This is a genomic window from Agrococcus pavilionensis RW1 (genome assembly GCF_000400485.1).
Taxonomy (GTDB): Bacteria; Actinomycetota; Actinomycetes; order Actinomycetales; family Microbacteriaceae; genus Agrococcus; species Agrococcus pavilionensis.
Window position 1 is genome coordinate 1 of sequence record NZ_ASHR01000037.1, and the last position, 56326, is coordinate 56326.

The window sequence follows — 56326 nt, forward strand, 5'->3', positions numbered from 1 at the left end:
CCTCGCGCTCACTTCTCAGTGAGGCACCTCGCGCTCCGGCTCGCTCGCTTGCTACATTGGTAAGGCTTGCCTCACTTGAGGCGCCGATACCCAGGAGGCTTCGCATGGCGGGACCCGAGCGCGTCGCCGCGGTCGCACCCAGGTTCATCGAGCTCGAGGTGCTCGACAACCAGCAGGTGTCGCCGCACATCCGTCGCGTGACCCTCGGCGGCGACGAGGTCTCGGCGATGACGCCGCAGGGCTTCGACCAGTGGTTCCGCTTCTTCATGCGCCGCGAGGGGCAGGAGGCGCTGCGGGTGCCGAAGAGCCCCTCGACGTGGTTCCCGCAGTACCTCGCGATGCGCGAGCAGCACCGCCCCTGGATCCGCAACTACACCGTGCGCGACTTCCGGCTCGACGCCGGCGAGCTCGACATCGACATCGTCTGCCACGAGGACCCGGGCCCGGGCGCGGCGTGGGCGATGGCCGCCGAGCGCGGCGAGCGCGCGGTGCTGCTCGACGAGGGCCTGCTCTACAACGACGACGGCCTCGAGGGCGAGATCCTCATGGTCGGCGACGAGTCGGTGCTGCCGGCCGTCGCGGGCGTCTGCGGCTCGCTCGAGGACGACGCGCGCGGCACCGTCGTGCTCGAGATCGGCCACCGCGACGACATCCAGGAGTTCCGCCGCCCGGCCGGCGTCGACATCCGCTGGGTCGAGCGCGGGAGCCTCCGCGAGGGCCAGGCCGCGCTCGAGGAGCTGCGCGGCATGCGCATGCCCGAGGAGTTCGGCTACGCCTACGCGGCGGGGGAGCAGCAGCTCGCCACCGGCGCCCGCCGGCACCTGGTGCGCGACCGCGGCATCGACAAGCGCCGCATCACGTTCACCGGCTACTGGAAGCTCGGGAAGGCCTACGTCTCCTGATCCGAGCGGTGGAAAGTTCGCCCGAACTTTCGCCATGGTGACGTTGCGGCCATCCTGACCGTCGGTTCCGACGGTGGTGACGCGTCCGCTTGCCTAACGTGTAAGCCGTGGCATCCGCAACCGTTCCCGCCGTCGACAGCGCCCACCAGGCGTGGCTCGACCGCGTCGCTCTCGCCGAGTCCGCCGTCCCCATCATCGGCCGGCTCTACCGCGAGCGCGACGTCGTCACGCACGTGCACGGCAAGCAGCTCGTGAACCAGTCGCCGATCGAGATCCTGAAGGCGCACAAGTGGGCGCGCCGCGTGGGCGAGCGGGTGCTGAGCATCGAGGACTCGATGGCCGTGCTGCGCCTCGTCGACGAGCTCGGCATCCGCGGCGTCTCGCTCGACCTGGGCCTGCTGCTGGGCGACGCGCCCGAGAGCGGCCTCGAGGACTGGGCGCGCGAGCGCGTCGCCGAGCTGCCGTCGTGGGAGCAGGACCAGCCGACCGACGTCGTGCTCTACGGCTTCGGCCGCATCGGCCGCCTGCTCGCGCGCATCCTCATCGGCCACGCGGGCCGCGGCCTCGGCCTGCGCCTGCGCGCGATCGTCGTGCGCCGCGGCGGCGAGAACGACCTCGAGAAGCGCGCGAGCCTGCTGCGCCGCGACTCGGTGCACGGCGCCTTCCAGGGCACGATCGAGATCGACCGCGAGGCCAACACGATCCTCGCGAACGGCACGCTCATCCAGGTCATCTACTCCGACGACCCGTCGAGCGTCGACTACACGCAGCACGGCATCGAGCACGCGATCGTGGTCGACAACACCGGTAAGTGGCGCGACGAGGCCGGCCTCGCGCAACACCTCGAGTGTCCCGGCGTCGACCGCGTCGTGCTCACCGCGCCGGGCAAGAGCCCGCTCAAGAACGTCGTCTTCGGCGTCAACCACGAGACCATCGGCGCCGACGACCGCATCGTCACCGCCGCATCCTGCACGACGAACGCCATCACGCCGGTGCTGAAGGTCATCAACGACGCGTACGGCATCGAGCACGGCCACGTCGAGACGGTGCACTCGTACACGAACGACCAGAACCTCATCGACAACTTCCACAAGGGCGCCCGCCGCGGCCGCTCGGCGGCGCTCAACATGGTGCTGACCGAGACCGGTGCCGCGAAGGCCGTCTCGAAGGCGCTGCCCGAGCTCGAGGGGAAGCTGACCGGCAACGCGATCCGCGTGCCGACGCCCAACGTGTCGATGGCGATCCTCAACCTCTCGCTCGAGCAGGCCGTCGAGCGCGACGCCGTCAATGAGCTCCTGCGCCGCACCTCGCTCACCGGCGAGCTGCGCGCGCAGATTGACTTCACCGACTCGGCCGAGGTCGTCTCCTCCGACTTCGTCGGCAACAACCGCGCCGGCATCGTCGACGGGCTCGCGACCATCGCGAGCGGCAAGCACCTCGTGCTCTACGTCTGGTACGACAACGAGTTCGGCTACTCGTCGCAGGTCATCCGCGTCATCGAGCACATGGCCGACCAGATGGCCAAGGCCCGGCAGCTCGCCCCGGCCTGACACGACTTGCCCCCGTCGGGACTCTCCTGGGTGGAGGCCCGACGGGGGCAAACCCCTCGACGTCCAGCGCGCATCCGATAGCGTCGTCGGCATGCGCGAGGTGACCGAGGAGCAGCTCCGCGCGTGCTTCGTGAACGCGACGCGGCGCGAGCTCGAGCAGCTGCCCATGCCGGGGCTGCACGAGACCATCTGGGACGAGCGGGAGTACCTCGGCTGGCGCGGCGAGCGCTCGAGCCGGATCGGCTACATCGTCCACTGGCGCGGCGACGAGCTCGTCGGCGTCGTCGTGCGCGCGGCGCCCGGCGGCCTGCGCCCCGGCATCGCCGCGATGTGCTCGATGTGCCACTCGACGCAACCCGCGACGCAGGTGCGGATGTTCAGCGCGCGGCTCGCGAGCCTCGACGGCGACACCGGCAGCTCGATCGGCACGTACCTGTGCGAGGACCTCGCGTGCTCGCACATCATCCGCAGCGGCCCGCCGCACCTGACGAGCCCCGCGCGCATCGCTGCGCGCGGCGCCGCGCTGCTCGAGCGGCTCGAGCGCTTCACCGCCCGCGTCGAGCGCGCGACGCGCGAGGCGCGCGGCGGCTGAGCGCCCCGCGGTTCGATAGCGTCGGCGCGTGAACGACACGCAGCGCAGCGACGACTCCAAGCCCGCCCCCGACACCGGCATCACCCAGCTCGACGACGAGCTCATCACCACCCGCCACACCCTCGCGACCGACGAGGGTGAGCTCTCCTACACAGCGCGATCGGGCCGCGTGGTGCTGTGGCAGGAGAAGACCGAGGACGACGTCTTCCGCGGCCGCCGCGCCCGCGCGCAGGTCGCGATCACGGCGTACACGCTCGACGGCGCCGACCCGACGCAGCGACCGGTCACCTTCGCGTTCAACGGCGGTCCGGGATCGGCGAGCGTGTGGCTGCACATGGGCGTGCTCGGCCCGCGCCGCGTCGTGATGGGCGACGCCGGCTCGCTCGCTGCGCCGCCCTACGGCATCGCCGACAACCCCGAGTCGCTCCTGCGCGTCTCGGACCTCGTCTTCATCGACCCGGTCTCGACCGGCCGCTCGCGGCCCGCCGAGGGCGAGAAGGCGAAGGACTTCCACGGCTTCACCGCCGACATCGAGTCGGTCGCCGAGATCATCCGCCAGTGGGTGACGGCCGAGGGGCGCTGGCTGAGCCCGAAGTTCCTCGCGGGGGAGTCGTACGGCACGACGCGCGCCGCGGGCCTCGCGCAGCACCTGCAGGGCGAGCTGGGCATGTACCTCAACGGGCTGCTGCTCATCTCGAGCGTGCTCGACTTCTCGACCGCCAACTTCGAGCGCGGCGGCGACCGGGCGCACGCGATGTACCTGCCCTTCTACGCCGCGACCGCGTGGCAGCACGGGTTCCACGAGGGCCGCTCGCTCGAGGAGGTCGTCGCCGAGGCGCAGGATTACGCCGCGCGCGACTACCCGTACGTGCTGGGTCGAGGCGCGCGATTGACGGCGGAGGAGCGGGCGGATGCGGTGGCTCGCGTCGCGCGCCTCACCGGCTTGAGCGAGACCTACGTCGACCGCGCCGACCTGCGCATCGAGCACTGGCGCTACTTCGGCGAGCTGCTGCGCGACCGCGGGCTCACCGTCGGCCGCCTCGACTCGCGCTTCACCGGGCCGGCAGCGAGCGGCATCGCCGAGCACATGGACGCCGACCCGTCGATGGATGCGATCCTTGGGCCGTACGCCGCCGCGTACCAGCACTACCTCCACCACGAGCTCGGCGTGCGCGACACCGGACCGTACCACGTGTTCGGCAAGGACGTCATCGAGCACTGGAGCTACAAGGAGTTCGAGAACGCGCCCGTCTACGTCATCGACCGGCTCTCGCGCGCGATGCGGCAGAACCCGCACCTCGCGGTGCACTTCGCGTACGGCTGGTTCGACGGCGCGACGCCGTTCTCGGCGGCGGAGGACTCGGTGGCGCACCTGCAGATCCCTGCGGCGCTGCGCGACAACCTCGAGCACCGCTACTACGAGGCCGGCCACATGATGTACGTGCACGAGCCCTCGCGGCTCGCGCAGGCGGCCGACCTCGCCGACTTCGTGCGCCGCCGCGCCGACCGCTCCGCTTCCTGAGCCGCTCTGCGATCGACCCGCTCCCTGAGCCGCTCCGCGCTGAAGGCGCAGAGCGTGTCGAAGGGGGAAGCGACCCCTCCCGCATGCGGTAGTCTGTCTTGGTTGCCTCCGGGCGACTCGATCGCGAGAGCGACGGGCTGTGGCGCAGCTTGGTAGCGCACTTGACTGGGGGTCAAGGGGTCGCAGGTTCAAATCCTGTCAGCCCGACAGCAAGCCCCGGTGAGCACTGCTCACCGGGGCTTCTTCGTCCCGCGAGGCCGGTGGGTCGATGCCGAGCCCGATGCGTTGGTGCGCCCAGCACCAGCCGCAAGCGCCCGCACAGGCGGTTCGCATACGCTGTGGTCGTCTCCGACGGAAGGGTCGATCGTGCATCCCGCAGCAGAGCACCCGGCGCCGCACCACATCCCCGGCGCTGATGAGCACAGCATCCCCGAGCTCGAGGCAGATCAAGCCGTCCCTCCGCGCCCCGAGGAGGAGATCGCTGACGTCCTCCGATCGGAACCGGACACGGCGGATCATCGGCCGCAGGACCGCTGACCGCAACATCGGGGGAGCGCGCCGTGCTCGATCCGCCCGTGTACCGCGCCCCGATGCGCTCGCGGCTGCCCGCCGTCACTGTGGGTGCCGCTGTGGAGCGGGCGCTCGCCGAGGGCGTCGTCGGCATGGGCGGCGCGCTCGCCCCGAGCCCCCGCACCATCGTCGAGGCGGCGGCGCTCGCGGCCGAGCAGCACGACGAGCGGCTCGCCGCCCGCATCGAGCGCTTCGCCGACGCGCCCGACGGCGCGTTCGTCTGGACCCGCGACGACGACGGCCTCTCGTGGCTCGGGCGGCTCGCGGGGCCGTGGCGCTACGACCCGAGCCCGGATGCGTCGGCGGTCGACCTCGTGCACGTGCGGCCATGCGAGTGGCTCGGCGCGCCGGTCGCCGAAGCCGACGTGCCGCCCGCCGTGCGCGCGACCTTCGCCCGCGGCGGCCGCAACTGGCAGCGCACGCACGACGCGGCCGTCTCCTCGCTCTCGGCCGAGGTCTGGGCGCGCGGCGTAGGGTGACGCCGACGGGCGCCGTCCGGCCCGCCGAGAGGAGCGCATCCGTGATCCCGACCACGACCGCCCACAGCGGGCTGACCCTGCCGGTGCTCGGCTTCGGCACCTACAAGCTCAAGGGGCGCGCGGGCACCGACGCGATCGGCAGCGCGATCGAGCAGGGCTACACGCTGCTCGACTCCGCCTTCAACTACGAGAACGAGGGCTCCGTCGGCGCCGCCGTGCGCGCGTCCGGCCGTCGCGACGAGCTCGTCGTCACGTCGAAGCTCCCCGGCCGCCACCACGACCGCGACGCGGCGCGCGTGACGATCGAGGAGAGCGTCGCGCGCACGGGCCTCGAGCGGCTCGACCTCTACCTGATCCACTGGCCGAACCCGGGCCGGGGGAAGTACGTGGATGCGTGGGGCGCGCTCATCGAGGCGAAGGAGCGCGGGCTCGTGGGCGCGATCGGCGTGTGCAACTTCCTGCCCGAGCACCTCGAGCGCCTGCGGGCGGAGACGGGCGTCGTGCCCGAGGTCAACCAGGTCGAGCTCCACCCGTACTTCCCGCAGGAGGAGCAGCTCGCCTACGACCGCGAGCACGGCATCATCACGCAGGCGTGGAGCCCCCTCGGGCGCGGCAACGACCTGCTCGAGCGCGGCGAGGTCGTCGAGATCGCCGAGGCGCACGGCGCGACGCCCGCACAGGTGCTGCTCGCGTGGTCGATCGCCCGCGGCGCCGTGCCGCTGCCGAAGGCGACGTCGCCCGACCGGCAGCGCGAGAACCTCGGCGCGCTCGACGTGGCGCTCGCCGACGACGAGGTCGCGGCGATCACGGCGCTCGGCCGGCCCGACGGGCGGCTCGGCGATCAGGACCCCGCGCGCTACGAGGAGATGTAGCGCGCCGTCTCCTACGAGTCGGGCCATCGCCACCTGGCAAGGCGCTGAGTTCGGTTGTGCACAACCGATCCACCTGCGAGGCTCGCAGCATGTCGACCACCGAGCAGAGCACGCGCGTCACCGAGCGGATGGTGTGCTTCGCGCTCTACTCCGCCGCGCGAGCGACGAGCCAGGCCTACCGAGCGCTGCTCGAGCCGTGGGGTCTGACGTACCCGCAGTACCTCGTGCTCGTGACGCTCTGGGTCGAAGGACCGCAGAGCGTGCGCGCGCTCGGCGAGCGCATGCAGCTCGACAGCGGCACGCTCTCGCCGCTGCTCGCGCGCATGGAGACCGCCGGCCTCGTGCGCCGTGAGCGCGGTGGCACGGATGCGCGCGTCGTCACGGTGCACCCCACCGATCGCGCGATCGAGCTGCGGGACGAGCTCGGCCACGTGCCGCCCGCGATCGCGCGCGGCATGGGCCTCGGCGATGCGGAGGACGCGCAGCGCCTGCTCGCGACGCTCCACGGCGTCGCGGCATCGATGCACGCGGTCGCCGACGACCCCGCGGCCGCCACCACCGACTGACCGAACCTGCGTCGGCCGCCGTGCCGACGCATCCGACCGACCGAACGACGAGGAGAGGACCACCATGGACGTGCTCTACACCGCAGAAGCCCTGTCGACCGGAGGCGGTCGCGACGGCCGCGTCACGACCGCCGACGGGCGGCTCGACCTGTCGATGGCCGTGCCGAAGGAGATGGGCGGCTCGGGCGACGGAGCCAACCCCGAGCTGCTCTTCGCCGCCGGCTACGCCGCGTGCTTCCACTCGGCGCTGCAATCGGTCGCGCGAGCGCGGAAGGCGAAGCTCGAGGGCTCGAGCGTCGGCAGCCGTGTGCAGATCCTGCCCGACGGCTCCGGCGGGTTCCGGCTCGGCGTGCACCTCGAGGTCGTGCTGCCCGAGGTCGAGCCGCAGCTCGCGCAGGAGCTCGCCGACGCCGCGCACGAGGTGTGCCCCTACTCGAACGCGACGCGCGGCAACATCGAGGTCACCGTCGCCGTCTCGGACGACTGACGTGCCCGCCGCGAGCACGAGCGAGGCGCCGTCGCGAGTCGGCGCGATCGCGCGCGGGGCCGTGCGCGTGCTGCTCGGAGCCTCGCTGCTGCTGGCCGGCATCGGCCACCTCAGCTTCGCCCGCGCCGAGTTCCAGGCGCAGGTGCCGCCCTGGCTGCCGCTCGACGCCGACCTCGTCGTGGTCGCCTCCGGCGTCGTCGAGATCGCGCTCAGCCTCGGGCTGCTGCTCCTGCGCCGCCACCGCGCGCTCGTCGGCCTCGCCGCCGCCGCGTTCTTCATCGCCGTGTTCCCCGGCAACATCGCGCAGTGGGTCGAGGGGCGGGATGCGTTCGGGCTCGACTCCGACGCCGCTCGCTTCACGCGGCTCCTCTTCCAGCCGCTGCTCGTGATCGCCGCGCTGTGGTCGACCGGCGCGTGGCGCGAGCTGCGCCGCTGGTGGCGCGAGCGCCGCTCCTGACCGCGCGGCCGTGCCGCGCATCCATCACACCGAACCGCCAACCGAAGGGAGCGCACATGCGCGCCATCGTCCACGACCGATTCGGCGAGCCCGAAGACGTGCTGCACGTCGAGGAGCGGCCCACGCCCGAGCCCGGCCCCGGCCAGGTGCGCGTGCGCACGACGCTCGCGACCATCCACAACCACGACCTCTGGACCGTGCGCGGCACCTACGGCTTCACGCCCGAGCTGCCCGCGGGCAGCGGCACCGAGGCCGTCGGCGTCGTCGAGGCGCTCGGCGAGGGCGTCGAGAGCCTCGCGATCGGCGATCGCGTCGTCGCCGGCGCGTTCGGCGTCTGGGCGGAGTCGTTCGTCGCCGACGCACGCGGCCTCGTGCCGGTGCCGGAGGGCCTGCCCGACAGCGCGGCCGCACAGCTCGTCGCGATGCCGTTCAGCGCCGTGAGCCTGCTCGAGAGCCTCGACCTCGCCGAGGGCGACGTGCTCGTGCAGAACGCCGCGAACGGCGCCGTCGGCCGCATGGTCGCCCAGCTCGCGCCCGCCCGCGGCATCCGCGTCGTCGGCCTCGTGCGCCGCCGGGAGGCGGTCGACGAGCTGCGCGAGGCCGGCATCGAGGGCACCGTCTCGACGTCGGAGGACCATTGGCGCGAGCGCGTCCGGGAGCTCGCGGGCGACGGGCGCATCGTCGCGGGCGTCGACTCGGTCGGCGGGCCGGCTGCCGGCGACGTGCTCTCGGTGCTCGATGAGGGCGGCACGCTCGTCGTCTTCGGGGCGATGGGCGCGCCGACGCTCGAGCTCTCCTCGGGCGACCTCATCTTCAAGGGCACGACCGTGCGCGGCTTCTGGGGCAGCACGGTGGGGCGCACCATGGCGCCTGAGACTCGCGAGCGGCTCTTCGCCGAGCTCGCGGAGCGCATCGGCGAGGGCACGCTCACGCTCCCGGTCTCGAGCACGCATCCCTTCGAGGACGTGCGAGAGGCGGTGCGCGCGAGCCTGACGCCTGGCCGCGTCGGCAAGGTGCAGCTGCGGCCGTAGCCCGGGTCGCGCCCACGAGACGATCAGGCGCTCTGCATAGTGTCGGGGCGGGGAGGAGCACCATGGACGACTCGACGGGCGACGCTCCGCGCCGCATCCTCATCACGGGCGCGACGGGCGGCATCGGCCTCGTGCTCTCGGAGCGGCTGCAGGGCGACTACGACGTCGTCATGCACGGCCGCACGCCGCGGAGCCCGCGGCAGGAGCGCGAGCTCCGCGAAGCGGATCTCACCAACTTCGAGGCGGTGCTCGAGCTCATGGACGGCATCGACACCGTCGTGCACCTCGCGGGCAGCGCGAGCCCGGAGTCGACGTGGGACGACGTGCTGGGCGCCAACATCGTCGGCACCCGCAACGTGCTCGAGGCGGCGGTCGACGCGGGGGTGCGCCGCGTCGTCTTCGCCTCCTCCAACCACGCGATGGGCATGTACGACCGGCTCGAGCAGTGGCCCGTCTACCCCCACCACCTGCCGCGGCCCGACTCGCTCTACGGCGTCTCGAAGGCGCTCGGCGAGACGCTCGGCCGCTTCTACTTCGATCAGCACGGGCTCTCGTTCATCGCGCTCCGCATCGGATGGATGACCGACGACCCTGCGAGCGCCGACCTCGACATCCTCCACGCGATGTGGCTGAGCGAGGACGACGCCGTGCAGGTGTTCCGCTGCGCGATCGAGGCGCCCGTCGACTTCGGGCCCTACTACGCGATCTCCGACAACCCGAACCGTCGCTGGGACCTCACGAACACCATGCTCGACCTCGGCTACCGGCCGAAGGACTCGTGGGCGGATGCGGCACCCGGCGGCGAGGACGTCGTGCCCGAGGGTGAGTCGGTGCCCGACTCGTGGCCCGAGGGCTCCTAGCGGTCAGTCCGCGGCGTCACCGAGGATCGCGTCGACGAGCCGCGCCGCGTCGTCGGCGTCCGACGAGCTGCGGCTGAGCGCCCGCAGCACGACCGCCCCGATGAGGGCCTCGGCGAGCTGCTCGGTCGCGACGCCCGGCCGCAGTGCCGTCGTGGAGCCGATCGCCGCGTCGAGGCGACCGGAGATCGAGGCGGAGCCGGTCAGGCTGTCGCGCAGCCGCGCGCCCACCTCGGGATGCTCCGCGGCGGCGGCGAGGAGCGAGAGCACGAGTCCCGGCTCGGCGTCGATCACCGCGAAGACGGTCGTGAGCCACGCCTGCATGTCGGCGCGCACGTCGCCGGTGTCGGGCAGCGCGAGCCGGTCGTCGAACAGCAGCCCCTCGAGCAGGCACTCCGCGACGAGCGCGCCCTTCGATCGCCACCAGCGATAGATGGTCTGCTTGCCGACGCCCGCGCGCGCCGCGACGCCCTCGATCGTCAGGTGCTCGTAGCCGCGCTCGGCGAAGAGCGCCGCGGTCGCCTCGAGGATCGCGAGGCGCGCCGCCTCGCTGCGCACGGGACCGGTGCGGGGGAGCGACATGGCACCTCCAGGAGCCACAGGAAAGACGAGACGGTGCGTGTTATCTTAGTCCCCGCTTGTCGTCGTCGGGAGCGCTCGGCCTCGGCTCGCGCGCGGATCGGAAGGGCCTCATGGCCGAGCTGCTGCATCGCCTCGGGACGTTCGCCGCGCGCCGCGCGTGGACCGTCCTCATCGCCTGGATCGTCATCCTCGCCGCCGCGGTCGGCGGCTTCCTCGTCGGCTTCAAGGGCCTCTCGTCGAGCTTCGACATCCCCGGCACCGCGTCGGGCGAGGTCGTCGCCGAGCTCGAGCGCGAGCTGCCCGACTTCGCGGGCGCGACCGGCACGGTCGTCGTGCACGCGACCGACGGCGCGATCACCGACGAGCAGCGCGAGCAGCTCGCCGAGCTCATCGAGGGCGCCGAGTCGCTGCCCGACGTCTCGGGCGTCAACGACCCCTTCGCGACCGAGGCCGAGCGCGCCGACCAGGCGCAGCAGCTCGAGGACGGCCGCGCGCAGCTCGAGGCGGGGCAGCAGCAGCTCGACGCGGGCCGCGCGCAGCTCGAGGCGGGTGCCGCGGCGCTCGAGGAGGGACAGGCGCAGCTCGACGCCGCGCGCGCCCAAGCCGAGGCCGCGGGCTTCCCGACCGCCCAGCTCGACGCCCAGGAGGCGCAGCTCGACGCGCAGCGCACCGTCATCGACGCGCAGCGCGCACAGCTCGACGAGGGGCAGGCCGAGCTCGACGAGCAGCGCACCCGGCTCGAGCGCGGTGAGGAGCTCCTCTCGCTCGCCGACGGCATCCGCCTCGTCTCCGAGGACGGCGCGACGGCGCTCGTCACCGTCTCGTATACCGAGACCAGGCTCGAGCTGCCGCAGGAGTCGAAGGACGCCACCATGGCGCACTTCTCCTCGCAGCCGATCGACGGGCTCGAGATCTCGTTCTCGACCGATATCGCGCAAGGCGTGCCCGAGATCCTCGGCATCGGCGAGGCGATCGGCGTGGCGCTCGCGGCGGTCGTGCTCGTCGTCGTGCTCGGCTCGCTGCTCGCCGCCGCCCTGCCCATCGTCACGGCGCTGCTCGGCGTCGCCATCGGCGCGATGGCCGTGCTGTCGTTCTCGGGCGTCGTGCAGATGGCGTCGGTCACGCCGATCCTCGGCGTCATGCTCGGCCTCGCGGTCGGCATCGACTACTCGCTCTTCATCGTCTACCGCCACCGCAAGCAGCTGCTGCGCGGCATGGGCGTCGTCGAGTCGATCGGGCTCGCGAACGGCACGGCGGGCAACGCGGTCGTCTTCGCGGGCGTCACGGTCATCGTCGCGCTCCTCGCGCTCGGCATCACCGGCATCCCCTTCCTCGGCCTCATGGGCGTCGCGGGCGCCGTGAGCGTCGCGATCGCCGTGCTCATCGCGATCTCGGCAACGCCGGCCCTGCTGGGCCTCGCGGGCCGGCGCATCCTCAGCCGGCGCGCGCTCGCGAAGGCCGAGGCGGCGAGCGACGGCGCGGATGCGCTGCGGTCGGTGCGCCCGATGTCGCACGCGCGCGCGGTGCTCAGCGCCGTGCTCGCCGTCGCGGTGCTCGCGACGATCGCGATCCCCGCGCTCTCGATGCGCCTCGGCCTGCCCGACGGCGCCTCCGAGCCCGCCGACTCGACCGCCTACCGCGCGTACGCGCTCACCGAGGAGGCGTTCGGCGAGGGTCAGAACGGCCCGCTGCTCGTCACCGCGACGATGCCCGGCGACCTCGACGACGTCGAGGTCGAGCGGCGGCAGCTCGCGGTCGCGAGCGAGCTCGCGACGAGCGACGACGTCGTCGCAGTCGCGCCGATCGCCGTCTCCGACGACGCCGGTGCGGGGGCACGGCTCGCGGTCTTCCAGGTCGTGCCCGCGGAGGGCCCCAACAGCGAGTCGACCGAGGCGCTCGTGCGCGAGCTGCGCGCGCGGCCCGCGATCGAGGGCGACATGGCGCTCGGCGTCGCCGGCCAGGCGGCGAGCAACATCGACATCTCCGAGGGCCTCGCCGACGCGCTCCCGACCTACCTCGCGGTCGTCGTCGGGCTCTCGTTCCTCATCATGGTGATGGTGTTCCGCTCGCTCCTCGTGCCGCTCATCGCCACCGGCGGATTCGTGCTCTCGCTCTTCGCGACCTTCGGCGCGGTCACCGCGGTGTTCCAGTGGGGCTGGCTCGGCGGCCTGTTCGGCGTCTCGGAGCCTGGGCCCATCCTCAGCTTCCTGCCCGTCATCCTCACCGGCATCCTCTTCGGGCTCGCGATGGACTACCAGCTCTTCCTCACGACGGGCATGCGCGAGGCGTACGTGCACGGGGCGGATGCGCGACTCGCGGTCGCGCGCGGGTTCCGGGCGGGTCGCAGCGTCGTCATCGCCGCGGCGCTCATCATGATCGCCGTCTTCGCGGGCTTCATCGCCTCACACTCGATCATCATCAAGGCGATGGGCTTCGGACTCGCGCTCGGCGTGCTGCTCGACGCCTTCGTCGTGCGGATGCTGCTCGTGCCCGCGATCATGCACCTCGTGGGCCGCGGCGCGTGGTGGCTGCCGCGCTGGCTCGACCGCATCATCCCCAACGTCGACGTCGAGGGGGCCTCGCTCGAGCGGCGCCACCCGGCGGCGAGCACCGGCAGCACCGACGCGGTCGCGGCGGACGCGACGGCGGAGCGCTGACCCGGCGAGGCGGAGCTCAGAGGAACGCGAGCTCCTTGAGCTTCGCCTCGACCTCGTCGTTCGTCGGCTCGACCTGGTGCGAGCCGTCGGGGAAGACGACGACCGGGATCTGCATGCGGCCCGAGATGCGCTGCGCCTCGCGCGTCGCCGACTCGTCCTCCTCGAGGTCGATGTAGTCGAACGGGACCTCGAGGCCCTCGAGCTGCTGCTTCGTGCGCCGGCAGTCTCGGCACCAGTCGGCGCCGTAGACCCGGATCGTCGTCGTGTCGGTCATGAGCCCACGGTACGCGGGCGGCGCTCGCTTCCGCCACGCACGAGCGTCGCGACGATGCGCCAGCCGACCAGGAGCGCGAGCAGCGCGAGGGTCGCGACGACGACGAACGGGAGGGCCGTGCCCTGCCCGCTCACCGTGCGCAGCAGCATCCCGCCGACGACCGTCACGAGCCACACCGGCACGCCGGTGCGGAGCGGCGCGGCGGGCCGCCGCCACGCCCCCGACGCGAGCCAGCCGACGAGGAGCGCCGCGAGGAAGGGCCACGCCGTCGTCGCGAGCCCGATGCCGCCCTCGCCGAGCACGCCGGTGCCGCCGTCGTGGTGGCTCGCGCGGCCGATCGCGGCGAAGGCGACGACGAGCGCGGCGTCGAGCGCGAGCGCGAGGACGGCGGATGCGCGAGGTCGCGGTGCACGGGCAGGGCGGGAGGGCATCGCTCCACGCTAGCCCGCGGCGCTCCGCATCGCGCCGCGCGGGCTCTGGCATGCTCGCTCCATGGAGCAGACCGCCACCACCGCACTCGACGTCGACGCGCTGCGCGCGCGGTTCCCGTCGCTCGCCTCGGGCATCGCCCACTTCGACGGGCCGGGCGGCACGCAGACGCCCGCCGAGGTCGGCGAGGCGATCGCGCGCAGCCTCACGGGGCCGCTCTCGAACCGCGGCTCGAGCGTCGCGAGCGAGCGGAACGCCGATGCGGCGGTCGCAGCCTTCCGCGCCGCCTACTCCGACCTGCTCGCTGCCGACCCGCGCGGCATCGTCTACGGGCGGAGCGCGACGCAGCTCACCTACGACTTCTCGCGCACTCTCGCGAAGCAGTGGTCGGCCGGCGACGAGCTCGTCGTCACGCAGCTCGACCACGACGCGAACGTGCGGCCGTGGCTGCAGATCGCCGAGCGCGTCGGCATGGCGGTGCGGTGGCTGCGGCTCGACCCCGCCACGGGGCAGCTGCGGCTCGACGAGCTCGACGAGGTCGTCACCGAGCGCACCCGCCTCGTCGCCGTGACCGGCGCATCCAACCTCATCGGCTCGAAGCCCGACCTGCCTCGCATCGCGGCCCGCGCGCACGAGGTCGGCGCGCTCGTGCACGTCGACGGCGTGCACCTCGCCGCGCACGACGCGATCGACGTCGCCGCGCTCGGCGCCGACCTCTTCGTCTGCTCGCCCTACAAGTTCTTCGGCCCGCACTGCGCCGTGCTCGCCGCCTCGCCGGGGCTGCTCGAGTCGCTGCACCCCGACAAGCTGCTGCCCTCGACGAACGCCGTGCCCGAGCGCTTCGAGCTCGGCACGCTGCCCTACGAGCTCATGGCGGGCGCGACCGCCGCCGTCGACGTGATCGCCAGCATCGCCGGCCGCGAGGGCGACCGGCGCGAGCGGCTCCTCGCGGCCAACGCGCTCATCGAGCACCACGAGCGGCGCCTGCGCGAGCGCATCGAGTCGCACGTGCGGTCGTACGACGGGCGGCTGACACTGCACTCGGTCGCCGAGGACCGCACCTCGACGCTCTTCGTCACCTTCCGCGACCGCGATCCGTTCGCCGTCGCCCGCGAGCTCGCCGGGCGCGACGTGCTCGCGCCCGCGGGCACCTTCTACGCGCACGAGCCGTTCCTCGCGCTCGGCACCGGGGTCGCGGCGGGCCTGCGGATGGGGCTCGCGCCCTACAACCACGACGCCGACGTCGACCGGCTGCTCGAGGGGCTCGACGCCGCGCTCGCGTGACGGGCGGCGGGGGATAGCCCTCTGGCCCTCGCGCCGCGCGCGTGCCTACGCTGAGCGCGGCCCGGATGCGGGCCCGAAGTGAAGGAGCGCCCGTGACCGACACCGCCAGCACCGCGCCCGCGCCCGCGCCGAAGCTGCCGCCGCGCTGGTTCGTGCGCTCCGCGTGGGTCGTGCACCGCGCGCTCTACCGCGCCACGGGCGGGCGCTTCGGCCTCGCGCGGCCGAGGCCGGGGAGGTTCGGCATGCTGCGCCTGCACACGATCGGCCGCCGCTCGGGCGAGCCCCGCATCGCGATCGTCTCCTACTACGAGGAGGGCGACCGGCTCGTGACGATGGCGATGAACGGCTGGGCCGACGCGCACCCGGCCTGGCTCCACAACCTGCGTGCGCAGCCCGACGCATCCGTCGACCTGCCCGACGGGCTGCGGCTCGTGCGGGCGCGCGAGGCGACCGGCGTCGAGCGCGAGCGGCTGCTCGCGGGCTTCGACGCCTTCCACGAGGGCCCGGCGATGGCGGAGTACGAGGCGGCGCGCCGGCGCGCGACGCCCGTGATCGTGCTCGAGCCGCGCGACCGCTGACGTCCCGGCGCTAGGGCTCGAAGGCGAGGATGCGGTCGTCGCCCTCCGAGGGCCGGCCGCGGCCGTCGGTGCTGCCGGTGAGCGCCCAGACCGAGCCGTCCGGCGCGGCCGCGACGTCGCGCAACCGCCCGTGCTCGCCCTGCCAGTGCACGCTCGAGCTCGCGAGGTCGTCGAGCGGCACGCGGCGCAGCGACTGCCCGCGCAGGTTCGCGATCCAGAGCGCCTCGCCCGCGACGGCGATCCCGCTCGGGCTCGCCTCCGCCGGCGGCCACTGCTGCACGGGGTCGACGAAGCGCCGATCGCCCGCCGCGCCCTCGACGAGCGGCCAACCGTAGTTCGCTCCCGCCTCGATGACGTTGAGCTCGTCCCACGTGTCCTGGCCGAACTCGGTCGCGAGCAGCGTGCCGTCGTCGCTCCACGCGAGCCCCTGCGGGTTGCGGTGGCCGAGCGTGTAGACCGGCGAGCCCGGGGTGGGGTTGTCGGCCGGCACCGAGCCGTCGGGCTCGAGCCTGAGGATCTTCCCCGCGAGGCTCGCGGGATCCTGCGATCGCGCCGGCACGCCCGCGTCGCCCGTCGTGGCGTAGAGCATCCCGTCGGGCCCGAACGCGATGCGACCGCCGTTGTGGTTGCCGGCCGCGGGGATGCCGGCGAGCAGCTCCTCGGGCTCGCCGAGCGTCCGCTCGCCGGGGGAGCCCTCGAGCGACGCGCGCAGGATCGCGTTGCCGTCGGCCCTCGTCGCGTACCAGTAGAGGCGCCCGTCGCGCACGGCGATGCCGAGCAGCCCGCCCTCGCCGCGCGGCACGACGCCGTCGATGGCGGCGACCGCAGCGGTGCCGCCGCCCGGCAGCACCTCGACGACGCGAGCCGTGTCGCGCTCGCTCACGAGCGCGCCGCCACCGGGCAGGAGCGCGATGGACCACGGGCTCTCGAGCTCGGTCGCGAGCGTCTCCGGTGACTCGAGCGTGCCGGTGCGCGGGGAGGGCGAGGCGGATGCGTCGGGTGAGCCGGGCGAGCCGCTCGGGGCCGGGTCGGTGCTCGCGGCGGGCCGCTCAGCGGTCGGCTCCCCGGGCCCGCACGCGGCGAGCGCGAGGACGAGCGCGAGCGCGACGGGCGGCGCGGCGACACGGCGGCGACGGCGGGGGCTCATGCTGCGGCTCCGGCCATGCTCGCCTCCCTCCCGGGGTGCGCTCAGCATACGCGCGGGCGGGATATACGGTGGCGATCATGAGCACGCCTGCGGCAGGCTTCGCGCTCGACGCGAGCGCCGACGTCGATGCGCGGCCGAGGCTGCCGTGGCCCGCGTGGATCGCCGCCGGGGTGCTCATCTTCCTCGCCGCGGCAGCGGGCGTGCTGTTCGCGCCCGCGGGCACGACGGTCGCCGTCTGGTGGCCGGCGGCCGGGCTCTCGGTCGCCTTCGCGCTCCTGCAGCCGCCGCGCCGCATCTGGATGGTGCTCGTGCTCGTGCTCGTCGCGACCACGGTGGCGAACCTCGCGGGCGGACGCACGATCCTGCAGGCGCTCGGCTTCGGGGCGGCCAACGCCGCCGAGGTCGCGGTCGTCGTGGCGCTGCTCGGCTGGGGGCGCGAGCACTTCCAGCTCTCATCGCTGCGCGCCGGCCTGCGGTTCGCGATCGCCATCAGCGCCGGCTCCCTCGCGGCGGGCCTCATCGCAGCGGTCTCGGTCACCGTGCTCGAGCGGGGCGCCTTCTGGCCGACGATCGTGCTCGTGGCGGCGTCGCACGCGGCGGCGGTCGCGATGATCGCGCCCTTCGCCGCGCTGCCGCCGCGCGTGCGCGTGCGCGCGAACACCGTCGAGATGCTCGCGCAGTCGCTCGTGCTCGTGCTCGTGCTCGCGCTCGTCTTCCAGCTCGACTCGAGCCTGCCGCTCTCGTTCGCGCCCTACCCGGTGCTCGCGTGGGCGGCGTTCCGCTTCCCCATCCGCGTCGTGCTCGTGCAGTCGCTCCTCGCGTCGCTCGCGATGCTCGTGCTCACGCTCGCGGGTCGTGGACCCTTCGCGTCGGCCGCCCTCGACGTCACCGAGCAGGCGGCGGTGCTCGAGGTCTACCTGCTGACGATCGCGGGCTTCGCGCTCGTCATCTCGGCCGCGCAGTACGAGCTGCGCGCCGTCTGGCGCCGGCTCGACGCGTCGGCGCGGCTGCTGACCGGCAGCGTCGTCGAGTCGCGCCTCGGCCTCGTGCTGTGGCGCCCGGGCCGCGACGCCGCCCGGCTCGTGTGGGCGAACCCCGCGGCGAGGGCCATGCTCGACGCGGAGCTCGACGGCGACGACTGGTCGGGGCCGATCGCCTCGGCGGCGGCCGCGGCGCTGCGCTCGGGTCGCACGGCGACCGCGACGACCGCCGCCGGGCGCACGCTCACGGTCGAGGCGAACCCGATCCACGGCGGGGACGACCGCGTCGCGGTGCAGCTGCTCGACGTGACCGAGGTGCTGCGGGCGCGCCAGGTCGAGGTCGAGGCGGCGGTCGAGCGCGAGGCGGCGCGCTCGATCCGCGCGGAGCTCGAGCGGCAGCGCGACGACTTCCTCGCCACCACGAGCCACGAGCTGCGCACGCCCATCACGAGCGTCGTCGGCTACGCGGAGCTGCTCGCCGAGTCGAGCGGGCTCGGTGCCTCGGAGCGGAAGTGGGTCAGCGTCATCGAGCGGAACGCCGAGCGGCTCTCCGAGCTCGTCGAGGACCTGCTGACCCTCAGCGGCGGCGCGACCTCGACGCCGCGACCGAAGGAGCCCGAGCGCATCGACTGCCGAGCGCTGCTCGACGACGCGGCCGCGAGCCTCGCGCCGATCGCGGAGCGCAAGGCGGTCGAGGTGCTCGTCGACGCCGACGGCAGCGTCGCGCTCGGCTCCCGCAGCGACGCGGGCCGCGCGGTGTCGAATCTGCTGACGAACGCCATCAAGTTCACGCCCGCGGGCGGCACCGTGCGGCTCGCGGCCGCCCGCGACGGCGACGCGGTGCGCATCCGCGTCGCCGACACGGGGCCCGGCATGAGCGACGACGAGCTCGCGCACGCGTTCGACCGGTTCTACCGAGCACCGGGCGCCGTGCGCGACAACGTGCCCGGCACCGGGCTCGGCCTCGCGATCGTCGCCGAGCTCGCCCGTCGCAACGGCGGCTCGATCGAGCTGCGCCGCGGCGACGAAGGCGGGCTCAGCGCCGAGCTGCGGCTACCGGCCGTGCCGACGCCGAGCGGCTGAGCGCGCGCTCGAGGTCGTCGATGAGGTCGGCCGGGTCCTCGAGCCCGATCGACAGGCGCAGCACCCCGGCGTGCGGCTTCGCCTCCGCGGCGACCGGTCGGTGCGTGAGCGACGCGGGGTGCTGGATGAGGGAGTCGACGCTGCCGAGCGAGACCGCGTGCGTGAACAGCACGACCGACTCCGCGAGCGCGGCGGCGCGCTCGGACGAGCCGACGTCGACCGCGATCATCGAGCCCGGCCCCGCCATCTGCCGGCCCGGGCCCACGAGGCCGGCCGGGTCGCATCCGTCGAGCCCCGGGTAGCGCACCTCGAGCACGCCGTCCATCGCCTCGAGGGCGCGCGCGACGACCTCGGCGCCCGCCTGCTGGGCGCGCACGCGCAGCGGCAGCGTCTGGAGCCCGCGGTGCATGAGGTACGCGGCGAGCGGATGCGCGAGGGCGCCCGTGATGGCGCGGACGGGCCGGAGGGCCTGGGCCCACTCGGCGTCGCACGCGACGACGCCCCCGACGACGTCGCCGTGGCCGCCGATGTACTTCGTCGCCGAGTGCAGCGAGAGGGCGGCGCCGTGTGCGAGCGGGCGCTGCAGCACGGGCGTCGCGAAGGTGTTGTCGACGAGCACGGGCGCGGCGCCCGCGGCGGCGACGAGTGCCGAGAGGTCGACGAGCTCGAGCGTCGGGTTCGCGGGCGTCTCGACGATCACGAGGCCCGTGTCGGGGCGGCACGCGCGCTCGACGGCCTCGACCGAGTCGACGAAGGTCGTCTCGGTGCCGAGCAGTCCCGTCGCGAGCAGGTGGTCGGTGCCGCCGTAGAGGGGGCGGAGCGCCACGACGTGGCTGCCGCGCCGCTCGCGCGCGGCCATGAGCACGGCGGTCACCGCCGCCATGCCGGAGGCGAAGGCGACGGCGCGCTCGGCGCCCTCGAGCTGCGCGAGCGCCTCCTCGAAGCGAGCGACCGTCGGGTTCCAGAGCCGCTGGTAGACGGCCGAGCCGTCGCCGACGTCGCCGCCGGTCGCGAGCCGCTCGTAGGCGTCGCCGCCCGTGAGGACGTCGGGGAGCGGGTTGGTCGAGGAGAGGTCGATGGGGATCGCGTGCACGCCGAGCGACCGCAGATCGTCGCGGCCGGCATGCACCGCGAGCGAATCGGGTCGGAGGCGAGCGTCATTGCTCGTCGTCATGCATCCGATCATGCCTCAAGTGTCGAGTGATGGATGCCTCCCGCGCGGCCGGGCGGGCGGCGCGCGCTCGCCGATGGCAGGATCGAGAGCCGTGACCCTGCTCGCCCAGCCCCTCCGCATCGGCGCCTTCGACGCTCCCAACCGCATCATGCAGGCTGCGCACTCGAAGCAGTACTCCGACCGAGTGGAGTCGGATCGCGAGACGGCCTACTTCGTGCGCCGCGCGCGCGGCGGCTGCGGGCTCTTCGTCGCCGGCAACCACCTCGTGCACCCGAGCGCGTCGACGCGCGGGTTCCAGGACGCCTGGCGGCCGGAGGCGGTCGACGCGAACCGCCGCATGACCGACGCGATCCACGAGGCGGGCGCTCGCGTGCTCGTGCAGCTCAACCACCACGGCGCGCAGGCCTCGCCCGAGGGGCCGGCGGGGCCGCGCGCGGTGCTCGCGCCGAGCCGCATCCTCTCGCCCTCGACGGGCGTCGCGACCGCGGCGGCGAGCCGGCGCGACATCGCGGCGCTCGTGGAGGCGTGGGCCGACTCGGCCGAGCGCGCGCGGCTCGGCGGCTTCGACGGCGTCGAGGTGCACATGGCGCACGGCTACCTCCTGCACCAGTTCCTCACGCCGCTCACGAATCGCCGCACCGACGCCTACGGCGGCGACCTCGAGGGCCGCTCGCGCTTCCCGCGCGAGGTGCTGCGCGCCGTGCGGGCGCGCGTCGGCGACGACTTCACCGTCGGCATCCGCATCGTGCTCGACGAGCACCACGAGGGCGGGCTCGACGCCGCGGCGATGCGCGAGGTCGTCGCCGCGCTCCGCGCTGAGGCGCGGATCGACTTCCTCGACACCGCGGCCGGGAGCTACCACGACGTCCACTGGGTCTTCCCGTCGTCGGCGATGCCCGTCGCGTGGCTCCGCGACGACGTCGCGGCGCTCAAGGCCGCGAACCCCGACATCCCGGTCTTCGGCGTCGGGGCGGCGCTGCGCGTCGAGGAGGCGGAGGAGGTGCTCGCGAGCGGCATCGCCGACATGGTCGCGCTCACGCGCGGCCAGCTCGCCGACCCCGATCTCGCCCGGAAGCTCCTGACGGGGGCGACCGAGGGCATCCGGCACTGCATCCGCTTGAACCAGGGCTGCCTCGGGCGCGGCAGCCAGGGGCTGCCGGTCTCGTGCACGGTCAACCCCGAGGCCGGGCGCGAGCTCGAGCCGGCGCCCGCGGCGGCCGCGACGCCGAGGCGATGGGCGGTCGTCGGCGGCGGCCCCGCGGGCCTCCGCGCCGCGCTCGACCTCGCCCGGCTCGGGCACGCCGTCACGCTGCTCGAGCGCGAGCACGAGCTCGGCGGCCAGCTGCGGCGCGCCGCTCGCGTGCCCGGCCGCTCCTCCGTCGCGCTGCTCGTCGCCGACCTCGAGCGCGACGCGCGCGCGGCGGGCGTCGAGCTGCGGCTCGGCACGCCGGCCACGGCGGCGGTGCTCCGTGCCCTCGGTGCCGACGCGGTCGTGCTCGCGACCGGCGCGGCGCCGCCCGCGCGCACCGCGCTCGCCGTCGAGGAGGGCTTCGAGGGGGAGCGGCCCGCGACGATCGACGCGTGGCGCGCGATGGACGATCCCGCCGCGCTCGGCGAGCGCGTGCTCGTCGTCGACGACGACGGCACGGCGCGCGCGTCGGGCGTGCTGCTCGCGCTCGCGGCGAGCGGCGCGGCGATCGAGGTCGTGACGCCGTTCGAGCGGCTGCTGCCGCACGTCGGCACCGGCTACGAGCGGCAGCTCGTGCTGCGCTCGCTCGCCGCCGGCGGCGTCGTGCGGCGCACCGCGGCGCGCGTGCGCCTCGATGGCGGCCGGGCGTGGGCGGTCGACGTGCTCACGGGCGAGGCGACGCGGCTCGCCGACCCGACGGCGATCGTCGCGCTCACGCCGCCGGAGGCCCTCGGCCTCGATGGGCACGACGCCGAGGGGCTCGAGGCCGCGCTCGGCGTGCCCGTGCTCGCGATCGGCGACGCGCGGGCACCGCGCGGCATCGACGCCGCGATCGCCGAGGCCTGGCAGCTCGCGCGCGACGCCGCGGCCTGACGGACCCTGGCGCCCGCCGCCCGCCTGCGGCATGCTGACTCCACGCGGCCGCGCGGCCGCAGTGAGGAGCCGAGATGGCAACCCTGCTCAACCCCTACCTCGCGTTCGGGCGCGAGGCTCGCGAGGCGATGAACTTCTACCACGGCGTGTTCGGCGGCGACCTCGTCGTCAGCACGTTCGGCGAGAGCGGCATGGCCGACGACCCGGGCGACGCCGACCTCGTCATGCACGCCCAGCTCACGACCGCCGACGGCCACACGATCATGGCGAGCGACACCCCGCGCGGCATGGAGCAGCCGACCGGGCGCCAGCAGGTCTCGCTCTCGGGCGACGACGACGCGACCCTCTCGCGCTACTGGGAGAGCCTCAGCGACGGCGCCACGGTGCTCGAGCCGCTCGTCGCGGCGCCGTGGGGCGACAGGTTCGGCATGCTCGTCGACCGCTGGGGCGTGCTCTGGATGGTCAACATCGCGCCCGGCGCGGGCCGAGGGGCGGATGTGTCGTCGGCGATCGACGACGACGGCGTCGCGACCGCGGGCGGGCACCAGGACACCGCCGAGCAGTGGCACTCGGAGGGCGCGACGCCCGAGCCGAGCTCCGGGCACGAGAACACCGCCGATCAGTGGCCGGCGGACGAGCAGCGGGATCCCGGCGCGCAGCGCTGAACCGCGAGCGCCGGCGCCGGGATCCGGTCGCCGGCGCTCGCGCTCGCGATGGGCGACCGCTAGGCGGGGCCGCCCGAGACGGTGTCCTCCTCCGTCTCCGGGTTGTGGTGGTCGGGCTCGGGGCGCTCGGCGCCCTCGCGCGGCTCCTCCACCTCGTCGGGCTGCTGGCCATGCTGCTGCTCGGTCACGATGCCTCCTGTCGTCGTGTCCCCGTCCTACCGCGCCGACCTGAGAGCCGCGCGCCCGCGCCCGCGCCCGCGTATCCTGGTCGTACCCCGACCTGCGAAGGAGCAGCACCATGCCCGAGACGATCATCGCCGGATACGCGCGCACGCCGTTCGCCAAGTTCCTCGGCCAGCTCGCCCAGTCGAAGTCGACCGAGCTCGGTGCTCACGCCGCCCGCCACGCGCTCGAGCGCGCCGGGGTCGCCCCGGGCGAGGTCGACGCGGTCGTCGTGGGCCAGGTGCTGCAGGCGACGGTCGGCCAGAACCCGCCGCGCCAGACCGCCGTCGCCGCCGGCGTGCCGATGTCGGTGCCCGCGCTCGGCATCAGCGCCGTGTGCCTTTCGGGTGCCGAGGCGATCGTGACGGGCCACCGCATGATCCAGCTCGGCGAGGCCGACGTCGTGCTCGCCGTCGGCCAGGAGTCGATGTCGCTCGCGCCCCACGCGGCGCCCATGCGCGCCGGGGCGAAGTTCGGCGACACGAGCCTCATCGACACGATGCAGTTCGACGGGCTCACGGATGCGTTCGACCGCGTCGCGATGGGAGCGTCGACCGACGAGCACAACGGCCGCTTCGAGATCACGCGCGAGCAGCAGGACGAGTTCGCGGCGGCTTCGCACGCGCGCCTCGCGCGAGCGCAGGCCGACGGCACGCTCGACGGCGAGATCGTGCCGTTCGAGGCGAAGGCCGGCCGGAAGACCGTCACGGTCTCGGCCGACGACGGCCTGCGCGCCGACACGACGGTCGAGTCGCTCGCGTCGCTCCGCCCCGCCTTCACGCCCGACGGCACGGTCACCGCCGGCAACGCATCCCAGATCACCGACGGCGCGGCCGCGGTCGTGCTCGTCTCGGACGCGTACGCGAAGCAGCAGGGCCTCACGGGCCTCGCGCGCATCGTCTCGACCGGCTTCGTCGCCGGCCCCGACGTCTCGCTGCACTCGCAGCCCGCCGACGCGATCGAGCAGGCGCTCGAGCGCGCGGGCCGCGCGACGACCGACCTGCAGGCGGTCGAGATCAACGAGGCGTTCGCCGCGGTCGGCGTCGCCTCGACGCGCCAGCTCGGCGTCGACCCGGAGATCGTGAACGCGAACGGCGGCGCGATCGCGCTCGGGCACCCGATCGGCGCGTCGGGCGCGCGCATCGTCGGCCACCTCGCGCGCCGGCTGCAGCAGCTCGGCACCGGCTCGCTCGGCGCGGCCGGCATCTGCGGCGGCGGCGGCCAGGGCACGGGCCTCGTGCTCGAGGCGATCTAGCGGCACCCGCCGGAAGGGCGCGGCCGAGGACGCAGCGCGTAGGCTGGATCGATGCGCCTCTCCGTGCTCGACCTCGCCCCGATCAACCCCGGAGAGACGGCGGGCGAGAGCCTGCAGGGCTCCGTGCTGCTCGCCCAGGCGGCCGAGCGCCTCGGCTTCGCGCGCGTCTGGTACGCCGAGCACCACAACATGGCGACGATCGCGTCGAGCGCGACGAGCGTGCTCATCGCCCATGTCGCCGCGCACACGTCGACGATCCGGCTCGGCGCGGGCGGCGTCATGCTGCCCAACCACTCGCCGCTCGTGATCGCCGAGCAGTTCGGCACGCTCGCCGAGCTGCACCCCGGCCGCATCGACCTCGGCCTCGGCCGCGCGCCGGGCACCGATCAGCGCACGTGGACGGCGCTGCGCCGCGACATCCGCGCGTCCGACCGCTTCCCCGAGGACGTCGTCGAGCTGCAGGGCTACCTGCGCGGCGAGCCGACCGTGCCGGGCATCAAGGCGGTGCCGGGCCACGGCACCGACGTGCCGCTCACGATCCTCGGCTCGTCGCTCTTCGGCGCGCAGCTCGCGGCCGCGCTCGGCCTGCCCTACGCGTTCGCGTCGCACTTCGCGCCGGATGCGCTGCACCAGGCCGTCGCCGTCTACCGCGAGCGGTTCCAGCCCTCCGCGCAGCTCGCGGAGCCCTTCGTCATCGCGGGCATCAACGCGGTCGTCGCGCCCTCGCGCGCCGAGGCGCTCGAGATGCAGCGCGAGGTCGCCCGGGCTCGCGTGCGCGGCCTGCTGCTGCGCGACAGCCCGATCGCGCAGCAGGTCGGCGACGACGAGCTCGACGCGCTCGCCGCGAGCCCGCAGGCCGCGCCGGTGCAGAAGATGCTGCAGCACACCGCGCTCGGCACGGGCGAGGAGGCGGTGACGACCCTGCGCCGGTTCCTCGTCGAGGCCGACGCCGACGAGCTCATCATGGCGGTGCACGGCACGACCGCGGAGCGCGTGCGCGCGCTCGAGCTCATCGAGGGCGCGGGCGGCCTCGCCGACGCCGCTCCGCCCACAGCGTGAGCCCCGCGTAGGCGGCTCCCGCGGGCGCGAGCACTCGGAGCGATCTCAGCGCGAGCGGAGGGCGAGGCGCGCGACGGTCGCGGCGGCCGCCTCGACGAGGCTCGCGGCGTCGCGCTGCAGCTCGTCGAGGGTCGCGGGGCCCGGCGCGATCGAGAGCGCCGGCACGCCCATCGCCGCGGCCGCCTCGGCGTCGACCGAGCCGGCGATCACGGCGAGCGGCGCGCCCGCGCGAGCGGCGGCAGCGTGCACGACCGAGACGACCTTGCCGAGCGCCGACTGGCCGTCGAAGCGGCCCTCGCCCGTGAGCACGAGGTCGGCGCCCGCGACCGCGGCATCGAGGCCCGCGAGCTCGGCGAACCACGCGCCGCCCGCGACGATCTCGCCGCCCGTGAGCGCGCGCAGCACGCTCGCGACGCCGCCCGCCGCACCGGCGCCCGGCACGTCGGCGATCGCGGCGGCCTCCACGCCGAGCGCAGCCGCCGCGACCCGGGCGAAGTGCTCGAGCGCGGCGTCGAGCACCGCGACGTCGTCGGGGCTCGCGCCCTTCTGCGGCCCGAAGACGGAGGCCGCGCCCGCGGGGCCCGCGAGCGGCGCGTCGACGTCGGTGACGAAGCGCCAGCGCGCCGCGCGGGCCCGGGCGTCGAGGCCCGTCGCGTCGAGGTGCTCGAGCGAGCCGAGCCCGCCGCCGCCCGAGCGCACCGGCCGGCCCGACGCATCCAGCAGCTGCACCCCGAGCGCCGTGAGGAGCCCCGCGCCGCCGTCGGTCGTCGCCGAGCCGCCGAGCAGGAGCGTGAGCTCGTCGGCGCCGCGGTCGAGCGCGTCGAGCACGACCGCGCCGAGCCCGGCGGTCGAGGCGGCGAGCGGCTCGAGCGGCACGTCCTCGACCTGCGGCAGCCCCGCGGCCTGCGCGAGCTCGATGACCGCGTGCGAGCCCTCGAGCGCCCAGCGCGCGAGCGCCGGCCGGCCGAGCGCGTCGACCGTGGGCGTGGCGCGCTCCTCCCCGCCGCGCGCGAGCACGGCGTCGAGGCTGCCCTCGCCGCCGTCGGCCATCGGCAGGAGCGCGACGTCGGTGCCCGGCGCCGCGGCGCGGATGCCGCGCGCCGCCGCCTCGCACGCCTCGAGCGCCGTGAGGCTGCCCTTGAAGGCGTCGAACGCGACGACGACGCGGGTCATCGGGTGAGCCCGTAGCGCTCGGCGAAGCGACGGAGGATCGACTGCGGGTGCGAGACGCTCGCGGCGCGGCCCGCGGCGACGAGGTCCTCGACCTCGTCGGGGGAGAAGTAGCCGTGGTCGCGGTAGACGCGGATGCGCTGCTCGAGCCCGTCGGCGTCGAGCTCCGGGTGGAACTGCGTGCCGACGACGTGCTGCCCGACGCGCACCATGTGCACGCACGCGGCCGAGACGGCGAGCGTCGTCGCGCCCTCGGGCGCCTCGGCGATGCCCTCCTTGTGGCCGCCGAACGCCGTGAAGGCTCGCGGCAGCCCCTCCGTGAGCCAGTCGTCGCCGATGAGGCTCAGCTCGACCGGCGCGACCGACTCGGCGATGCCGCGCACCATGCGGCCGCCGAGCGCGTGCACGAGCGCGCCGAGCCCGAGGCACGCGCCGAGGTAGGGGATGTCGTCGCGGATGACGCGCTCGCCGAGGTGCGTGAGCCACGCGATCGTCTCGGCGTGGCCGGGCGGCCGGCGGTGCTCGTCGCTGAAGTTCGCGGGGCCGCCGCCGACGAGCACGGCGTCGACGTCGCGGAGCTCGAGCGCCGGGATCTCGCGGTCGAGCCGCACGCGCTGGATGCGCGCCTCGTCGAGCGCGCCGAAGCGCACCATCGCCTCGAGCTCGGCGTCGGCGACCTCGTCCTCGGGCCGCGACTGCACGACCATGATCCGGCGCATCACGCCGCCTCCGCCCTCGAGCCGTCCGCCGCCCACACGCCGCTCGAGCCGCGACGGTGCGAGCCGATGAGGTGCGTGTCGACGATGCCGACCGCCTCCATGAGCGCGAACATCGTCGTCGGTCCGACGTGCGCGAAGCCGCGCCGCTTGAGCTCCTTCGAGAGCGCGACCGACTCCGGGCTCGACGTCGGCACGTCGGCGAACGAGCGCGGCATCGGCGTCGACGCCGGCTGGAACGACCAGATGAGGGCCGCGAGCCCGCCGTCGTCCCGCAGCCGCACGGTCGCGCGCGCGTTCCCGATCGTGGCGTCGATCTTGCGCCGGTTGCGCACGATGCCCGCGTCACCCATGAGCCGGGCGACGTCGTCGTCGCCGAAGCGCGCCACCGCATCCGGATCGAAGCCAGCGAACGCCGCGCGGAACGCCGGCCGCTTGCGCAGGATCGTCGCCCACGACAGGCCCGACTGGAAGGCCTCGAGCGAGAGCCGCTCGAACAGGCCGCGCTCGTCGCGCACCGGCATGCCCCACTCGGTGTCGTAGTAGTCGCGCAGCAGCGGATCCGTCGCCGCCCACACGGGGCGGGCGAGGCCGTCGTCGCCCACGGTCAGGTGCATGCAGGCAAGGCTAGCCGCGCGCCTAGGCTGGATCGGTGCAGACGGATGCGGTGCGACGCGCCTGGCGCGAGGGAGTGAGCGTCGTCGTGGCCACGAGCGCCTACGGGCTCTCGTTCGGCGCGCTCTCGATCGCCTCGGGCCTCGACCTCTGGCAGACGATGGTGCTGAGCCTCGTGATGTTCTCGGGCGGCTCGCAGTTCGCGTTCATCGGGGTCGTCGCCGCGGGCGGCGGCATCGCCGGCGTCGCGAGCGCGGCGATGCTCGGGCTGCGCAACGCCCTCTACGGCATGAGCATGCGGCGCGTCGTGCAGCCGCGCGGGGCGCTGCTGCCGGTCGCGGCGCACGTCACGATCGACGAGTCGACCGCCGTCGCGCTCGCGCAGGACGAACCTCGCGCGCAGCGCACGGGGTTCTGGGTGACGGGCGTCGGCATCTGGATCGGCTGGAACCTCGCGACCCTCGCGGGAGCGCTGCTCGGCGACCTGCTGGGCGACCCGCGGCAGTGGGGGCTCGACGCGGCGGCCGCCGCCGCGTTCGTCGGGCTGCTCTGGCCGCGGCTCAAGGCGCGGCAGGCGGTCGCGGTCGCGGCGGTGAGCGCGGTGCTCGCCGCGGCGCTGCTGCCGGTGCTGCCGGCCGGCATGCCCGTCATCGTCGCCGCGGTCGTCGGCGTCGTCGTCGGCGTGACGAACTGGCTCGGGCCGCGGCACGAGTCGACGCTGCCCGGCCCGGGTCCGCGGGGGAGCGGGAAGGGGCAGCACTCGTGACGCTCTGGCACCTGCTGCTGCTCGCGAGCATCGCGGTGCTCGCGATCAAGCTGCTCGGCTACGCGGTGCCGCCGGCCGTCTTCGACAGCCCGCGGCCCCGGCGCACGCTCGAGCTGCTCACCGTCTCGCTGCTCGCGGGCCTCGTCGCGGTGCAGGCGCTCGGCGGCGACGGGGGCGTCGTGCTCGACGCGCGGATCCCCGCGGTGCTCGTCGCAGCGGGACTGTTCGCGGTGCGCGCGCCCTTCATCGTCGCGGTCGCCGCCGCGGCCGTCACGGCGGCGCTGCTGCGGGCGTTCGCGGGCTTCCCCTGACCGGCGCGCCGCGTCGGCGGCATTCGCTAGGGTGGCCTGTCGAGGCTCAGACGTTCAAGGTCTGGTTCAGCCTCCGGATCGCTATGCTGAACGGCACTTGAGACCCTGGCCAGCGATGGCCCATCCGCGTGGAGGAAGCGCATGACCGAGCACGACGGCCGCCAGCCCGGCCGCGACGGAGAGAGCACCCAGTCGTGGGGTGACGACTACCGCGCGCAGCTCGCGTCGATGCTGTCCGGCACCACGCCCGAGGACCGCGAGGCGGTCGCCTCGCTGCCGTCGGGGTCGGCCATCCTCGTCGTCCGCCGCGGGCCCAACGTCGGCGCCCGCTTCCTGCTCGACCAGGACTCGACGATCGCGGGCCGGCACCCCGACGCCGACATCTTCCTCGACGACGTCACCGTCTCGCGCCGGCACGCGGAGTTCGCCCGCTCCGGCACGACGTTCGAGCTGCGCGACCTCGGCTCGCTCAACGGCACGTACCACAACGGCGAGCGCGTCGAGCAGGCGGTGCTGCACGACGGCGCGGAGGTGCAGGTCGGCAAGTTCCGCCTCACCTTCTACCGCTCCCGCCTCGACCTCGAACCGCGGCAGTGAGCGCGCAGGCGGCGAGGAAGGCTGCCGCCCTCCTCTCGATCGGCCAGGTGCTCGCGAAGCTCGGTCCCGAGTTCCCCGACCTGTCGCCGTCGAAGCTGCGCTTCCTCGAGGACCAGGGACTCATCTCGCCGCAGCGCACGCCCTCGGGCTACCGCAAGTTCGACGCGGCCGACGTCGAGCGGCTCCGCTACATCCTCACGCTGCAGCGCGACCACTACCTGCCGCTCAAGGTCATCCTCAGCCACCTCGACGACATCGACGCGGGCCGATCGCCCCAGATCCCGGGCGCGAACGTGCGCCTCGAGGCGCCGTCGATCCTCGGCAGCGAGCGCCGGCTCTCGCGCAGCGAGCTGCAGGCGGAGGCGGGCGCCTCGAAGCAGCTGCTCGCCGACGCGATCTCGGCGCAGCTGCTGCCGGGCGCCGAGCCGTTCGGCGAGGCGGCGGTGCAAGCGCTCCGCTCGCTCGTCGAGCTGCAGCGCTTCGGCATCGAGCCGCGCCACCTGCGCGGCATGCGGCAGTCGGCGCAGCGCGAGGCCGCGCTCATCGAGTCGGCGCTCAAGCCGATGCGCGGCCGCCGCGAGACCGGCAGCCAGGCGAAGGCGGCCGAGACCGCGCGCGACCTCGCCGGGCAGATCCAGGCCGTGCGCGACCTGCTCACGCGCGACGCGCTCGGCGAGTGAGCGCCCGCGCGTCCCGGCCGCGCGTCGGCGGCAGGGCGTAGACTCGACCCGACACGCCGCGCCGGTCGCAGGTTCCGCCGGGTCGGGGCGGCGGGTCGATACGGTGGGCGACAACACTCAACCTCACCTTGAAGGTTGGGGCTCAGCTCTTCGGAAGGGAACGGCGATGCGCGACGGCACCCGGGATGCAGACCAGGGCGGCACCACCCGCATCGACGCGGGCCTGCTCTTCACCGACGGGCTGCCGCAGGAGCACGACGCGGTCGGCTACAAGGGCTCGATCGCGGCCGACGCCGCCGGCATCACCTACCGCCAGCTCGACTACTGGGCGCGCACCGGGCTCGTCGAGCCGTCGATCCGGCCCGCGCACGGCTCGGGCAGCCAGCGCCTCTACTCGTTCCGCGACATCCTCGTGCTCAAGCTCGTGAAGCGCCTGCTCGACACCGGCATCTCGCTGCAGCAGATCCGCGTCGCGATGCAGCAGCTCCACGACGCGGGCGTGCGCGATCTCACGCAGACGACGCTCATCTCCGACGGTGCGAGCGTCTACCTCTGCACCTCGCACGACGAGGTCATCGACCTCCTGAGCAACGGCCAGGGCGTGTTCGGCATCGCCGTCGGCCGCGTGCTGCGCGAGGTCGAGTCGCAGCTCATCGAGCTCGAGGGCACGCCCGTCGACGAGCGCCCCGTCGACGAGCTCGCCGCGCGCCGCGCGCGCCGCAGCCGCACCGCCTGACCCGCCCCGCGCATCCGCCCACTCCCGCGCTCGAGTGGCGCCTCCCGCACGTGAGTGGCGCCTCCCGCACGTGAGTGGCGCCTCCCGCACGTGAGTGGCGCCTCCCGCAGGTGAGTGGCGCCTCCCGCCCCCGAGTGGCGCCTCCCGCCCCCGAGTGGCGCCTCCCGCAGGTGAGTGGCGCCTCCCGCGGGTGAGTGGCGCCTCCCGCGGGTGAGTGGCGCTTCGCCCCTCGAGCGGTCAGCCCCGCGAGTGCGGACGCGACCACGCAGCGAAGGGGGAACGCGAGAGCGCCCGCACCGAAGGAGGTGCGGGCGCTCGCAGCGGGACTACTGCTGCTTGTCGGCGGCGGGGGAGGAGTCGGCGTCCGCCTCGGCAGCCGCCGCCTCCTCGAGCTGCGCGGCGGCCGTCGCGTCGACGGCTGCCGTCGGCGCGGGCACCTTGCGGCCCGAGGCCGCCTCGTCGCCAGCTCGGCCCGAAGCCGTCAGCACGAGCTGCAGCAGCTCGTCGAACTGCAGCGCCATCTCCTGCGCGCCCTCGCCGGGCCACACGTGCAGCGGCCGGGCCGCGCCCTGGGCCTGCTGCATCGAGGTGCGCTCGGGCAGCACCGTGTCGAGCACGAGCGGGCCGAACATGTCCTTGAGCTCCTGGATGCGGTACTGGTGCTCGAGGGACTGCGGGCGCGCGCGGTTCACGACGATGCCGAGCGGCTGGAGGCGCGGGCTGAGGCCGCGGCGGATCTCCTCGATCGCGCGCAGCGCGCGGTCGGCGGCAGCGACCGAGAACAGGCCGGGCTCGGTCACGACGAGCACGCGGTCGGACGCCGCCCACGCGGTGCGCGTGAGGGCGTTGAGCGACGGCGCGCAGTCGACGAGCACGAGGTCGTAGTCGTTCTCGACCGTCGTGAGCGCCGTCTCGAGCTTCCAGATGTCCTTGATCGTCGGGTGCGGCCCGTCGAAGTTGATCGCCGAGGGCGAGCCGATCAGCACGTCGATCGTGCCGCCGTGGCCCTGCGTCCAGCCCGAGGGCGAGATGGCCTGCTGGACGACCTTGTCCTTCGGGTTCGCGAGCACGTCGGCGACGTTGAGCCGGCCCTCGATCTCGATGTCCATGCCCGTCGAGGCGTCGGACTGGGGGTCGAGGTCGACCACGAGCGTGCGGAGGCCCTTGGCGAAGGCGGCGGAGGCGAGGCCGAGCGTCACCGTGGTCTTGCCGACACCGCCTTTGAGCGAGCTGATCGAGAGTACGTGCACGGCGCCCAAGCCTAGCCCCACTACATTGAGAAGCCCGCGCCGCCGCACCCTGGAGGGTTCCTCTATGTTCTCGAAGCTCCTCGTCGCCAATCGTGGCGAGATCGCCATCCGGGCGTTCCGCGCGGCCAACGAGCTCGGCATCCGCACCGTCGCCGTCTACGCGCACGAGGACCGCAACTCCCTCCACTGCCAGAAGGCCGACGAGGCCTACCAGATCGGCGAGCCGGGCCGCCCGGTGCGCGCCTACCTCACGGTGAGCGAGATCATCCGCGTCGCGAAGGACGCCGGCGCCGACGCCATCTACCCCGGCTACGGCTTCCTGAGCGAGAACCCCGAGCTCGCGACCGCCGCCGCCGAGGCCGGCATCACCTTCGTCGGCCCCGGCCCCTCGGTGCTCGCGATGGCCGGCAACAAGGTCACGGCCAAGGAGCACGCGATCGCGGCCGGCGTGCCCGTGCTGCGCTCGACGCCCGCGACGACCGACATCGAGGCGCTCATCGCGGGCGCCGACGAGATCGGCTTCCCCGTCTTCGCGAAGGCGGTCGCGGGCGGCGGCGGTCGGGGGATGCGGCTGGTCAAGCGCCGCGAGGACCTCCGGGAGGCGCTCGAGGGCGCGATGCGCGAGGCCGACAGCGCGTTCGGCGACCCGACGATGTTCATCGAGCAGGCGGTCGTGCGCCCCCGCCACATCGAGGTGCAGATCCTCGCCGACGCGGCAGGCGAGACCGTGCACCTGTTCGAGCGCGACTGCTCGGTGCAGCGCCGCCACCAGAAGGTCGTCGAGCTCGCCCCGGCGCCGAACCTCTCGCAGGAGCAGCGCGATGCGCTCTACCGCGACGCGGTCGCGTTCGCCCGCTCGATCGGCTACGTCAACGCCGGCACCGTCGAGTTCCTGCTCGACACCGCGGGGGAGCGCGCGGGCCAGCACGTCTTCATCGAGATGAACCCGCGCATCCAGGTCGAGCACACCGTGACGGAGGAGATCACCGACGTCGACCTCGTCGCGAGCCAGATCCGCATCGCGGCCGGCGAGACGCTCGAGCAGCTCGGCCTCACGCAGGACCGCATCGAGATGCACGGCGCCGCGCTGCAGTGCCGCGTCACGACCGAGAACCCCGCCGACGGCTTCCGCCCCGACACGGGCCGCATCACCGCCTACCGCTCGCCGGGCGGCGCGGGCGTGCGCCTCGACGGCGGCACCATCAACCCCGGCACCGAGGTGAGCCCGCACTTCGACTCGATGCTCGCGAAGGTCACGTGCCGCGGCCGCGATCTCGACACCGCGATCCGCCGCGCCCACCGCGCGGTGAGCGAGTTCCGCATCCGCGGCGTCGCCTCGAACATCCCGTTCCTGCTCAACCTGCTCGACGACGAGGAGTTCCGCGCCGGCGACGTCTCGACGAGCTTCATCGACGAGCACCCCGAGCTCACGCGCATCAACCCCCCGAAGGACCGCGCCTCGAAGGTGCTCGCGTGGCTCGCCGACGTCACCGTCAACCAGCCCAACGGCGCCGCCGACGGCGTCATCAACCCCGCGATCAAGCTGCCGGACTGCGACCTCGAGACCGAGGCGCCCGCGGGCGAGCGGCAGCGGCTGCAGGAGCTCGGCCCCGAGGGCTGGGCGCAGGCGCTCCGCGACCGCACGTCGCTCGCCGTCACCGAGACGACCTTCCGCGACGCGCACCAGTCGCTGCTCGCGACGCGCGTGCGCACCGCCGACCTCGTCGCGATCGCGCCGCACGTCGCGCGCATGACGCCGCAGCTGCTCTCGATGGAGGCGTGGGGCGGGGCGACCTACGACGTCGCGCTGCGCTTCCTCGGCGAGGACCCGTGGGAGCGGCTCGCGCGGCTGCGCGAGGCGATGCCCAACATCCCGCTGCAGATGCTGCTGCGCGGCCGCAACACCGTCGGCTACACGCCCTACCCGACCGAGGTGACGAGCGCGTTCGTCGAGGAGGCGGCCGCCACGGGCATCGACGTCTTCCGCATCTTCGACGCCCTCAACGACGTCGACCAGATGCGCCCCGCGATCGACGCGGTGCGGGAGACCGGCACCGCGGTCGCCGAGGTCGCGCTGTGCTACTCGGGCGACCTGCTGAACCCCGACGAGGACCTCTACACGCTCGACTACTACCTGCGGCTCGCCGAGCGCATCGTCGACGCGGGTGCGCACGTGCTCGCGATCAAGGACATGGCGGGGCTGCTGCGCGCCGGCGCAGCGTCGAAGCTCGTCGCGGCGCTGCGCGAGCGCTTCGCGCTGCCGGTGCACCTGCACACGCACGACACCGCGGGCGGCCAGCTCGCGACGCTGCTCGCCGCCTCGGCGGTCGGCGTCGACGCCGTCGACGTCGCGAGCGCGCCGATGGCCGGCACGACGAGCCAGCCCTCGCTCTCGGCGCTCGTCGCCGCCATCGCGCACACCGAGCGCGACACGGGTCTCTCGCTCCAGGCCGTGAGCGACCTCGAGCCCTACTGGGAGGCCGTGCGCCGCCTCTACAAGCCGTTCGAGTCGGGGCTGCCCGGCCCCACCGGCCGCGTCTACCACCACGAGATCCCCGGCGGGCAGCTCTCCAACCTCCGCCAGCAGGCGATCGCCCTCGGCCTCGCCGACGACTTCGAGCGCATCGAGGACTGGTACGCCGAAGCGAGCCGCATCCTCGGCCGCCCGACGAAGGTCACGCCCTCGTCGAAGGTCGTCGGCGACCTCGCGCTCCAGCTCGTCGCGCAGGGCGTCGACCCCGAGGAGTTCGAGCGCGACCCGCGCCGGTTCGACATCCCCGACTCCGTCATCGGCTTCATGGCCGGCGAGCTCGGCGACCTGCCGGGCGGCTGGCCCGAGCCCTTCCGCTCGAAGGTGCTCGAGGGCCGCGACGTCGACATCTCGGTGAAGCCGCTCGCGCCCGAGCAGGCCGCGCGCCTCGCCGAGCCGGGTGCCGATCGCCGAGATGCGCTCAACGAGCTGCTCTTCGCCGGCCCGACGAAGGCCTTCAAGGAGACGCGCGAGCAGTACGGCGACCTCTCGGTCGTCGACACGATCGACTTCCTCTACGGCATGCAGCACGGCGAGGAGCACCACGTCGGCATCGGCCGCGGCGTCACGCTCAACGTCTCGCTCGAGGCGGTCGGCGAGGCCGACGACGACGGCATCGTCACCGTCATGACGGTGCTCAACGGCCAGCTGCGCCCCGTCTACGTGCGCGACCGCTCGGTCAAGGTCGACAAGGCGAAGGCGGAGAAGGCGGATGCGTCCGTGCCGGGCCAGGTCGCGGCTCCCTTCGCGGGGGCGGTCACCGTCAAGGTCGCCGCGGGCGATCAGCTCGCGGCCGGCGACCCCGTCGCGACGATCGAGGCGATGAAGATGGAGGCGGCGATCACGACCCCGGTCGCCGGCACCGTCGAGCGGCTCGCGCTCTCCGGCACGACGCCCGTCGAGGCGGGCGACCTCATCGCGGTGGTGCGGCCGGCGTGAGCGTCCGAGAGATCCGAGTCTTCGGCGACCCGGTGCTGCGCGAGCGCGCCGAGCCCGTCGACCCCGCCGACCCCGCGACGGCCGCGCTCGTGCAGGACCTGCTCGACACCGTGCGGCTGCCGGGTCGCGCCGGGGTCGCCGCCAACCAGATCGGCGTCGCGAAGGCGGCGTTCGCCTACCTCGTCGACGACGAGCTCGGCTACGTGCTCAACCCGCGCATCGACGAGGTGCGCGGCGAGCCGCAGCTCGTCGACGAGGGATGCCTCTCGGTGCCCGACCTCGGCTTCCCGACCCCGCGGCACCCGTTCTGCCGCGTGATCGGCGTCGACCTCGACGGGCGCGACGTCGTGCTCGAGGGGGAGGGCCTCATGGCGCAGATGCTGCAGCACGAGATGGGGCACCTCGACGGGCGGCTCTACCTCCAGTCGCTCGAGAAGGAGACGCGCGCGGTCGCGATGCACGCGGTGCGCCAGGCCGACTGGTTCTGACACGACGAAGGGGGCCCCGCGGGGCCCCCTTCGCGCTGCGGCTCACTCGCCGACGTCGTGCGCCTTCGAGTCGGCGGCGTAGATGTCGTCGATCTCTGCCTGGAAGTCCTTCAGGATGTTGTGGCGCTTGATCGACATCTTGGGCGTCAGGTGACCGTTCGCCTCGATGAACTCCACGGGGACGATCGCGAACTTGCGCACCGACTCGGCGCGCGAGACGAGCCGGTTGGCGCGCTGGATCGCGGAGCGCACCTCCTCGATGACCGCGGGGTGCTGCGCCGCCTGCTCGAGCGAGAGCGACTTGTCGTGCCCGTTGTTCTCGAGCCACGTGGGCAGCATCTCGCCGTCGAGCGTGATGAGGGCGGCGATGAAGGGCCGTTGGTCACCGACGACGACCGGCTGGCCGATGATCGTGTTCGAGCGGATGGGGTCCTCGAGCATGTTGGGCGCGACGTTCTTGCCCGCAGCCGTGACGAGGATCTCCTTCTTGCGACCCGTGATCGTCAGGTAGCCCTCGCTGTCGAGCGACCCGATGTCGCCCGTGTGGAACCAGCCGTCCTCGGTGAACGCATCCTTCGTGGCCTGCTCGTTCTTCCAGTAGCCCGCGAACACGGCGACGCCCTTGCCGAGCACCTCGCCGTCCTCGGCGATGCGCACGCCGTTGCCGGGCAGCGCCGGACCGACGGTGCCGATCTTGAAGCGGTCGGGCACGTTGACCGTGAGCGGCGCGGTCGTCTCGGTCAGGCCGTAGCCCTCGAGGATGCGGATGCCGAGCGAGCGGTAGAAGTGCGCGAGGAAGGTCGACAGCGGCGCCGAGCCGGACACGGCGTACTTCACCTGCCCGCCCATCGCGACCTTGAGCTTGTTGAGCACGAGGCGCTCGAGCACCTTGAAGCGCAGCTTGAGGCCGAGCGGCACGTGCCCCTCGTCGAGCGCCTTCGAGTGCGCGACGGCGGCGTGCGCCGCGGCGCGGAAGATCTTGCCCTTGCCGCCCGCCTCGGCCTTCTGCTCGCTCGCGTTGTAGACCTTCTCGAACACGCGCGGCACGGCGAGGAAGAAGGTCGGCTTGAAGCTGCCGAGCGACGCGAGCAGCTTCTTCGTGTCGGCCTGGTGGCCGACGCGGACGCCCGCCGAGATCGCGAGCACCGAGATGAAGCGGGCGAAGACGTGCGCCTGCGTGACGAACAGCAGGGTCGACGAGCCCGGCCCGACGACGTCGGCCATCACGGCGGCGGCGTTGCGGCACAGCTCGACGAAGTTCGAGTGCGTGAGCATCGTGCCCTTGGGGCGACCGGTCGAGCCCGAGGTGTAGATGAGGGTCGCGAGGTCGCTGCCGACCGCGAGCGAGCGACGGCGCTCGATCTCGCCGTCGGCGACGTCCTTGCCCTGCTCGACGAGCCGGTCGAGGTCGCCGCGGTCGATGCGCCAGACGTCGGCGACGGCGGGGAGGTCGCCGTGCGCCTCGTCGAAGCGCGAGACGAGGTCGGCATCCTCGAGGATGACGCGCGTCGCGCCGCTGTCGGAGAGGATCCACTGGATCTGCGAGGGCGCCGAGGTCTCGTAGACCGGCACCATGCGCGCACCGGCGTACCAGAGCGCGAAGTCGACGAGCGAGAACTCGTAGCGCACCCTGCACATGAAGCCGACGAAGTCGCCCGGCTGCACGCCGGCGGCGACGAAGCCCTTCGCGAGCGCGATGACCTGGCGGTGGAACTCCCGCGTCGTCACCTCGCGCCAGCCCTCGCCCTCGGGGATCGCGAAGAGAGAGCTGTCGGGAGTGCGGCGGAGGGTCTCCTCGAGGAGGTCGGTGACGTTGGCGTCGGGGTCGGCTGGGACGACCGGGGGCATGACGCCGTCAGGGACGGTGATCTGGGGCACTGGGACTCCTTCGGCTCTCGTGCGTTCTCCTCATCATATTGCGGCGGTCTCGCGCCGGCCCGCGGCGCGCATGTCCCTGCGGCCCGGCAGCCTGCCCTAGGCTCGCGTCCTGGAGGTGCGATGTTCTACTGGCTGCTGCGGCACTGGGTCGTCGGCCCGTTCATGACGCGGGTGTTCCGCCCCTGGGTCTCCGGGCTCGAGAACATCCCCGCCTCGGGCGGCGCCATCATCGCGGGCAACCACCTCTCGGTCATCGACTCGTTCCTCATGCCGCTCGTGCTCGACCGGCGCGTCTACTTCCTCGCGAAGTCGGACTACTTCAACGGCAAGGGACTCAAGGGCCGGCTCGTCCGCTGGTTCTTCCTCGGCGTGGGGCAGCTGCCGATGGATCGCTCTGGCGGCGAGAAGAGCTCGCAGAGCCTCGGCGCCGCGCTCGAGAAGCTGCAGGACGGGCAGCTCGTCGGCATCTACCCCGAGGGCACGCGCAGTCCCGACGGCAAGCTCTATCGCGGCCGCACGGGCGTCGCGCGCATGGTGCTCGATGCGCGGGTGCCGGTCATCCCGTGCGTCATGGTCGACACCGAGAAGATCATGCCGATCGGCAAGCGGCTGCCGCGCGTGGGCCGCATCGGCATCGTCTTCGGCGAGCCGCTCGACTTCTCGCGCTACTACAACCTCGAGGGCGACCGCTTCGTGCTGCGGTCGATCACCGACGAGATCATGGTGACCCTCAACCGCATCTCCGACCAGGAGTACGTCGACATGTACGCCTCGAGCGTCAAGTCGCGCATCGACGCGGAGCGGCGCGCACCCGCCGCCGCGCCCATCGCGGACCCCGCGGCTCGGTAGACTCGAGCGGTGGCGCACTCGGCGCCGCGTGAGGCAGAGGCACATGACTGACACGATCGCGATCCCGCATTCCGACGAGCGCCGCTCCATCGAGCAGGGCCTCGACGCGTATCGGGCCCTGCCGATCAAGCAGCAGCCGCACTGGCCCGACGAGGCCGAGCTCGAGCGCGTCCGCCGCGAGCTGCGCGCCGCGCCGCCGCTCGTGTTCGCGGGCGAGGTCGACATGCTGCGCGATCGCCTCGCGGCCGCGGCCGAGGGCCGCGCGTTCCTCTTGCAGGGCGGCGACTGCGCCGAGACCTTCGCGGGCGCGACGGCCGACAACATCCGCAACCGCGTCAAGACGATCCTGCAGATGGCGGTCGTGCTCACGTACGGCGCCGCGATGCCGGTCGTGAAGATGGGCCGCATGGCGGGGCAGTTCGCCAAGCCGCGCTCGAACGACCACGAGACGCGCGGCGACGAGACGCTGCCGGCGTACCGCGGCGACATCGTCAACGGCTACGACTTCACGCTCGACTCCCGCACGGCCGACCCGGAGCGCATCCTGCGCGGGTACCACATGGCCGCGTCGACCCTCAACCTCGTGCGCGCCTTCACGCAGGGCGGCTTCGCCGACCTGCGGCAGGTGCACTCGTGGAACAAGGGCTTCGCCGAGAACCCGCTCTTCGCGCGCTACGAGGCGCTCGCCGCCGAGATCGACCGCGCGGTGCGCTTCATGGAGGCCGCGGGCGCGAACTTCGACGAGCTCAAGGGGGTCGAGTTCTTCACCGGCCACGAGGGCCTGCTCATGGACTACGAGCGGCCGCTCACGCGCATCGACTCGCGCACGGGCCTCGCCTACAACACCTCGAGCCACTTCCAGTGGATCGGGGAGCGCACGCGCGAGATCGACGGCGCGCACGTCGACTTCTTCTCCCGCGTCCGCAACCCCATCGGCGTGAAGCTCGGGCCGACCACGACGCCCGCCGACATGGAGGCGCTCGTCGACAAGCTCGACCCGCACCGCGAGCCCGGCCGCTTGACGTTCATCACCCGCATGGGCGCCCGTCGCATCCGCGACGCGCTCCCGCCGCTGCTCGAGGCCTCGAAGTCGCTCGAGTCGACGCCGCTGTGGGTCACCGACCCCATGCACGGCAACGGCATCACGACGCAGAACGGCTACAAGTCGCGGCGCTTCGACGACGTCGTCGACGAGGTGCGGGGCTTCTTCGCCGCGCACCGCGCGGTCGGCACGTTCCCGGGCGGCATCCACGTCGAGCTCACGGGCGACGACGTCACCGAGTGCCTCGGCGGCTCGGAGGACATCGACGAGCTCGGCCTCGAGTCGCGCTACGAGTCGCTGTGCGACCCGCGCCTCAACCACATGCAGTCGCTCGAGCTCGCCTTCCTCGTCGCCGAGGAGCTGCGCGACGCGGGCCGCGTCCGGGAGCGCGCGGCGGGCTGAGCCCGCGGGTGCTCGGCGGCGCGGTCGACGAGGCTCAGTAGGTCGCGTCGATGACGATCGTCGAGCCCTCGACGACCGGGCCGGGGGCGCCCGGCTCCTGCGAGAGGATCGCCGCGAGCGCCTGCAGCGGCGACGGCACGTTCGTGCGGAGGTCGGGCACGAGGCCGGCGTCCCGGATGGCCTGCACGGCCTCGGGGATGGGGTCGCCCACGACGTCGGGAACCTCGATCATGCGCGGCCCGAGCGAGACGACGCCGCCGATCGTCGCGCCGCGGCGCACGAGCCCATCGCTCGGGATCGCGACGGAGATGAGCTGCCCCTCGGGGACCTCCAGCGAGTGCTCCTCCGAGAAGTCGGCGACGAGCCCGACCTGCTCGAGCGCCGCGGCCGCCTCGGCGGCGCTCTGCCCCGCGGCGGCGGGGACGGGGCCGAGCGAGACGCGCAGCGCGATGGGGGAGCGCTCCTCGAGCGACTCGAGCTCCGCGAGGTCGGTGCCGTCCGGCGCGAAGGCGGCGAGCACGGTGTTGGCGGGCGCCTGGTCGAACACGAGATCGGGATCGACCTCGGCGACGGTGAACTCCGCAGCCTCGATCGCGGCGCGCGCCTCCTCGAGCGGCATGCCCGTGAGCGCCGGCACCGCGAGGCTCCGCCGGCCGGAGGAGACGATGAGCCGCACGGGCTCCCCGTTCGCGAGCTCGGTGCCCGCGCCCGGATCGGTGCGGAGGGCGAGCCCCGCCTGCACGTCGTAGTCGGGCTCCTCGACAGTCGCCGACACCTCGATGCCGTGTTCGGCGAGCATCGCGATCGCGGCGTCGGCGGGCTCGCCGGAGACGTCCGGCACCATCGAGCGGCCGCCCGGCCCGAGGTTGAACCACCAGCCGAGCCCCGCCGCGACGAGGGCGCCGATCACGACGACCGCGAGCCACAGCATCCCGCGCCTGCGCCGCACGGTCGCGCGCCGCGCGAGCGCGCTCGCGGCGACCCCGTCGCCCGAGTCGTGCACGACCTCCGGCGCGGCCGCGATGCGGCGCGGGGGCTTCGGCCGCTCGATGATGGTCGTCGAGCGGTCGTCCTCCGAGAGGGCGGGGAGCAGCGCGGTGCGCGCGTCGAGGCCGCGGTCGCGGATCGACTGCACCTCTGCGAGCATCTCGGTCGCGTCGGCGGGCCGCAGGTTGGGGTCGCGCTGCGTCGCCCAGTGCACGAGCGCGTCGAGCTGCTCGGGCACGCCCGGCGCCTCGGTCGACGGCAGCGGCACCTGCTCGTTCGCGTGCTGGAAGGCGATCTGCATCGGCTCGTCGCCCGTGAAGGGCTGCTTGCCGGTGAGCATCTCGAAGAGCATGATCCCGACGGCGTAGATGTCGCTGCGGGCGTCGGCGACGCCGCGCGTGACGAGCTCGGGGGAGAGGTAGGCGATCGTGCCGAGCAGCGCCTTGCCCGTCGCGGTGTTCGCGGTCGCGGCGCGCGCGAGGCCGAAGTCGCCGATCTTGATGCGCCCGTCGTGCGCGAGCAGGATGTTCTCGGGCTTGAGGTCGCGGTGCACGATGCCGGCGCGGTGCGCGGCCGAGAGCCCCGCGAGGATCGCCTCGAGCACGTCGAGCGCCTGCTCGGGCGTGATGCGCCCGCGCTCGGCGAGCAGGTCGCGCAGCGTGATGGAGGGCACGAGCTCCATGACGAGCCACGCGAGCTCGCCCTCCTCGCCCTGGTCGTACGTGTTGACGACGTTCGGATGCGCGAGGCGGGCAGCCGCCTTCGCCTCCTGGATGAAGCGCTCCCGGAAGTCCTCGTCGTCGCTCAGGTGCGGGTGCATGACCTTCACGGCGACCTTCCGGTCGAGCCGCAGGTCGACGCCCTCGTAGACGCTCGCCATGCCGCCGCGCGCGATGCGCTCGCCCACCTCGTAGCGACGGTCGATCATCCGTCCGATGACGGGATCGCGGGAGTCGACGGGCACGAAGCGAGGATAGGCGGCGGCGGGGCGTCCGCCCCGCACCCACGCTGGCGGAGCCGAGAATGCCAAGATGGACGCGTGACGCAAGACACCGCATGGCTCTCCGTGCCCGACCTCGTGACACTGCTCGGCCAGCCCGTGGGGCGCATCCATCGCCTGATCGAGGAGCATCGCCTGCCCGCCACGCGGCGCAACGGCCCCCTCCAGGTGCCGGCGCTGTGCGTGAAGGACGGCGAGCCGCTGCCCGAGCTGCGCGGCACGCTGCTCGTGCTGCTCGACCAGGGCTTCACCGAGGACGAGGCGATCGACTGGCTGCTCGCGGAGGACGACTCGCTCGGCGTGCCGCCGGTCGAGGCGATGCGCGGCGGCGCGAAGGCCGCCGTGCGCCGCGCGGCGCAGCTGCTCGGCTGAGCGCTAGCGGTCGCGCTTCGCGACCGTGTCGGCGAGCCGCTCGAGCTCGAGCATCGCCGCGCGCGAGAGCTCGCCCTCGTGGAGCGACTCGAGCGCCTCGCCGACCGCCCGGTCGATGAGCGCCTCGAGCCGCGCGGGCGCCTCCGAGCCGGCGATCGCGTCCTGCAGCACCGCGACCTGCCGCTCGTCGAGCTCGCGGTCGCCGAGCAGCTCGTCGAGCATCGTGCGGACGCCGGGCGCGAGCCGCTGCCGCGCGATCTCGATGAGCACCGTGCGCTTGCCCTCGCGCAGGTCGTCGCCCGAGGGCTTCCCCGTGACCGCCGGGTCGCCGAAGACGCCGAGCAGGTCGTCGCGCATCTGGAACGCGACGCCGAGCGGCAGGCCGTAGCCCGCGAGCGCGTCGAGCTGCGCGTCGTCGCCGCCCGCGAGGAGCGCGCCGAGCGCGAGCGGCGCCTCGACGGAGTACTTCGCCGACTTGAAGACCGCGACGGTGTGCGCCCGGTCGAGCAGGGCATCCGGGTCCTGCCGGATCCACGCGGCCTCCTCGAGCACGTCGAGGTACTGGCCGAACGTGACCTCCTCGCGCATGCGCCGGTAGGCGTCGTGCACGCGCTCGCCGTGCGCGGCGCCGCGGCACGCCTCGACCATGCGGTCGTCGGCCCAGTTGAGCAGCAGGTCGCCGACGAGGATCGCGGCGCTCGTGCCCCACGACTCCGGCTCGCCCACCCACTCGCCCTCGCGGTGCATCGCCTCGAGCGCGCGGTGCATCGCGGGCCGCCCGCGGCGGGTGTCGGATGCGTCGATGATGTCGTCGTGCACGAGCGCGGCGGCGTGGAAGAGCTCCATCGCGGTCGCGACGCCGACGACGTCGCCCCACTCCGGGTCGCGCTCCGTGCCGGCCTCGTGCGTCGCGTCGGGCCGCGCGGCGGCGACCGCGTGCCAGCCCCACAGCACGAAGGCGCTGCGCACGCGCTTGCCGCCCGAGACCATCGCGCGCACGTGCCGCACGAGCGGCTCGGCATCGGGGGAGATGCGGGCGAGGGCGCGCTCGCGCGCGTCGAGATACTGGTCGATCGAGCCCTCGACTGCTCGGGCGAAGCGCTGCTGTGCGGACACAACCCACATGCTATTGACAGGAGTGATGCGTAGACTGGCGCTCCGCACCGGTCGGACGAAGGGGGGTGCGAGATGGGCCTCTCCGAGCACGAGCAGCGACTGCTCGACGAGATGGAGCGCAATCTCTACAAGCACGAGGCGGACATCGTCGCGACGACGAGCGGGCCTCGCACGGTCGACTACACGAAGGTGGCCGTCGGCGTCCTCGGCGTCGTCGCCGGCCTCGTCCTCATCGTCGTGGGCGTGCTCATGAAGCTCGCCATCATCGGCGTCGCCGGCTTCGGCGTCGCGGTGCTCGGCGCGCTGTGGGCGCTCTCCGCCTCGCGACCCGCGTCGGGCGACGACGTGCCGCGAACCGGCGCGATGGGCGAGGGCCCCGCCGCGACGAAGCAGTCGACGAGCCTCATGGACCGCCTCGCCGAGGAGTGGGACGACCGCAACCAGCGCTGAGCCCGCAGCGCTCACCTTCACGGTGAGCGCGCAGGGCTCAGGGTCGAGTAGCGCGCGGCGCAGCCGCGCGCGCATCGAGACCCACTGCTGACCCGAGCGACACCGGATCCAGCTCCAGTCCCCACCCCCTCCACCTTCCTCCCCCAGGGACCGACTCACCCGAGTCGGTCCCTTTTTCGCGCCCTCGTGCGCTCCTGCGCCCCACCGTGCGGCCGATCCAGCGCGAATCTCGGCCGAATCCCTCCACCGCGATCCTCCGCAGAATCCTGCGCAACACGCGGGTGAATGCAGAGGATTCCTAGGCTGATGTGGCGGTCAGTGGAGTAGAGTGGAGGAAGTCGGGGTGACCCGGCGCAGCATCTGCTCGCAGGCCGGACGAGAGGGGGCACCGTGTTCCTCGGCACGCACACGCCCAAGCTCGACGACAAGGGCCGCGTGATCCTCCCCGCCCGGTTCCGCCAGGAGCTCGAGGGCGGGCTCGTGCTCACGCGCGGCCAGGAGCGGTGCATCTACGTCTTCTCGATGCGCGAGTTCGAGCGCGTCCACGAGCAGATCCGGCAGGCGCCGCTCACCTCGGCCGGTGCGCGCGACTTCCTGCGGCTCTTCCTCTCGGGCGCCTCGAGCGAGCAGCCCGACAGCCAGCACCGCGTCACGATCCCCTCGAACCTCCGCGAGTACGCCGGCCTCGGCCGCGAGCTCACCGTGATCGGCGCGGGCTCCCGCGCCGAGATCTGGGACACCGAGGCGTGGAACGCCTACTACGCGGCCAAGGAGGCCGACTTCGCTGCGACGACGGAGGAGGTGATCCCCGGCATCTTCTGACCCGACCCGTGACCCTCAGCCGGTCGCCGCGCCGCACCTTCCCCGGTGGCGCGTCGCACGGATGGGGATCAGGGGCCGGGTCGGACCGCCCGAAGCCCATGGACGCATCCGACCTCCACATCCCCGTCATGCTCGAGCGCACGCTCGAGCTGCTCGCGCCCGCGGTCGCGCGCGCCGAGGCCGCGGGCCGCGCGCCGCTCGTCATCGACGGCACGCTCGGCATGGGCGGCCACACCGAGGCGATGCTCGCGGCGCACCCGTCACTCCGCGTCGCCGGCATCGACCGCGACCCCGACGCCATCCGGCTCGCGGGGGAGCGGCTCGCGCGCTTCGGCGACCGCTTCGTGCCCGTGCAGACCACGTACGACCGCATCGACCTCGCGCTCGAGGCCGCCGGCGCCGCGCGCGCCGACGGCATCCTGCTCGACCTCGGCGTCTCGAGCCTGCAGCTCGACGACGCCGAGCGGGGCTTCGCCTACGCGAAGGACGCGCCGCTCGACATGCGCATGGGCCAGTCGGGCGACGTGACGGCCGCGACGATCCTCGCCGAGCGCAGCGACCGCGAGCTCGCGCGGCTCTTCCGCGTCTACGGCGACGAGAAGCTCGCCGACCGCTACGCGCGGGCGATCGTCGCCGCGCGCGCCGAGGCGCCGATCGAGACCTCCGCGCGGCTCGTCGACATCCTGCAGGCGGCGACGCCGCGCGCGCTCGCGAACCAGGGCCACCCCGGGAAGCGCGTCTTCCAGGCGCTGCGCATCGAGGTCAACCAGGAGCTCGCGATCCTCGAGCGCACGATGCCCGCCGCGATCGACGCGCTCGGCGTCGGCGGCAGGCTCGTCGTGCTCGCCTACCAGTCGCTCGAGGACCGCGTCGTCAAGCGCACCCTGCAGGCGGCGTCGAGCTCGACCGCGCCGCGCGACCTGCCCGTCGAGCTGCCCGAGCACGCGCCCCACCTGCGGCTGCTCGTGCGCGGCGCCGAGCTCGCCGACGAGGCCGAGCGCGCCCGCAACCCCCGATCCGCACCCGTCCGCCTGCGCGCGGCCGAGCGCATCCGACCCGCATCGAACGACTCGACCACCGCCCCGACCCCCAGGGAGCAGCCATGACCAGCCTGAGCGTCCTCGACCTGCACGCACAGCCGCTGCCCGCGCCCGAGGCGCCCGCCGAGCGGCACCTCAAGGCGCTGCCGTCGCCGCGCGTCGCGCCCCGGCGCGCGCCGCGCCTCGTGCACGGCGTCATCGCCCTCGCGGGCCTCGCCGGCATCGTGTGCGCGCAGCTCGGCCTCTCGGTCGTCATCAGCGAGGGCGCCTACCGCATGAGCGCGCTGCAGGCCGAGTCGACGAGCCTCGCGCGCGCCGAGCAGAGCGTCGCCGAGGAGCTCGCGGTGCTGAGCTCGCCGCAGCACGTCGCGGTCGCGGGTGCCGAGCTCGGCATGCTCGCCGGCCAGCCCTCGCAGTTCCTCACGCTCGCGACGACCTCGACCGCGGGCGGCCCCGACGCGCTCCACATGCAGGTGCCCGCCGTCGACGGCTTCGGCATGTACGTGCCCAACTCGCTCCTGACCGCGCAGCCGCAGGTCGCCGCATCCGTCGCCCAGGTGCAGGCCGCCACGATCGAGCCCTACCCGGGCATGCTGCTGCCCGCGGGCGAGAGCGCCGCGGCGATCGCCGCGGCCGCGCCCGCCGCCGCGCAGGACGTCGAGCCGACGGCGGTCGCGCCGACCACCGTCGCGCCGACGACGATCGCGCCGGGTACGCTGCTGCCGGCTCCCGGGCAGGAGTGAGCCGGCGAGGGCGTGGCGGCTCGGCCGCGCGCCCCGACGCCGATACCGTGCACGTCGACATGGATGCTCGGCCGCCGAGCAGGAAGCGCAGGTGAGCGTGGCCGCGAGGGCGAAGCGCAGCAGCGAGCGGTGGCGGACCGTCCTGGTCGCCATCCTGACGTTCGCCCTGCTCGCCGTCTTCGTCGTGCGGCTCGCCGACATCCAGCTCGTGCGCGCCGAGGCGCTCAACGCCGAGGCGGATGGGCGGCGCGGGGTGACGCAGACGATCTTCGGCACGCGCGGGCCCATCGTCGACGCGAACGGCACGGTGCTCGCCGAGAGCGTCGACCGCTGGGACCTCACGATCTCGCCGCGCTACACGCGCGACCTGCAGCCCGGCATCGACCGCGTCGACGAGACGCTCACGGTCGGCGACGCGCTCGTCCAGATCGGCGCCATCACCGGGCAGGACCCCGTCGACCTGCAGGCGAAGATCCTCGCCGAGCTCGAGCGCAATCCCGACTCCGACTACCTGCTGCTCGTCGACGGACTCGACGTCTCGCAGTTCGAGGCGGTGCGCGACCTCGGCCTGCCCTACGTCTACCTGCGGCTCAACCCGCAGCGCGTCTATCCCGCGGGCTCGGTCGCGGGCAACCTCGTCGGCTTCATGGGCGCCGACGAGCCGCTCGCGGGCATCGAGCGCTCGGAGGACGAGTGCCTCTCGGCCGAGGACGGCGCGCGGGTCTTCGACCGCGGCGCCGACGGCACGCCCATCCCGGGCTCGATGACGACGCGGCCCGCGATCGACGGCGGCTCGGTGCAGCTCACGATCGACGCCGACGTGCAGTTCCAGATGCAGCAGCTCACGCAGCAGTACACGTCCCAGCTGCGCGCCCGCAGCGGCACGAGCATCGTCATGCGCGCCGACGGCACGATCGTCGCGGTCGCCGAGTCGTCGACCGTCGACCCCAACGACCCCACGGCATCCGATTCCCGCGACCGCGGCTCGCGCGCGTTCACCGCGGCGTACGAGCCGGGATCGATCTTCAAGGCGTTCTCGTTCGCCGCCATGCTCGACCTCGGCATCATCACGCCGCGCGACGAGCTGAGCGTGCCGTGGACGTACACGGCGCCCGGCGTGCGCGTGCGCGACGCCCTCTCGCACGAGGTCAAGCAGTGGACGGCCGCCGGCATCCTCGTCAACTCGTCGAACTCCGGCATGGTGCGCCTCGCCGAGCCGATGTCGACCGCCGACTACTACGACTACCTCGACCGCTTCGGCTTCGGCGAGCGGAGCGCGGTCGACTTCGCCGGCGAGCAGTCGGTGGCGCTGCGGAACCCCGCGAACCTCGACGCGCAGACGCAGCTCAACGTGCTCTTCGGCCAGGGCATCGCCGCAACCCCCATCCAGCTCGCGTCGGCCTACCAGGCGCTCGCGAACGGCGGCGTGCACCTGCCCGCGCGGCTCATCGCCGGCTGCACCGACGCCGAGGGCGAGGTCACCGCGCCCGAGGTCGGCGAGGGCGAGAGGGTCGTGAGCGACACGACCGCGCGCCAGACGCTCGAGGTGCTCGAGAACGTCGTGACCGACTACGGCTACGACACCTTCCCGATCGAGGGCTACCGCATCGCCGCGAAGACCGGCACGGCGCAGATGGCGTACGAGGACGGATCGGGCTACGACCCGAACCGGATGATGATCTCGGTCGCGGGCGTGTTCCCCGTCGACGACCCGCAGTTCGTCGTGCTGACGATGTACGACAGCCCCCAGACGATCCGCACGAGCGGCGGGGCCATCCCGGCCTTCCACGATATGGTGAACCTCTTGATCCGCCACTTCGACATCCCGCCCAGCACGACCCAGCAGCCGGAGATCCCGCTCGAGTGGACCGCCGATCAGCCATGAGAGCAGCGTTGGATGAGGAGAGGATGTCCGTGGGACCCGTCGCACCGAGGATCCTGCGGCCCGAGCACCCCACCCCCAGGCCGCTCACCGGTCTCGTCGAGGCGTTCGAGCTGACGGTCGAAGCCGATCTCGACGGGATCGAGGTCACGGGCGTCACGCTCGACTCGAGCGACGTCGAGCCCGGCGACCTGTTCGCGGCGCTGCCCGGCGCCCGGCGTCACGGCGCCGAGTTCGCCGCCGCGGCCCTCGAGCAGGGCGCGGTCGCGGTCGTCACCGACCCGGCCGGTGCCGCGATGCTCGAGACCGGCGCACCCGTCATCGTGCTCGACGACCCCCGCGCCGCGCTCGGCGAGATCTCCGCCTGGGTGTACCGCACGGGCGAGGACCGCCCGCGGCTCTTCGGCGTCACCGGCACGAACGGCAAGACCTCGACCTCCTTCATGCTCGAGGGCCTGCTCGCCGACCTCGGCTTCGTCACGGGCCTGTCGACGACCGCCGAGCGGCACGTCGGCGACCTCGTCGTGACGTCGAAGCTCACGACCCCGGAGGCGAGCGAGCTGCACGCCCTGCTCGCCCGCATGCGCGAGGCCGGCGTGCGCGCCGCCGTGCTCGAGGTGAGCGCGCAGGCGATCGAGCGGCACCGCATCGACGGCGTCGTCTTCGACGTCGTCGCGTTCACGAACCTCAGCCACGACCACCTCGACGACTACGGCTCGATGGACGCGTACTTCGACGTGAAGGCCGAGCTCTTCACGCCCGATCGCGCCGAGCGCGGGGTCGTGTGCGTCGACACCGAGTGGGGCCGCCGCATCGCCGAGCGCAGCCGCATCCCCGTCACGACCGTCACGAGCGAGCCGGGCGTCGACGCCGACTGGCACGTCGACATCTGGGAGGAGACCCCCTCCTCCACCTCGTTCACGCTCACGGGCATCGACGGCGGCGCCGTCGAGGTGCAGATCCCCTTCATCGGCCGCCACATGGCGATCGACGCGGCGATCGCGATCCTCATGCTCGTCGAGGACGGCTTCGAGATGGACGCGATCGCCGAGGTCATCGACCGTGGCATGCGCCCGACGCTCCCCGGCCGCATCGAGCGCGTCTCGGGCGAGGAGGGCCCCGCGGTCTTCCTCGACTACGGCCACAGCCCCGACGCCTTCGTGCAGACCCTCGAGGCGCTCCGGCGCGTCACCGAGGGGCGCCTCGTCATGCTGTTCGGCGCCGACGGCGACCGCGACGCGACGAAGCGCGCCGACATGGGACGCATCGCCGCCGAGCTCGCCGACGCCGTCGTCGTCACCGACTTCAACCCGCGCACCGAGGACGCCGCGAGCATCCGCGCCCAGGTGCTGGGCGGCGCTCGCGCCGCCGCGGGCGGCAAGCCCGTCATCGAGTCGTCGCCCGAGGAGGCGGCGATCCGCGAGGCGCTGCGCCTCGCCGGCCCCGGCGACACCGTGCTGTGGGCCGGGCCCGGCGACGCCGACTACCGCGACGTCGCGGGGGTGCGCGAGCCGTTCGACGCGCGCGCCGAGGCGCGCCGCGCGCTCGAGGAGGCCGGCTGGCCCACCGAGGAGCGCGGCGAGCGCCCGGCGCGGGACGTGCGCTGATGCTCCGGATGCGCGCCCGCGAGATCTCGGCGGCCGTCGGGGGAGCGCTCCACGGCGACGACGTGCTCGTGACGGGCTCGGTCGAGACCGACTCGCGCCTCGTCGCGGCCGGCGGCGTCTTCGTCGCGATGCCGGGCGAGTCGACCGACGGCCACCGCTTCGTCGACGCGGCCGTCGCCGCGGGCGCCGCGCTCGTCATCGCCGAGCGCCCGCTCGAGCAGGCCGTGCCGCACATCGTGGTCGACTCCGGCGTCGTCGCGCTCGGCGCGCTCGCCGCCGACGTCATCCGGCGCGTGCGCGAGGCGGGCGCGCTCACCGTCATCGGCGTCACCGGCTCGAACGGCAAGACGACGACGAAGAACATGCTGCAGGCGATCCTCGAGCAGCACGGGCCCACCGTGAGCCCGATCAAGTCGTTCAACAACGAGGTCGGCGCCCCGATGACGATGCTGCGCATCGACGAGTCGACGCGGTACCTCGTGCTCGAGATGGGTGCGAGCTACGAGGGCGACATCGCCCGCCTGACGGCCATGTCGCATCCGGACGTCGGGGTCGTGCTCAAGGTCGGGCTCGCCCACGCGGGCGAGTTCGGCGGCGTCGAGGCGACGACGCGCGCGAAGACCGAGATGGTGCAGGACCTCGGCTCCCACCACGTCGCCGTGCTCAACCGCGACGACGAGCGCGTCGCGGGGATGGCCCGGTCGACGCGCGCGCGCATCGCGTGGTTCGGCACCTCGCCCGGCCCCGCCGACGAGCCGACGACCCTGTGGGCGGGCGACGTCGACTCGACGCTCGAGGGCACGATCGCGACCGTCCACCGCGGCGACGAGTCGTGGCCGCTGCGCCTGCGCATCCTCGGCGAGCACCACGTCATGAACGCGCTCGCCGCGCTCACCGTCGCCGACGCGCTCGGCCTCGACCTCGAGCGCGCCGTCGGGGCGCTCGGGAGCCTCGAGCGCGCGGAGCGCTGGCGCATGGAGCTGCTCGAGCCCGGTGGCGGCATCACGGTCATCAACGACGCCTACAACGCGAGCCCCGACTCGATGGCCGCCGCGATCCGCTCGCTCGCGCACATGACGCGCGGGGCGCAGCGCCGCTCGATCGCCGTGCTCGGCGAGATGGGCGAGCTCGGCGCGCTCTCGACCGAGGAGCACGACCGCATCGGCCGGCTCGCGGTGCGCGTGCGCATCGACCGGCTCGTCGTCGTCGGGAGCGCGGCGAAGGCGATCCACGACGCGGCCGAGCTCGAGTCATCGTTCGGCCAGGACACGGCGTGGGTCGAGACGGCAGAGGAGGCCGAGGCGCTGCTGCGATCGAGCCTCGAGCCCGGCGACGTCGTGCTCGTGAAGTCGTCGCTCTCCGCGGGCCTCAAGGACCTCGGCGACCGGATCGGGGGCCGCTAGATGCTCGTGCTCATCGCCTCCGCCGGCATCGCCCTGCTCGTCTCGCTGCTCGCGACGCCGCTGTTCATCCGCGGCTTCGCGCGGATCGGCTGGGGCCAGTTCATCCGCGACGACGGCCCGCAGTCGCACCACACGAAGCGCGGCACGCCCACCATGGGCGGCCTCATCTTCATCGTCGCGATCCTCGCGGGCTACTTCGGCGGGAAGCTCGTCGGGCAGGACCCGCCGACCGTGCCCGTGCTGCTCGTGCTGCTGCTCATCGTCGGGATGGGCGTCGTCGGCTTCGTCGACGACTTCCTGAAGATCTCGAACCAGCGCTCGCTCGGCCTCGGCGGCTGGGCGAAGGTGCTCGGCCAGCTCGTCGTCTCGGTCGCGTTCGGGGTGCTCGCCGTCACCGTGCCGGTCGGCCCGAGCGGCCGGCCCGTCGTCGATCCGGTCATCTCGGGCGTCCGCGACATCCCGTGGCTCGACCTCGCGCCGTGGGGCGCGCTCGGCGTCATCGTCTTCGTGCTGTGGATCACGCTCATCAACGTCTCGGCGGCGAACGCGGTCAACGTCACCGACGGGCTCGACGGCCTCGCGACCGGCTCGATGATCATCTCGATGATCGGCTACGCCTTCATCGCCTTCTGGCAGTTCAACCAGTCGTGCTTCACGCCCGGCGCGGCGGAGGAGGATCTCTTCCGCTGCTACGACGTGGCGCAGCCGCTCGACGTCGCGACGCTCGCGGCCACGATCGCCGCCGCGCTCATCGGCTTCCTGTGGTGGAACACGAGCCCCGCGCAGGTGTTCATGGGCGACGTCGGCTCCCTCGCGCTGGGCGGCGCGCTCGCGGGCCTCGCGGTCATGACCGACACCCACCTGCTGCTGCTGCTCATCGCGGGCCTGCCGATCATCACGACCGGCTCCGTCATCGTGCAGCGCGCCTACTTCAAGATCACGGGCGGCAAGCGCATCTTCCTCATGAGCCCGCTGCACCACCACTTCGAGCTCAAGGGCTGGGCCGAGATCACGGTCGTCGTGCGCTTCTGGATCATCGCGGGGCTCTGCGTCGCGGCGGGCGTCGGCCTGTTCTACTTCCAGTGGCAGGTGGCGACGCCGTGAGCCGGCTCGACGACCTCACCTCGTGGCACGCCGATTGGAAGGGCCTCCGCGTCGCGGTGCTCGGCCTCGGCGTGACGGGCTTCGCGGCGGTCGACACGCTCGTCGAGCTCGGCGCCGACGTCACCGCGATCGCCGAGCGCGTCGACGACGAGCGACGGACGATCCTCGGCGTGCTCGGCGTGCCGATCGTCGAGGCCGGCCGCGACGAGTCGCCGGCGGCGCTGTCGGAGGCGGAGCTCGTGATCGCCTCGCCAGGGCTGCGCCCCGACCACCCGTGGCTGACCGCGGCCGCCGAGCGGGGCATCCCGATGTGGGGCGACATCGAGCTCGCGTGGCGCGTGCGCGACAGGGTGCGCGCCGCGGAGTGGATCCTCGTCACCGGCACGAACGGCAAGACCACGACGACCCAGCTCACCGCGCACATGCTGCGCGAGGCGGGCAGGCGCGTCGCGCCGGTCGGCAACATCGGCACGCCCGTGCTCGACGCCGTGCGCGACCCCGAGGGCTTCGACGCGCTCGTCGTCGAGCTCTCGAGCTTCCAGCTCCACAGCCTCCCCGTCGACGGCCCCGGCGCGCTCTGGCCGCACTCGGCCGCGTGCCTCAACATCGACGATGACCACCTCGACTGGCACGGGTCGGCGGATGCGTACCGCGCCGCCAAGGGGAAGGTGTACGGCAACGCTCGCGTCGCGGCGGTCTACAACGTGGAGGACGACGCGACCATGCGGCTCGTCGAGGACGCCGACGTCGTCGAGGGCTGCCGCGCGATCGGCTTCTCGCTCGGCGTGCCGGGCCCGAGCGACCTCGGCATCGTCGATGGCGTGCTCGTCGATCGCGCCTTCCTCGACGAGCGCCGCTCGAGCGCGCTCGAGCTCGCGCACCTCGACGACCTCGAGCCCGCGGGGCTCCGCTCGCCCCACATGGCGCGCAACGTGCTCGCGGCCGCCGCGCTCGCCCGCGCGGTCGGCGCCGATCCTGCCCACGTGCGCGAGGCCATCCGCTCGTTCCGGCTCGACCGCCACCGCACCGAGCTCGTCGCGATCGTCGACGGCGTGCGCTTCGTCGACGACTCGAAGGCGACGAACCCGCACGCGGCCGAGGGCTCGCTCAGCGCCTTCGACCCCGTCGTGTGGATCGTCGGCGGGCTCTTCAAGGGCGCCGACGTCGCCCCGCTCGTCGCGAAGCACGCGCCGCGCGTCGCCGCCGCGGTCGTGATCGGCGTCGACCGCGCGCCCGTCGTGGAGGCGTTCGCACGACACGCGCCCGGCATCCCGGTCGTCGAGGTCGACACGCCCGACACTGGATCGGTGATGCGGATCGCCGTCGAGGCGGCCGCATCGCACGCCGAGCCAGGCGCGACGGTCCTGCTGGCCCCGGCGGCGGCATCCATGGACCAGTTCGTTGACTACGCGGAGCGCGGCGACCGGTTCGCCGACGCGGTGCGGGAGAGGGGGGCTCGTGGCGACCACGACGGCTCCCGCCCCGGCGGCTGAGGCCCGACCGGCCGGCATGGGCCGACGCGCGCTCGTGCGCGTGCGCGCGGTCTTCGGCGCGCCGACCCTCAACGCGGCCCTGCTCTCGGGCACGACGCTCTTCCTCGTCGCGTTCGGCCTCATCATGGTGCTCTCGTCGTCGTCGGTCGAGTCCTACGTCGCGGGCGGCTCCTTCTTCACCGACTTCGCGAAGCAAGCGGCGTTCGCGGCCGTGGGCGTCGTGCTCATGCTGCTCGCGGCCCGCATGCCCGCCACGACGTGGCAGCGCCTCGCGTGGCTCGGCATCATGCTCGGCATCGCGCTGCAGGTGCTCGTCTTCACGCCCCTCGGCTTCGGCGCGAACGGCAACCGCAACTGGATCGGCATCGGCGGCTTCTCGCTCCAGCCGTCCGAGTTCGTGAAGGTCGCGCTGTGCGTGTGGCTCGCGATGATCATGACGCGCAAGCAGTCGCGCATCCACGGCTTCTGGCAGGCGTGGATCCCGGCGGGCCCCGTCGCGGGCCTCTCGATCGGCCTCGTCCTCCTCGGCAGCGACCTGGGCACCGTCGTCATCATGGCGCTGCTGTCGTTCGGCGCGCTGTGGTTCGCGGGCGTCAAGTGGTGGCACCTCGTGCTGCCCGCCGTCGGGCTCGGCCTGCTCGCCGTCCCGGTCGTGCTCTCGAGCCCGTCGCGCGTGCGCCGCGTGACCGCCTTCATCCAGGGCTGCACCGACGCCGACTACTACTCCGGCTGCTGGCAGCAGCTGCACGGCACGTGGGCGCTCTCCGCGGGCGGCCTCTTCGGCGTCGGGCTCGGCAACTCGAGCGCGAAGTGGTCGTGGCTGCCAGAGGCCGACAACGACTACATCTTCGCGATCATCGGCGAGGAGCTCGGGCTGCTCGGCGCCGCCGTCGTGCTCGCGCTGTTCGCGCTCCTCGCGTGGACGATGCTGCGCATCGTGCGCCACGCGTCGTTGCAGATGACGCGCGTCGTCACGGGCGCCGCGATGGTGTGGCTCGTCGGCCAGGCGATCGTCAACATCGGCGTCGTGCTCGGCCTGCTGCCCGTGCTCGGCGTGCCGCTGCCGTTCATCTCCTCCGGCGGCTCTCAGCTCATCGCGGCGCTGCTCATCGTCGGCATCGTGCTCTCGCTCGAGCGGGTCGACAACCCGACCGTGCGCGGCGCGCTCCTCGAGGCGCGGGACTGACGATGCGCGTCCTGCTCGCCGGCGGCGGCACCGCCGGCCACGTGAACCCCCTGCTCGCGACCGCGCAACGGCTCCGCGAGCGGCACCCGGGCGCCGAGCTCGTCGTGCTCGGCACGCGCGAGGGGCTCGAGCGCGAGCTCGTGCCGCGCGCGGGCCTCGAGCTCGCCACGATCGAGAAGCTGCCCTTCCCGCGCCGCCCCGACCTCGCCGCGCTGCGGTTCCCGGGCCGCTGGCGACGCGCGGTCGCCGAGGTGCGCGCGCTCATCCGCGAGCGGCGCATCGAGGTCGTCGTCGGCTTCGGCGGCTACGCGTCGGCCCCCGCCTACCGCGCCGCGCGGCTCGAGCGCGTGCCGATCGTCATCCACGAGGCCAACGCGAAGCCCGGCATGGCCAACCTGCTCGGCGCTCGCTGGACCGAGTTCGTCGGCATCTCCTACCGCTCGACGAGGCTGCCGGGCGAGCTCGTCGGCATGCCGCTGCGCCCCGAGATCACCGCCCTCGACCGGGCTGGCCTCCGCGCCGAGGCGCTCGCCGAGCTCGGCCTCGACGCCGAACGGCCGACGCTGCTCGTCACGGGCGGCTCGCAGGGCGCCCGCTCGATCAACCGCGCGATCGTCGCCGCCGCGGCCGACATCGTCGACGCCGGGTGGCAGATCCTGCACCTCTCGGGGGGACGCCAGACCGACTTCGAGCCCGCGACCGTGCCGCACTACGTCGCGATCGAGTACCTCGACCGCATGCACCTCGCGCTCGCCGCCGCCGATCTCGTCGTGTGCCGCGCCGGGAGCCTCACGGTCTCCGAGCTCATGGCCGTCG

General features: G+C 73.7%; 53 protein-coding genes and 1 tRNA gene (1 of these 54 cut by a window edge). 41 read left to right on the forward strand and 13 right to left on the reverse strand.

Annotated features, from left to right (window positions below; translation table 11 throughout):
- Positions 1–104 precede the first annotated feature (104 nt).
- The 12 genes from L332_RS27600 to L332_RS27655 all read left to right on the forward strand — a co-directional run bounded on the left by L332_RS27600 (position 105) and on the right by L332_RS27655 (position 9888).
- Positions 105–902 (forward strand): siderophore-interacting protein, encoded by a 798-nt coding sequence (locus L332_RS27600; protein ID WP_021011594.1) that lies wholly within the window; start codon positions 105–107, stop codon positions 900–902.
- A 107-nt stretch (positions 903–1009) separates the two neighbouring features.
- A complete protein-coding gene (locus tag L332_RS27605; RefSeq protein WP_021011595.1) occupies positions 1010–2452 on the forward strand; it encodes a glyceraldehyde-3-phosphate dehydrogenase in 1443 nt (480 codons plus the stop codon).
- 91 nt (positions 2453–2543) lie between these two features.
- On the forward strand, positions 2544–3044 hold the full coding sequence (locus L332_RS27610) for an FBP domain-containing protein (RefSeq protein WP_021011596.1): 501 nt from the start codon (positions 2544–2546) through the stop codon (positions 3042–3044).
- A gap of 28 nt (positions 3045–3072) precedes the next feature.
- Positions 3073–4566, forward strand: coding sequence for a S10 family peptidase (locus L332_RS27615; protein WP_021011597.1), 1494 nt, complete (start codon positions 3073–3075; stop codon positions 4564–4566).
- A gap of 133 nt (positions 4567–4699) precedes the next feature.
- Positions 4700–4773: transfer RNA gene (locus L332_RS27620), tRNA-Pro, on the forward strand.
- 353 nt (positions 4774–5126) lie between these two features.
- Positions 5127–5615 carry a hypothetical protein gene (locus L332_RS27625; protein WP_021011598.1) on the forward strand — a complete coding sequence of 163 codons (489 nt, stop codon included), beginning with the start codon at positions 5127–5129 and terminating at the stop codon, positions 5613–5615.
- Positions 5616–5656: 41 nt separating this feature from the next.
- A complete protein-coding gene (locus tag L332_RS27630) occupies positions 5657–6487 on the forward strand; it encodes an aldo/keto reductase (RefSeq protein ID WP_021011599.1) in 831 nt (276 codons plus the stop codon).
- 89 nt (positions 6488–6576) lie between these two features.
- Complete coding sequence (locus tag L332_RS27635) at positions 6577–7053, forward strand: MarR family winged helix-turn-helix transcriptional regulator (RefSeq protein ID WP_021011600.1); 477 nt, start codon at positions 6577–6579, stop codon at positions 7051–7053.
- Positions 7054–7117: 64 nt separating this feature from the next.
- Positions 7118–7540, forward strand: coding sequence for an organic hydroperoxide resistance protein (locus tag L332_RS27640; protein WP_021011601.1), 423 nt, complete (start codon positions 7118–7120; stop codon positions 7538–7540).
- A 1-nt stretch (position 7541) separates the two neighbouring features.
- On the forward strand, positions 7542–7997 hold the full coding sequence (locus L332_RS27645) for a DoxX family protein (RefSeq protein WP_021011602.1): 456 nt from the start codon (positions 7542–7544) through the stop codon (positions 7995–7997).
- 56 nt (positions 7998–8053) lie between these two features.
- A complete protein-coding gene (locus tag L332_RS27650; RefSeq protein WP_021011603.1) occupies positions 8054–9028 on the forward strand; it encodes a zinc-binding dehydrogenase in 975 nt (324 codons plus the stop codon).
- Positions 9029–9090: 62 nt separating this feature from the next.
- Positions 9091–9888, forward strand: a complete 798-nt coding sequence (locus L332_RS27655) for an NAD-dependent epimerase/dehydratase family protein (RefSeq protein ID WP_021011604.1) — start codon at positions 9091–9093, stop codon at positions 9886–9888.
- A gap of 3 nt (positions 9889–9891) precedes the next feature.
- Here L332_RS27655 and L332_RS27660 read toward each other — a convergent pair whose 3' ends face one another.
- On the reverse strand, positions 9892–10467 hold the full coding sequence (locus L332_RS27660; RefSeq protein WP_021011605.1) for a TetR/AcrR family transcriptional regulator: 576 nt from the start codon (positions 10465–10467) through the stop codon (positions 9892–9894).
- Between the two features lie 110 nt (positions 10468–10577).
- Here L332_RS27660 and L332_RS27665 point away from each other — a divergent pair, with 110 nt between their 5' ends.
- On the forward strand, positions 10578–13124 hold the full coding sequence (locus L332_RS27665) for an MMPL family transporter (protein ID WP_041204166.1): 2547 nt from the start codon (positions 10578–10580) through the stop codon (positions 13122–13124).
- A 16-nt stretch (positions 13125–13140) separates the two neighbouring features.
- Here the strand turns inward: L332_RS27665 and L332_RS27670 are convergent, their stop codons facing one another.
- Together L332_RS27670 and L332_RS27675 are read right to left on the reverse strand one after the other, a co-directional pair.
- The gene (locus tag L332_RS27670) at positions 13141–13398 is read right to left on the reverse strand and encodes a glutaredoxin family protein (protein WP_021065126.1); all 258 of its coding nucleotides are present in this window, start codon (positions 13396–13398) and stop codon (positions 13141–13143) included.
- On the reverse strand, positions 13395–13829 hold the full coding sequence (locus tag L332_RS27675) for a DUF3054 domain-containing protein (RefSeq protein WP_021065127.1): 435 nt from the start codon (positions 13827–13829) through the stop codon (positions 13395–13397). The genes L332_RS27670 and L332_RS27675 overlap by 4 nt, the downstream gene beginning before the upstream one ends.
- Before the next feature lie 61 nt (positions 13830–13890).
- Between L332_RS27675 and L332_RS27680 the strand changes: the two genes are divergently transcribed.
- Positions 13891–15111, forward strand: coding sequence for a cysteine desulfurase-like protein (locus L332_RS27680; RefSeq protein ID WP_021011606.1), 1221 nt, complete (start codon positions 13891–13893; stop codon positions 15109–15111).
- A gap of 92 nt (positions 15112–15203) precedes the next feature.
- The gene (locus L332_RS27685; protein ID WP_021011607.1) at positions 15204–15689 is read left to right on the forward strand and encodes a nitroreductase/quinone reductase family protein; all 486 of its coding nucleotides are present in this window, start codon (positions 15204–15206) and stop codon (positions 15687–15689) included.
- Between the two features lie 10 nt (positions 15690–15699).
- On the opposite strand, the gene L332_RS27690 is transcribed toward L332_RS27685, so the two are convergent.
- Complete coding sequence (locus L332_RS27690; protein WP_021011608.1) at positions 15700–16836, reverse strand: PQQ-dependent sugar dehydrogenase; 1137 nt, start codon at positions 16834–16836, stop codon at positions 15700–15702.
- Between the two features lie 77 nt (positions 16837–16913).
- Here L332_RS27690 and L332_RS29635 point away from each other — a divergent pair, with 77 nt between their 5' ends.
- On the forward strand, positions 16914–18899 hold the full coding sequence (locus tag L332_RS29635; RefSeq protein ID WP_144061109.1) for a sensor histidine kinase: 1986 nt from the start codon (positions 16914–16916) through the stop codon (positions 18897–18899).
- Here the strand turns inward: L332_RS29635 and L332_RS27695 are convergent.
- Positions 18853–20073 carry a trans-sulfuration enzyme family protein gene (locus tag L332_RS27695; protein ID WP_021011610.1) on the reverse strand — a complete coding sequence of 407 codons (1221 nt, stop codon included), beginning with the start codon at positions 20071–20073 and terminating at the stop codon, positions 18853–18855. The genes L332_RS29635 and L332_RS27695 overlap by 47 nt on opposite strands.
- Positions 20074–20164: 91 nt before the next feature.
- Between L332_RS27695 and L332_RS27700 the strand changes: the two genes are divergently transcribed.
- Both L332_RS27700 and L332_RS0115755 read left to right on the forward strand, forming a co-directional pair.
- Complete coding sequence (locus L332_RS27700; protein ID WP_021011611.1) at positions 20165–22135, forward strand: FAD-dependent oxidoreductase; 1971 nt, start codon at positions 20165–20167, stop codon at positions 22133–22135.
- 74 nt (positions 22136–22209) lie between these two features.
- Positions 22210–22800 (forward strand): VOC family protein, encoded by a 591-nt coding sequence (locus L332_RS0115755; RefSeq protein WP_021011612.1) that lies wholly within the window; start codon positions 22210–22212, stop codon positions 22798–22800.
- 59 nt (positions 22801–22859) lie between these two features.
- Here the strand turns inward: L332_RS0115755 and L332_RS30900 are convergent, their stop codons facing one another.
- Positions 22860–22988, reverse strand: a complete 129-nt coding sequence (locus L332_RS30900) for a hypothetical protein (protein WP_021011613.1) — start codon at positions 22986–22988, stop codon at positions 22860–22862.
- Between the two features lie 110 nt (positions 22989–23098).
- On the opposite strand from L332_RS30900, the gene L332_RS27705 reads away from it, so the two are divergent.
- Complete coding sequence (locus L332_RS27705) at positions 23099–24277, forward strand: acetyl-CoA C-acyltransferase (RefSeq protein ID WP_021011614.1); 1179 nt, start codon at positions 23099–23101, stop codon at positions 24275–24277.
- A 51-nt stretch (positions 24278–24328) separates the two neighbouring features.
- Positions 24329–25336, forward strand: coding sequence for an LLM class flavin-dependent oxidoreductase (locus tag L332_RS27710; protein ID WP_021011615.1), 1008 nt, complete (start codon positions 24329–24331; stop codon positions 25334–25336).
- A gap of 45 nt (positions 25337–25381) precedes the next feature.
- Here the strand turns inward: L332_RS27710 and L332_RS27715 are convergent, their stop codons facing one another.
- From L332_RS27715 to L332_RS27725, 3 genes are read right to left on the reverse strand one after another with little or no spacing between them, the layout of a single operon-like run.
- Positions 25382–26509, reverse strand: coding sequence for a glycerate kinase (locus tag L332_RS27715; protein ID WP_021011616.1), 1128 nt, complete (start codon positions 26507–26509; stop codon positions 25382–25384).
- Complete coding sequence (locus L332_RS27720) at positions 26506–27225, reverse strand: glutamine amidotransferase-related protein (RefSeq protein WP_031224320.1); 720 nt, start codon at positions 27223–27225, stop codon at positions 26506–26508. The genes L332_RS27715 and L332_RS27720 overlap by 4 nt, the downstream gene beginning before the upstream one ends.
- Positions 27225–27839: a DNA-3-methyladenine glycosylase I gene (locus tag L332_RS27725; RefSeq protein ID WP_021011618.1), complete on the reverse strand. Its 615-nt coding sequence runs from the start codon at positions 27837–27839 to the stop codon at positions 27225–27227. Before L332_RS27725 ends, L332_RS27720 begins: the two co-directional genes overlap by 1 nt.
- Positions 27840–27874: 35 nt before the next feature.
- Between L332_RS27725 and L332_RS27730 the strand changes: the two genes are divergently transcribed.
- From L332_RS27730 to L332_RS27750, 5 genes are all read left to right on the forward strand, one after another.
- The gene (locus tag L332_RS27730) at positions 27875–28603 is read left to right on the forward strand and encodes an AzlC family ABC transporter permease (RefSeq protein WP_021011619.1); all 729 of its coding nucleotides are present in this window, start codon (positions 27875–27877) and stop codon (positions 28601–28603) included.
- Positions 28600–28914: an AzlD domain-containing protein gene (locus tag L332_RS27735; protein ID WP_021011620.1), complete on the forward strand. Its 315-nt coding sequence runs from the start codon at positions 28600–28602 to the stop codon at positions 28912–28914. The genes L332_RS27730 and L332_RS27735 overlap by 4 nt, the downstream gene beginning before the upstream one ends.
- Before the next feature lie 141 nt (positions 28915–29055).
- Complete coding sequence (locus L332_RS30815; RefSeq protein ID WP_021011621.1) at positions 29056–29511, forward strand: FHA domain-containing protein; 456 nt, start codon at positions 29056–29058, stop codon at positions 29509–29511.
- Positions 29508–30191 carry a transcriptional regulator FtsR gene (gene ftsR, locus L332_RS30820; RefSeq protein WP_021011622.1) on the forward strand — a complete coding sequence of 228 codons (684 nt, stop codon included), beginning with the start codon at positions 29508–29510 and terminating at the stop codon, positions 30189–30191. Before L332_RS30815 ends, ftsR begins: the two co-directional genes overlap by 4 nt.
- A 166-nt stretch (positions 30192–30357) precedes the next feature.
- Positions 30358–30927, forward strand: a complete 570-nt coding sequence (locus tag L332_RS27750) for a MerR family transcriptional regulator (protein WP_021065128.1) — start codon at positions 30358–30360, stop codon at positions 30925–30927.
- 326 nt (positions 30928–31253) lie between these two features.
- On the opposite strand, the gene L332_RS27755 is transcribed toward L332_RS27750, so the two are convergent.
- The gene (locus tag L332_RS27755) at positions 31254–32177 is read right to left on the reverse strand and encodes a ParA family protein (protein ID WP_021011624.1); all 924 of its coding nucleotides are present in this window, start codon (positions 32175–32177) and stop codon (positions 31254–31256) included.
- Between the two features lie 64 nt (positions 32178–32241).
- On the opposite strand from L332_RS27755, the gene L332_RS27760 reads away from it, so the two are divergent.
- Both L332_RS27760 and L332_RS27765 read left to right on the forward strand, forming a co-directional pair.
- Positions 32242–35646, forward strand: coding sequence for a pyruvate carboxylase (locus L332_RS27760; RefSeq protein WP_021011625.1), 3405 nt, complete (start codon positions 32242–32244; stop codon positions 35644–35646).
- Positions 35643–36134 carry a peptide deformylase gene (locus tag L332_RS27765; RefSeq protein WP_021011626.1) on the forward strand — a complete coding sequence of 164 codons (492 nt, stop codon included), beginning with the start codon at positions 35643–35645 and terminating at the stop codon, positions 36132–36134. The genes L332_RS27760 and L332_RS27765 overlap by 4 nt, the downstream gene beginning before the upstream one ends.
- Positions 36135–36176: 42 nt before the next feature.
- Here L332_RS27765 and L332_RS27770 read toward each other — a convergent pair whose 3' ends face one another.
- Positions 36177–37982 carry an AMP-dependent synthetase/ligase gene (locus tag L332_RS27770; protein ID WP_021011627.1) on the reverse strand — a complete coding sequence of 602 codons (1806 nt, stop codon included), beginning with the start codon at positions 37980–37982 and terminating at the stop codon, positions 36177–36179.
- A 150-nt stretch (positions 37983–38132) separates the two neighbouring features.
- On the opposite strand from L332_RS27770, the gene L332_RS27775 reads away from it, so the two are divergent.
- Complete coding sequence (locus tag L332_RS27775) at positions 38133–38861, forward strand: lysophospholipid acyltransferase family protein (RefSeq protein WP_021065130.1); 729 nt, start codon at positions 38133–38135, stop codon at positions 38859–38861.
- Positions 38862–38904: 43 nt separating this feature from the next.
- Entirely contained in the window at positions 38905–40305 is a 1401-nt protein-coding gene (locus L332_RS27780; protein ID WP_021011629.1) for a class II 3-deoxy-7-phosphoheptulonate synthase, read from the forward strand.
- A 34-nt stretch (positions 40306–40339) separates the two neighbouring features.
- Here the strand turns inward: L332_RS27780 and pknB are convergent, their stop codons facing one another.
- On the reverse strand, positions 40340–42256 hold the full coding sequence (pknB, locus tag L332_RS27785) for a Stk1 family PASTA domain-containing Ser/Thr kinase (RefSeq protein ID WP_021011630.1): 1917 nt from the start codon (positions 42254–42256) through the stop codon (positions 40340–40342).
- Positions 42257–42331: 75 nt separating this feature from the next.
- Here pknB and L332_RS27790 point away from each other — a divergent pair, with 75 nt between their 5' ends.
- On the forward strand, positions 42332–42664 hold the full coding sequence (locus L332_RS27790; protein WP_021011631.1) for an Rv2175c family DNA-binding protein: 333 nt from the start codon (positions 42332–42334) through the stop codon (positions 42662–42664).
- A 3-nt stretch (positions 42665–42667) separates the two neighbouring features.
- Here L332_RS27790 and L332_RS27795 read toward each other — a convergent pair whose 3' ends face one another.
- Positions 42668–43780 (reverse strand): polyprenyl synthetase family protein, encoded by a 1113-nt coding sequence (locus L332_RS27795; protein WP_021011632.1) that lies wholly within the window; start codon positions 43778–43780, stop codon positions 42668–42670.
- A gap of 72 nt (positions 43781–43852) precedes the next feature.
- On the opposite strand from L332_RS27795, the gene L332_RS27800 reads away from it, so the two are divergent.
- The 11 genes from L332_RS27800 to murG all read left to right on the forward strand — a co-directional run.
- Positions 43853–44230 carry a DUF3040 domain-containing protein gene (locus L332_RS27800; protein ID WP_021011633.1) on the forward strand — a complete coding sequence of 126 codons (378 nt, stop codon included), beginning with the start codon at positions 43853–43855 and terminating at the stop codon, positions 44228–44230.
- Positions 44231–44620: 390 nt separating this feature from the next.
- Entirely contained in the window at positions 44621–45052 is a 432-nt protein-coding gene (gene mraZ, locus L332_RS27805) for a division/cell wall cluster transcriptional repressor MraZ (protein WP_021011634.1), read from the forward strand.
- Positions 45053–45150: 98 nt separating this feature from the next.
- Positions 45151–46158, forward strand: a complete 1008-nt coding sequence (gene rsmH, locus L332_RS27810) for a 16S rRNA (cytosine(1402)-N(4))-methyltransferase RsmH (protein WP_021011635.1) — start codon at positions 45151–45153, stop codon at positions 46156–46158.
- Complete coding sequence (locus L332_RS29640) at positions 46155–46835, forward strand: hypothetical protein (RefSeq protein WP_021011636.1); 681 nt, start codon at positions 46155–46157, stop codon at positions 46833–46835. Before rsmH ends, L332_RS29640 begins: the two co-directional genes overlap by 4 nt.
- A 91-nt stretch (positions 46836–46926) precedes the next feature.
- Positions 46927–48720 carry a peptidoglycan D,D-transpeptidase FtsI family protein gene (locus L332_RS27815; RefSeq protein WP_021011637.1) on the forward strand — a complete coding sequence of 598 codons (1794 nt, stop codon included), beginning with the start codon at positions 46927–46929 and terminating at the stop codon, positions 48718–48720.
- A gap of 23 nt (positions 48721–48743) precedes the next feature.
- Positions 48744–50324, forward strand: coding sequence for a Mur ligase family protein (locus L332_RS27820; protein WP_021011638.1), 1581 nt, complete (start codon positions 48744–48746; stop codon positions 50322–50324).
- A complete protein-coding gene (locus L332_RS27825; RefSeq protein ID WP_021011639.1) occupies positions 50324–51727 on the forward strand; it encodes a UDP-N-acetylmuramoyl-tripeptide--D-alanyl-D-alanine ligase in 1404 nt (467 codons plus the stop codon). The genes L332_RS27820 and L332_RS27825 overlap by 1 nt, the downstream gene beginning before the upstream one ends.
- Entirely contained in the window at positions 51728–52831 is a 1104-nt protein-coding gene (gene mraY, locus L332_RS27830; protein WP_021011640.1) for a phospho-N-acetylmuramoyl-pentapeptide-transferase, read from the forward strand.
- Positions 52828–54324 (forward strand): UDP-N-acetylmuramoyl-L-alanine--D-glutamate ligase, encoded by a 1497-nt coding sequence (murD, locus tag L332_RS27835; RefSeq protein ID WP_021011641.1) that lies wholly within the window; start codon positions 52828–52830, stop codon positions 54322–54324. Before mraY ends, murD begins: the two co-directional genes overlap by 4 nt.
- The gene (gene ftsW / locus L332_RS27840) at positions 54290–55510 is read left to right on the forward strand and encodes a putative lipid II flippase FtsW (protein ID WP_021011642.1); all 1221 of its coding nucleotides are present in this window, start codon (positions 54290–54292) and stop codon (positions 55508–55510) included. Before murD ends, ftsW begins: the two co-directional genes overlap by 35 nt.
- A gap of 2 nt (positions 55511–55512) precedes the next feature.
- On the forward strand, positions 55513–56326 hold the 5' portion of the coding sequence (murG, locus tag L332_RS27845; protein WP_021011643.1) for an undecaprenyldiphospho-muramoylpentapeptide beta-N-acetylglucosaminyltransferase. It continues 269 nt past the right edge of the window; 814 of the gene's 1083 nt are visible here — the first part of the coding sequence; it begins with the start codon at positions 55513–55515; its stop codon lies off the right edge, out of view.

Bases quoted from the DNA above. Each gene is read 5' to 3' on its own strand.
- L332_RS27600 (WP_021011594.1), top strand. From the start codon at position 105: ATGGCGGGACCCGAGCGCGTCGCCGCGGTCGCACCCAGGTTCATCGAG.
- L332_RS27610 (WP_021011596.1), top strand. From the start codon at position 2,544: ATGCGCGAGGTGACCGAGGAGCAGCTCCGCGCGTGCTTCGTGAACGCG.
- L332_RS27635 (WP_021011600.1), top strand. From the start codon at position 6,577: ATGTCGACCACCGAGCAGAGCACGCGCGTCACCGAGCGGATGGTGTGC.
- L332_RS27640 (WP_021011601.1), top strand. From the start codon at position 7,118: ATGGACGTGCTCTACACCGCAGAAGCCCTGTCGACCGGAGGCGGTCGC.
- L332_RS27650 (WP_021011603.1), top strand. From the start codon at position 8,054: ATGCGCGCCATCGTCCACGACCGATTCGGCGAGCCCGAAGACGTGCTG.
- L332_RS27655 (WP_021011604.1), top strand. From the start codon at position 9,091: ATGGACGACTCGACGGGCGACGCTCCGCGCCGCATCCTCATCACGGGC.
- L332_RS27660 (WP_021011605.1), bottom strand. From the start codon at position 10,467: ATGTCGCTCCCCCGCACCGGTCCCGTGCGCAGCGAGGCGGCGCGCCTC.
- L332_RS27665 (WP_041204166.1), top strand. From the start codon at position 10,578: ATGGCCGAGCTGCTGCATCGCCTCGGGACGTTCGCCGCGCGCCGCGCG.
- L332_RS27670 (WP_021065126.1), bottom strand. From the start codon at position 13,398: ATGACCGACACGACGACGATCCGGGTCTACGGCGCCGACTGGTGCCGA.
- L332_RS27675 (WP_021065127.1), bottom strand. From the start codon at position 13,829: ATGCCCTCCCGCCCTGCCCGTGCACCGCGACCTCGCGCATCCGCCGTC.
- L332_RS27680 (WP_021011606.1), top strand. From the start codon at position 13,891: ATGGAGCAGACCGCCACCACCGCACTCGACGTCGACGCGCTGCGCGCG.
- L332_RS27690 (WP_021011608.1), bottom strand. From the start codon at position 16,836: ATGAGCCCCCGCCGTCGCCGCCGTGTCGCCGCGCCGCCCGTCGCGCTC.
- L332_RS29635 (WP_144061109.1), top strand. From the start codon at position 16,914: ATGAGCACGCCTGCGGCAGGCTTCGCGCTCGACGCGAGCGCCGACGTC.
- L332_RS27695 (WP_021011610.1), bottom strand. From the start codon at position 20,073: ATGACGACGAGCAATGACGCTCGCCTCCGACCCGATTCGCTCGCGGTG.
- L332_RS0115755 (WP_021011612.1), top strand. From the start codon at position 22,210: ATGGCAACCCTGCTCAACCCCTACCTCGCGTTCGGGCGCGAGGCTCGC.
- L332_RS27705 (WP_021011614.1), top strand. From the start codon at position 23,099: ATGCCCGAGACGATCATCGCCGGATACGCGCGCACGCCGTTCGCCAAG.
- L332_RS27710 (WP_021011615.1), top strand. From the start codon at position 24,329: ATGCGCCTCTCCGTGCTCGACCTCGCCCCGATCAACCCCGGAGAGACG.
- L332_RS27715 (WP_021011616.1), bottom strand. From the start codon at position 26,509: ATGACCCGCGTCGTCGTCGCGTTCGACGCCTTCAAGGGCAGCCTCACG.
- L332_RS27720 (WP_031224320.1), bottom strand. From the start codon at position 27,225: ATGCGCCGGATCATGGTCGTGCAGTCGCGGCCCGAGGACGAGGTCGCC.
- L332_RS27725 (WP_021011618.1), bottom strand. From the start codon at position 27,839: ATGCACCTGACCGTGGGCGACGACGGCCTCGCCCGCCCCGTGTGGGCG.
- L332_RS30815 (WP_021011621.1), top strand. From the start codon at position 29,056: ATGACCGAGCACGACGGCCGCCAGCCCGGCCGCGACGGAGAGAGCACC.
- L332_RS27750 (WP_021065128.1), top strand. From the start codon at position 30,358: ATGCGCGACGGCACCCGGGATGCAGACCAGGGCGGCACCACCCGCATC.
- L332_RS27760 (WP_021011625.1), top strand. From the start codon at position 32,242: ATGTTCTCGAAGCTCCTCGTCGCCAATCGTGGCGAGATCGCCATCCGG.
- L332_RS27770 (WP_021011627.1), bottom strand. From the start codon at position 37,982: ATGCCCCCGGTCGTCCCAGCCGACCCCGACGCCAACGTCACCGACCTC.
- L332_RS27775 (WP_021065130.1), top strand. From the start codon at position 38,133: ATGTTCTACTGGCTGCTGCGGCACTGGGTCGTCGGCCCGTTCATGACG.
- L332_RS27780 (WP_021011629.1), top strand. From the start codon at position 38,905: ATGACTGACACGATCGCGATCCCGCATTCCGACGAGCGCCGCTCCATC.
- L332_RS27800 (WP_021011633.1), top strand. From the start codon at position 43,853: ATGGGCCTCTCCGAGCACGAGCAGCGACTGCTCGACGAGATGGAGCGC.
- rsmH (WP_021011635.1), top strand. From the start codon at position 45,151: ATGGACGCATCCGACCTCCACATCCCCGTCATGCTCGAGCGCACGCTC.
- L332_RS29640 (WP_021011636.1), top strand. From the start codon at position 46,155: ATGACCAGCCTGAGCGTCCTCGACCTGCACGCACAGCCGCTGCCCGCG.
- L332_RS27820 (WP_021011638.1), top strand. From the start codon at position 48,744: ATGTCCGTGGGACCCGTCGCACCGAGGATCCTGCGGCCCGAGCACCCC.
- L332_RS27825 (WP_021011639.1), top strand. From the start codon at position 50,324: ATGCTCCGGATGCGCGCCCGCGAGATCTCGGCGGCCGTCGGGGGAGCG.
- mraY (WP_021011640.1), top strand. From the start codon at position 51,728: ATGCTCGTGCTCATCGCCTCCGCCGGCATCGCCCTGCTCGTCTCGCTG.